This window comes from Paenibacillus sp. YSY-4.3 (assembly GCF_054767475.1).
This window is the reverse complement of sequence record NZ_BAABMC010000001.1, coordinates 1265715-1323385: the sequence shown is the minus strand read 5'-3', so window position 1 is coordinate 1323385 and position 57671 is coordinate 1265715. Positions and strand designations below refer to the sequence as shown.

General features: G+C 49.7%; 53 protein-coding genes and 1 riboswitch (2 of these 54 cut by a window edge). Of the genes, 20 read left to right on the top strand and 33 right to left on the bottom strand.

Going from position 1 to position 57671, the window contains the following annotated elements; genetic code table 11:
• From ACYUJT_RS06170 to ACYUJT_RS06150, 5 genes are all read right to left on the bottom strand, one after another.
• A protein-coding gene (locus ACYUJT_RS06170) for an N-acetylmannosamine-6-phosphate 2-epimerase (protein ID WP_460319540.1) crosses the window boundary here: on the bottom strand, positions 1–153 show its start. The gene continues 540 nt to the left of window position 1, outside the view; only the first 153 of its 693 coding nucleotides appear in the window; the start codon lies at positions 151–153; the stop codon falls past the left edge of the window.
• A gap of 31 nt (positions 154–184) precedes the next feature.
• Positions 185–1027, bottom strand: coding sequence for a carbohydrate ABC transporter permease (locus ACYUJT_RS06165; RefSeq protein ID WP_460319539.1), 843 nt, complete (start codon positions 1025–1027; stop codon positions 185–187).
• A gap of 14 nt (positions 1028–1041) precedes the next feature.
• Positions 1042–1920, bottom strand: a complete 879-nt coding sequence (locus ACYUJT_RS06160; protein WP_460319538.1) for a carbohydrate ABC transporter permease — start codon at positions 1918–1920, stop codon at positions 1042–1044.
• Positions 1921–2010: 90 nt separating this feature from the next.
• Positions 2011–3423, bottom strand: coding sequence for an ABC transporter substrate-binding protein (locus ACYUJT_RS06155; RefSeq protein ID WP_460319536.1), 1413 nt, complete (start codon positions 3421–3423; stop codon positions 2011–2013).
• Positions 3424–3482: 59 nt separating this feature from the next.
• A complete protein-coding gene (locus ACYUJT_RS06150) occupies positions 3483–4397 on the bottom strand; it encodes a dihydrodipicolinate synthase family protein (RefSeq protein ID WP_460319535.1) in 915 nt (304 codons plus the stop codon).
• Positions 4398–4799: 402 nt separating this feature from the next.
• On the opposite strand from ACYUJT_RS06150, the gene ACYUJT_RS06145 reads away from it, so the two are divergent.
• Positions 4800–5507 carry a DNA alkylation repair protein gene (locus ACYUJT_RS06145; RefSeq protein ID WP_460319534.1) on the top strand — a complete coding sequence of 236 codons (708 nt, stop codon included), beginning with the start codon at positions 4800–4802 and terminating at the stop codon, positions 5505–5507.
• A 22-nt stretch (positions 5508–5529) separates the two neighbouring features.
• On the opposite strand, the gene mgtE is transcribed toward ACYUJT_RS06145, so the two are convergent.
• Positions 5530–6864, bottom strand: a complete 1335-nt coding sequence (mgtE, locus tag ACYUJT_RS06140; RefSeq protein ID WP_460319532.1) for a magnesium transporter — start codon at positions 6862–6864, stop codon at positions 5530–5532.
• A gap of 265 nt (positions 6865–7129) precedes the next feature.
• Here mgtE and ACYUJT_RS06135 point away from each other — a divergent pair, with 265 nt between their 5' ends.
• From ACYUJT_RS06135 to ACYUJT_RS06110, 6 genes are all read left to right on the top strand, one after another.
• Positions 7130–8557, top strand: a complete 1428-nt coding sequence (locus ACYUJT_RS06135; RefSeq protein WP_460319531.1) for a PTS mannitol transporter subunit IICB — start codon at positions 7130–7132, stop codon at positions 8555–8557.
• 75 nt (positions 8558–8632) lie between these two features.
• Positions 8633–10705 carry a BglG family transcription antiterminator gene (locus tag ACYUJT_RS06130; RefSeq protein ID WP_460319530.1) on the top strand — a complete coding sequence of 691 codons (2073 nt, stop codon included), beginning with the start codon at positions 8633–8635 and terminating at the stop codon, positions 10703–10705.
• Positions 10706–10708: 3 nt separating this feature from the next.
• Positions 10709–11146, top strand: coding sequence for a PTS sugar transporter subunit IIA (locus tag ACYUJT_RS06125; RefSeq protein WP_460319529.1), 438 nt, complete (start codon positions 10709–10711; stop codon positions 11144–11146).
• A complete protein-coding gene (locus ACYUJT_RS06120; RefSeq protein WP_460319527.1) occupies positions 11143–12300 on the top strand; it encodes a mannitol-1-phosphate 5-dehydrogenase in 1158 nt (385 codons plus the stop codon). The genes ACYUJT_RS06125 and ACYUJT_RS06120 overlap by 4 nt, the downstream gene beginning before the upstream one ends.
• 192 nt (positions 12301–12492) lie before the next feature.
• Positions 12493–13968 (top strand): MDR family MFS transporter, encoded by a 1476-nt coding sequence (locus ACYUJT_RS06115; RefSeq protein WP_460319526.1) that lies wholly within the window; start codon positions 12493–12495, stop codon positions 13966–13968.
• A gap of 129 nt (positions 13969–14097) precedes the next feature.
• Positions 14098–14283, top strand: a complete 186-nt coding sequence (locus tag ACYUJT_RS06110; RefSeq protein ID WP_460319525.1) for a hypothetical protein — start codon at positions 14098–14100, stop codon at positions 14281–14283.
• A gap of 7 nt (positions 14284–14290) precedes the next feature.
• On the opposite strand, the gene ACYUJT_RS06105 is transcribed toward ACYUJT_RS06110, so the two are convergent.
• The 7 genes from ACYUJT_RS06105 to ACYUJT_RS06075 all read right to left on the bottom strand — a co-directional run bounded on the left by ACYUJT_RS06105 (position 14291) and on the right by ACYUJT_RS06075 (position 20593).
• Positions 14291–14752, bottom strand: a complete 462-nt coding sequence (locus ACYUJT_RS06105) for a PTS sugar transporter subunit IIA (protein WP_460319524.1) — start codon at positions 14750–14752, stop codon at positions 14291–14293.
• Positions 14753–14756: 4 nt separating this feature from the next.
• On the bottom strand, positions 14757–16133 hold the full coding sequence (locus tag ACYUJT_RS06100) for a fructose-specific PTS transporter subunit EIIC (protein WP_460319523.1): 1377 nt from the start codon (positions 16131–16133) through the stop codon (positions 14757–14759).
• A gap of 40 nt (positions 16134–16173) precedes the next feature.
• Positions 16174–17112 (bottom strand): 1-phosphofructokinase, encoded by a 939-nt coding sequence (gene pfkB / locus ACYUJT_RS06095; protein WP_460319522.1) that lies wholly within the window; start codon positions 17110–17112, stop codon positions 16174–16176.
• Entirely contained in the window at positions 17112–17894 is a 783-nt protein-coding gene (locus ACYUJT_RS06090) for a DeoR/GlpR family DNA-binding transcription regulator (RefSeq protein ID WP_460319521.1), read from the bottom strand. The genes pfkB and ACYUJT_RS06090 overlap by 1 nt, the downstream gene beginning before the upstream one ends.
• A gap of 326 nt (positions 17895–18220) precedes the next feature.
• Entirely contained in the window at positions 18221–19291 is a 1071-nt protein-coding gene (locus ACYUJT_RS06085; protein ID WP_460319519.1) for an LLM class flavin-dependent oxidoreductase, read from the bottom strand.
• 28 nt (positions 19292–19319) lie between these two features.
• Positions 19320–20171 (bottom strand): VOC family protein, encoded by an 852-nt coding sequence (locus ACYUJT_RS06080; protein ID WP_460319518.1) that lies wholly within the window; start codon positions 20169–20171, stop codon positions 19320–19322.
• 14 nt (positions 20172–20185) lie between these two features.
• Positions 20186–20593 (bottom strand): DoxX family protein, encoded by a 408-nt coding sequence (locus ACYUJT_RS06075; protein WP_460319517.1) that lies wholly within the window; start codon positions 20591–20593, stop codon positions 20186–20188.
• Between the two features lie 188 nt (positions 20594–20781).
• On the opposite strand from ACYUJT_RS06075, the gene ACYUJT_RS06070 reads away from it, so the two are divergent.
• Positions 20782–21090, top strand: a complete 309-nt coding sequence (locus ACYUJT_RS06070) for a winged helix-turn-helix transcriptional regulator (protein ID WP_460319516.1) — start codon at positions 20782–20784, stop codon at positions 21088–21090.
• Positions 21091–21159: 69 nt separating this feature from the next.
• On the opposite strand, the gene ACYUJT_RS06065 is transcribed toward ACYUJT_RS06070, so the two are convergent.
• Positions 21160–22020, bottom strand: coding sequence for a VOC family protein (locus ACYUJT_RS06065; RefSeq protein WP_460319515.1), 861 nt, complete (start codon positions 22018–22020; stop codon positions 21160–21162).
• A gap of 229 nt (positions 22021–22249) precedes the next feature.
• Between ACYUJT_RS06065 and ACYUJT_RS06060 the strand changes: the two genes are divergently transcribed.
• Complete coding sequence (locus tag ACYUJT_RS06060) at positions 22250–23428, top strand: copper amine oxidase N-terminal domain-containing protein (RefSeq protein ID WP_460319514.1); 1179 nt, start codon at positions 22250–22252, stop codon at positions 23426–23428.
• A gap of 76 nt (positions 23429–23504) precedes the next feature.
• On the opposite strand, the gene ACYUJT_RS06055 is transcribed toward ACYUJT_RS06060, so the two are convergent.
• A complete protein-coding gene (locus ACYUJT_RS06055; RefSeq protein WP_460319513.1) occupies positions 23505–25100 on the bottom strand; it encodes an Ig-like domain-containing protein in 1596 nt (531 codons plus the stop codon).
• Positions 25101–25279: 179 nt separating this feature from the next.
• Positions 25280–26587 (bottom strand): threonine synthase, encoded by a 1308-nt coding sequence (gene thrC, locus ACYUJT_RS06050; protein WP_460319512.1) that lies wholly within the window; start codon positions 26585–26587, stop codon positions 25280–25282.
• Positions 26588–26714: 127 nt separating this feature from the next.
• Between thrC and ACYUJT_RS06045 the strand changes: the two genes are divergently transcribed.
• Complete coding sequence (locus ACYUJT_RS06045) at positions 26715–27614, top strand: LysR family transcriptional regulator (protein WP_460319511.1); 900 nt, start codon at positions 26715–26717, stop codon at positions 27612–27614.
• Between the two features lie 34 nt (positions 27615–27648).
• Here ACYUJT_RS06045 and aroC read toward each other — a convergent pair whose 3' ends face one another.
• Entirely contained in the window at positions 27649–28704 is a 1056-nt protein-coding gene (gene aroC, locus ACYUJT_RS06040) for a chorismate synthase (protein ID WP_460319510.1), read from the bottom strand.
• 176 nt (positions 28705–28880) lie between these two features.
• Here aroC and ACYUJT_RS06035 point away from each other — a divergent pair, with 176 nt between their 5' ends.
• Together ACYUJT_RS06035 and ACYUJT_RS06030 are read left to right on the top strand one after the other, a co-directional pair.
• Positions 28881–29783, top strand: coding sequence for a LysR family transcriptional regulator (locus ACYUJT_RS06035; protein ID WP_460319509.1), 903 nt, complete (start codon positions 28881–28883; stop codon positions 29781–29783).
• 77 nt (positions 29784–29860) lie between these two features.
• The gene (locus tag ACYUJT_RS06030; protein ID WP_460319508.1) at positions 29861–30028 is read left to right on the top strand and encodes a hypothetical protein; all 168 of its coding nucleotides are present in this window, start codon (positions 29861–29863) and stop codon (positions 30026–30028) included.
• A gap of 109 nt (positions 30029–30137) precedes the next feature.
• Here ACYUJT_RS06030 and ACYUJT_RS06025 read toward each other — a convergent pair whose 3' ends face one another.
• The 7 genes from ACYUJT_RS06025 to ACYUJT_RS05995 form a co-directional block, all read right to left on the bottom strand.
• Positions 30138–31541, bottom strand: a complete 1404-nt coding sequence (locus ACYUJT_RS06025; protein ID WP_460319507.1) for an Ig-like domain-containing protein — start codon at positions 31539–31541, stop codon at positions 30138–30140.
• A gap of 42 nt (positions 31542–31583) precedes the next feature.
• Positions 31584–33167 (bottom strand): Ig-like domain-containing protein, encoded by a 1584-nt coding sequence (locus ACYUJT_RS06020; protein WP_460319505.1) that lies wholly within the window; start codon positions 33165–33167, stop codon positions 31584–31586.
• A gap of 78 nt (positions 33168–33245) precedes the next feature.
• Positions 33246–34310, bottom strand: a complete 1065-nt coding sequence (locus ACYUJT_RS06015; RefSeq protein ID WP_460319503.1) for a hypothetical protein — start codon at positions 34308–34310, stop codon at positions 33246–33248.
• 42 nt (positions 34311–34352) lie between these two features.
• Entirely contained in the window at positions 34353–35942 is a 1590-nt protein-coding gene (locus ACYUJT_RS06010) for an Ig-like domain-containing protein (protein ID WP_460319502.1), read from the bottom strand.
• A 312-nt stretch (positions 35943–36254) separates the two neighbouring features.
• Positions 36255–36731 (bottom strand): pyridoxamine 5'-phosphate oxidase family protein, encoded by a 477-nt coding sequence (locus ACYUJT_RS06005; RefSeq protein ID WP_460319500.1) that lies wholly within the window; start codon positions 36729–36731, stop codon positions 36255–36257.
• Positions 36732–36761: 30 nt separating this feature from the next.
• Complete coding sequence (locus ACYUJT_RS06000) at positions 36762–37328, bottom strand: TlpA disulfide reductase family protein (protein ID WP_460319499.1); 567 nt, start codon at positions 37326–37328, stop codon at positions 36762–36764.
• Between the two features lie 43 nt (positions 37329–37371).
• The gene (locus tag ACYUJT_RS05995) at positions 37372–38004 is read right to left on the bottom strand and encodes a hypothetical protein (RefSeq protein ID WP_460319498.1); all 633 of its coding nucleotides are present in this window, start codon (positions 38002–38004) and stop codon (positions 37372–37374) included.
• 260 nt (positions 38005–38264) lie between these two features.
• On the opposite strand from ACYUJT_RS05995, the gene ACYUJT_RS05990 reads away from it, so the two are divergent.
• Positions 38265–39392 (top strand): hypothetical protein, encoded by a 1128-nt coding sequence (locus ACYUJT_RS05990; protein ID WP_460319496.1) that lies wholly within the window; start codon positions 38265–38267, stop codon positions 39390–39392.
• A gap of 67 nt (positions 39393–39459) precedes the next feature.
• On the opposite strand, the gene ACYUJT_RS05985 is transcribed toward ACYUJT_RS05990, so the two are convergent.
• The 6 genes from ACYUJT_RS05985 to ACYUJT_RS05960 all read right to left on the bottom strand — a co-directional run bounded on the left by ACYUJT_RS05985 (position 39460) and on the right by ACYUJT_RS05960 (position 49388).
• On the bottom strand, positions 39460–39897 hold the full coding sequence (locus ACYUJT_RS05985; protein ID WP_460319495.1) for a PaaI family thioesterase: 438 nt from the start codon (positions 39895–39897) through the stop codon (positions 39460–39462).
• A gap of 28 nt (positions 39898–39925) precedes the next feature.
• Positions 39926–41605: a long-chain-fatty-acid--CoA ligase gene (locus ACYUJT_RS05980; RefSeq protein WP_460319494.1), complete on the bottom strand. Its 1680-nt coding sequence runs from the start codon at positions 41603–41605 to the stop codon at positions 39926–39928.
• A gap of 29 nt (positions 41606–41634) precedes the next feature.
• Positions 41635–43449, bottom strand: coding sequence for an acyl-CoA dehydrogenase family protein (locus ACYUJT_RS05975; protein ID WP_460319493.1), 1815 nt, complete (start codon positions 43447–43449; stop codon positions 41635–41637).
• A 62-nt stretch (positions 43450–43511) separates the two neighbouring features.
• On the bottom strand, positions 43512–44714 hold the full coding sequence (locus ACYUJT_RS05970) for an acetyl-CoA C-acyltransferase (RefSeq protein ID WP_460319491.1): 1203 nt from the start codon (positions 44712–44714) through the stop codon (positions 43512–43514).
• A gap of 19 nt (positions 44715–44733) precedes the next feature.
• Complete coding sequence (locus ACYUJT_RS05965) at positions 44734–47127, bottom strand: 3-hydroxyacyl-CoA dehydrogenase/enoyl-CoA hydratase family protein (protein WP_460319490.1); 2394 nt, start codon at positions 47125–47127, stop codon at positions 44734–44736.
• A 56-nt stretch (positions 47128–47183) separates the two neighbouring features.
• Positions 47184–49388: a (Fe-S)-binding protein gene (locus tag ACYUJT_RS05960; protein WP_460319488.1), complete on the bottom strand. Its 2205-nt coding sequence runs from the start codon at positions 49386–49388 to the stop codon at positions 47184–47186.
• 193 nt (positions 49389–49581) lie between these two features.
• Here ACYUJT_RS05960 and ACYUJT_RS05955 point away from each other — a divergent pair, with 193 nt between their 5' ends.
• The 4 genes from ACYUJT_RS05955 (at position 49582) to ACYUJT_RS05940 (ending at position 54222) form a co-directional block, all read left to right on the top strand.
• Positions 49582–50166 carry a TetR/AcrR family transcriptional regulator gene (locus ACYUJT_RS05955; protein WP_460319487.1) on the top strand — a complete coding sequence of 195 codons (585 nt, stop codon included), beginning with the start codon at positions 49582–49584 and terminating at the stop codon, positions 50164–50166.
• 84 nt (positions 50167–50250) lie between these two features.
• Positions 50251–51018 (top strand): electron transfer flavoprotein subunit beta/FixA family protein, encoded by a 768-nt coding sequence (locus ACYUJT_RS05950; RefSeq protein ID WP_460319486.1) that lies wholly within the window; start codon positions 50251–50253, stop codon positions 51016–51018.
• Between the two features lie 20 nt (positions 51019–51038).
• A complete protein-coding gene (locus ACYUJT_RS05945; protein ID WP_460319484.1) occupies positions 51039–52013 on the top strand; it encodes an electron transfer flavoprotein subunit alpha/FixB family protein in 975 nt (324 codons plus the stop codon).
• A gap of 388 nt (positions 52014–52401) precedes the next feature.
• Entirely contained in the window at positions 52402–54222 is a 1821-nt protein-coding gene (locus tag ACYUJT_RS05940; RefSeq protein ID WP_460319483.1) for an ABC transporter substrate-binding protein, read from the top strand.
• A 62-nt stretch (positions 54223–54284) separates the two neighbouring features.
• Here the strand turns inward: ACYUJT_RS05940 and ACYUJT_RS05935 are convergent, their stop codons facing one another.
• Complete coding sequence (locus ACYUJT_RS05935; protein ID WP_460319482.1) at positions 54285–54881, bottom strand: nitroreductase family protein; 597 nt, start codon at positions 54879–54881, stop codon at positions 54285–54287.
• Between the two features lie 209 nt (positions 54882–55090).
• Here ACYUJT_RS05935 and ACYUJT_RS05930 point away from each other — a divergent pair, with 209 nt between their 5' ends.
• Positions 55091–56245 (top strand): DUF4062 domain-containing protein, encoded by a 1155-nt coding sequence (locus tag ACYUJT_RS05930; protein ID WP_460319480.1) that lies wholly within the window; start codon positions 55091–55093, stop codon positions 56243–56245.
• Entirely contained in the window at positions 56242–56433 is a 192-nt protein-coding gene (locus tag ACYUJT_RS05925) for a hypothetical protein (protein WP_460319479.1), read from the top strand. The genes ACYUJT_RS05930 and ACYUJT_RS05925 overlap by 4 nt, the downstream gene beginning before the upstream one ends.
• A gap of 71 nt (positions 56434–56504) precedes the next feature.
• Here ACYUJT_RS05925 and ACYUJT_RS05920 read toward each other — a convergent pair whose 3' ends face one another.
• A complete protein-coding gene (locus tag ACYUJT_RS05920; protein WP_460319477.1) occupies positions 56505–56819 on the bottom strand; it encodes a DMT family transporter in 315 nt (104 codons plus the stop codon).
• A gap of 1 nt (position 56820) precedes the next feature.
• Positions 56821–57171 (bottom strand): DMT family transporter, encoded by a 351-nt coding sequence (locus tag ACYUJT_RS05915; RefSeq protein ID WP_460319476.1) that lies wholly within the window; start codon positions 57169–57171, stop codon positions 56821–56823.
• Between the two features lie 75 nt (positions 57172–57246).
• Positions 57247–57352, bottom strand: a riboswitch (guanidine-I (ykkC/yxkD leader).
• A 167-nt stretch (positions 57353–57519) separates the two neighbouring features.
• Here ACYUJT_RS05915 and namA point away from each other — a divergent pair.
• Positions 57520–57671 carry the 5' portion of an NADPH dehydrogenase NamA gene (gene namA, locus ACYUJT_RS05910; RefSeq protein WP_460319474.1) on the top strand. The gene runs 862 nt beyond the window's last position, so 152 of the gene's 1014 nt are visible here — the first part of the coding sequence; it begins with the start codon at positions 57520–57522; its stop codon lies beyond the right edge, outside the window.

The window sequence follows — 57671 nt, the reverse complement described above, 5'->3', positions numbered from 1 at the left end:
GTTCGCACGAATGCCGGCTGCTCCGCCCAAATAGGCGGCATATGCCATTCTCCCCATAATGTAAGGACTATGGAGAGGCTCCTCAGGCAGCGCTTGGCAGGATACAACTAATTTATGATGGATCTCTTTTAGGACTTTATGTTCTGTATTCATTTGTAAACCACTCCACGTTTTTTTAAGTTGATTACTCTTTCACTGCTCCAGCTGTAATGCCTGATGTAAAATAACGTTGGAACAATACGAAGATGACCAGCATCGGAATCGCCGCTACGGTAGCACCGGCCATTTTGTAAGCAAAGTTAGGGTTGAGATCCTGCATCAGAGTTGCGGTACCGACCATCAACGTTTTCATCAATTTCTCTTGGCCGACGACCAATTGCCACAAATAGTCGTTCCAGACCTGGACGAAGTTGAGGATGAACAAGGCTCCGATACCCGGTTTAACGATCGGCAGCATAATTCTTGTAAATGTTCGCCACTCACTGGCTCCGTCGATTCTTGCCGCTTCCCTGAGGGCATTTGGCGTCGTATCGAAGAACCCTTTCAATAGAAATACCCCGAATGCCCCAGCTACGTTCGGCCAGATCATTCCGCCATAGGCATTTACCATGTGGAAATTCTGGACGATGCGGAAAAGCGGTACAATCATGATTTCCTTAGGAATCATCAAGCTCGATACGAAAATAATATAAATAACATTACTGAACTTGAAATTAATTTTCGAGAAAGCATATGCTGCCATCGAGCCGATGATGATGACCAGAATGGTCGTAACGCCCGACACATATATACTGTTGAACGTCCAGCGCAATGCGGGCTGGTTTTGAAATATATCCACATAATTGGAGAACGTAATCGTCTTAGGCCACCAGTCTGGAGGCATCTTGACGACATCCGAACTGTTTTTCAAAGAGCTTGTAAACAACCAATATAGAGGAAACAGGTTTAAAACAGCGAAGAGGGTAATGATCGCGTTTGAAACGAAATCAAATTTCTCCATTTTTTTCTTGTTCTTGATTTGTGACATTTAGCTTATCCCCCTCACTTCTCCTGAAGCATGCTTTTCAATTGAGGTACTGACAGCAGCAGCGTGATGATGAACATGATCACCCCGACTGCAGAAGCAACTCCGAGTTGATTATATTTAAACGCATTGTTATATAGGTAATACATCAGTGTCACGGAGGCATTGTTGGGGCCGCCACCGGTCAACAACTGAATGACAACAAATATTTTCAGAACAGCAATGATATTAATGATCGTGATGTACACGGTCGTCGGTTTGACGGAAGGAATCAATATTTTAAGGATGACCTGCCATCTGCTGGCTCCATCCACTTCTGCCGCTTCAAATAGATCTTTAGGTACGCCGATCATCGCTGCAATATACAGAATGATTGCTTGACCGACGTTGGTCGCAAAGGTGACGAAAATAATGACGGGCATGACTGTCTTAGGATTACCGAGAAGATTCACTGTGCCTAGCCCCATATCGCGGGCAAAAAATGAAATCAATCCATTTGCGGGATTGAGCAAAAAGCTCCAAACCATACTCATAACAACCATAGAGACCATAACAGGGATATAATAGCTTCCTCTTATAAAAGAGACGTATCTGGCGTTCTTATCAAAGATCGCGGAAGCTACGAATAACGCAAAACCAACCGTTAGGATGACGATAAATACAACAAATATGACGGTGTTAAATAAAGCTTTGAAGAAGACCGGATCATTAAACAGGGTCAAGTAATTATCGAAGCCGACAAACGTCTCGCTCTGATAATTGATCCGATACATGCTCAGCCTCATGCCTTCAATGATCGGATATACAAGAAAGAGCAAGAAAACCAGCATCTGAGGTAAAATAAACAAATAACCGGTAATATTCTCTTTGGCATAAATATTTCTTCGTAGTTTCATATCCATTTTACCTTTCTAATTAGCAGCCTTGAGCCTAGCAGTTCCAGAAGCTCAAGGCTGTTAATCGTGTAATGTTGACCAGCCGGCAGACTATTTATTGTAGATGACGGAGCCTGCTTTATTTTGCTCAATCACCTTGTTGCCGCTCGTTTGATAATCCTTCACCATTTGCTCAGGCGTTTTTTGTCCTAGGTAAAGCGCTTGAAGCTCAGGATACAGCACTTCTCTCAACTGGCTGTAGCCAGGAACGTTGCCCGTAAAGTTGAACAGGTATTTGGAGTTGGCATCATATGCCGCGAAGAGCGGATTCTCGCCTTTCAGTTCCTCTGCAACCGAGCTTCTTACAGGAATTCCGTTCTTCGAGGATTTCACCAATTCGGGATCCGTAGAGAAGAATTTAACGAAATCCTTGGCTACTTCTAATTTCTTCGCATTGCCGGATTGGAACACACTAGCGCCAACAACGTACGTAAAGGACAGTGGATCTCCACTTTCAGAAGGTATATTGGCCAGACGTACGTCGAATTTAGGCGAAGTACCGTTCTCCATATTCGTCTTCATGTTGCTGAAGAGAATCGGGTTGGTAAAGCTAATGCCCAACTGCTGATTTTGGAACATAGCATTGGCATCGTTGGACGATACGGATTCAGCCCCAGGATTAGTGTAACCGCCGTCATACAGCTTTTTGAGCCAAGCCGCAGCCTTAGCGCCGTTCGCATCATCCAATACGATGTTGCCTTCGTCGTTGAAGAACTTGTTGCCGAACATTCTCAGGTAAGCCAGATTCCAAGTATCACCTTGGTTATTCACGGCATATAGTGCCATTGGATAAGCATTCGCATATTTGTCTTTAGGCAGGTTATTTTTCAGTCCGTCCAGGATTTGTTGGTACTCGTCCATGGTCCAGGTTTTGATTTCATTCTCATCGCCAACGAATTTCTCCAAGCCGGCTGCTCTGAACATATCGGCATTGTAGACAAGCGTGCCGGGATTATGCTGGAATGGATAGAAATATACATCTTTTCCGAAAGTAACTGCATCCCAGAAGCTCTGATCGATGTCCTTTTTAGCCTCATCGTCAACGATGTCTGTTAACGGAACAAGCGCGCCGCGGTGAACATAGTCGCCCATTGGGAAGACGCTTTCAAAAAATACATCCGGAGGTGTGTTGCTGCTTAGGTTAACGTTGAGAAGCTGGTCGCGCTGATCTCCCGCAATCACTTCCACTTTAACGCTGGCGTCGTATTTATCGTATTGCGCTGCGAATTTCTTAGCGGCATATTTCAAGAAGCTGTCATAGTCCGCGCCTTGCTCCGATGCATCTAGGACGCCCTTCCATTGCGGCGTCAGCCATGCCGTAATTTCGACTTTTTCTTTGCCGCCCTTGCCTGCGTTGGATGATGCCGCACCATTGCCGGCTTTATTGTTTCCAGAGCATCCCGCAATCATCGAAACAATCACCATAAGTGCCACTGTTGTCATTAACAGACGCTTTTTAAACATGTGTAAGCCTCCTTAAAATGTAAGTGAGTAATATATGCTGAATCCTAAGGATCGTAAGATTACTTGCAATGACGCTCGATGGCTGTATCGATCATTTGAATGATGCTATCGATTCGGCCGCCATCTTCCTGGCTAATGTTCTCCATCGGAGCTCTTACTCCGCCAATGTTTACGCCTCTTCTTATCAGCACTTCCTTGATGACGGCATACATGGAACCATCCTGAGAGCATAGGGCGATAATAATGTCGTTAATGTCGCTCTGAATTGCTGTCGCTTCAGCAAATTTACCGGACTTCACAAATTCATTGGCCTGCAGGAACAGCTCTGGCATCGACGCGTACGTTCCGCCGATTCCGGCGTCTGCTCCCATGATTCTTCCGGACACGAATTGCTCATCCGGGCCATTGAACACGATGACATCAGCACCGCCGACTCTTTTGAATCTCTCGATGTCCATGGTCGGCATCGAGGAATTTTTAACGCCGATCACTTTTTTATTCTCGAGCATTTTGGCAAACAATGCCGGACTAAGAGTATATCCAGTCGTTTGCGGAATGTTATAAATAATGAAGGGAAGAGAAGTTGCTTCGATAATATCGCTCCAATATTTATAAACCGCGCGGTCCGGGAGCTTGAAGTAAATCGGCGGAATAGCGGACAGTGCATCATAACCCAGTTCTGCCGAATGCTTCGCCAATTCAATGCTGTCTCTCGTCGACGGAGCGCCCACATGGGCAATCAAGGTCATTTTTCCTTTCAAATGTTCGGCAACATACGTCAGCACGGCTTTGCGTTCATCGAGATTATGATAGATGCACTCTCCAGAGCTTCCGCCAACGTAAACGCCTTGCACCCCTTTGCCTAACAAGTAGTCGCACAGATCCTTCGTCCGTGCTTCCGAAATGTTGCCTTCTTCGTCATAGCAGGCATAGAAGGCCGGTAAGATTCCATGAAACTTTTCTAATGAAGCCATTTTATTTCCTCCTTGTTGTCTGCATTTCTGTTGTCTTCGAATAGTCATGAACTTATGTTTGTAAAATATTTTCCCTTTTATATAATTTAAGAAAAATATTTTCTTCATAAATCATGACAAAGCGTTTGTGTTTGAACCGCTGACTTCCCCCTGTTCGATGAAACTAATGCGACATAAATCTGGAAGCCCTTACACAACATTTGGTTGTTAGTATTTAATTTTGGCTCCTTCTATATTCAACTTAACACGAATTTTTGATTTTGTAAATTATTTTCTACAAAATTATGATTGTTGAAAATTTCTTCCGAAAGTGAAAATATTGAATTTAACTTCCTGCCTTCATCCCCTTCAATGGGATATTGTGTTACCATATGATCAATCAATTCTAAGGAGAATAAGCCTATGACATTAGCGGAAGTGATGACAAAGCTCGAGGAACTGGGCACGGAGCAAACGAAAAAGACCTTTATTCGCCATGGAGCACAGGAGCCCCTTTTCGGTGTCAAGGTCGGGGATTTGAAAAAGCTGGTGAAACAGGTGTCCAAGAATCAGAAGTTGGCCCTGGCCCTCTATGACACGGGCAATTCAGATGCCATGTATTTGGCCGGACTGTCCATCAACCCGCAAATGATAACAAAGCCTCAGCTGGAGCACTGGGTCAAACAGGCTAACTGGTACATGCTGGCTGAATATACGGTCGCAGGCGCGGCTGCAGAGAGCCCTTACGCGCTGGAGCTTGCTCGGGAGTGGATGCGCTCCGGTGAAGAAATGGTCGCCACCTGTGGCTGGAGCACATATGCCAATTACGTATCTATTACTCCCGATGAGCAGCTTGACCTGGAGGAACTCCGCGCTTTGCTGCGGCAGATCGAATCCACGATCCACGAGGAACAGAATCGGGTCCGGTATACGATGAATACTTTTGTCATCATTGCAGGCAGTTATGTGACTGCTCTTTATGATGAGGCCATTGGAGTCGCGGAAAATATCGGCAAGGTTCACGTCGATGTCGGTCAAACCGCTTGCAAGGTTCCGTTAGCTGCCGATTACATCCGCAAGGTAGAGCAGCGCGGCAAGCTTGGCATCAAGAAAAAAACTTGCATCTGTTAAGGCCAGCCCCATCCTATTAGGTCTAAAGATTGAGCAAAATTCTGGCCACGGTGAAGTATATGATCAATCCTGTGCCGTCTACTAGCGTCGTAATAAATGGCCCTGAGATCACAGCCGGGTCCGCCTTCAGCTTATGCAGAACAAGCGGCAGGATAGCCGCTACAAAGGAAGCCCACAGCACGATCACCATCGCCGTAATGCCGACGACAAAGCCTACGTTCATCTCCACGCCAAGCATCCAGGCACGAAGAAATGCGATGACAAAAATCGTTGAGCCGGTCATGATTCCAGTGACCAGTTCCTTCCTAATTACTCGAAACAGGTCTTTAAAATGAACTTCACCGACGGCAAGCGCCCGGACAAGCGTTGACACGGTTTGTGTTCCGGTATTGCCGCCGGTGCCAATAAGGAGCGGAATAAAGAAAGCTAGCGATATGACCTCGGTCAACGTATCCTCATAATGCCTTAACACCGTCCCGGTATACGCCTCGGCTACAAACAGAATCAGAAGCCAGATAATTCTTTTTCGATAAAGATGAAATACAGAGCTCTTGAAATAAGTATCCTGAAGCGGCTGGCTTCCGCCGAGCATTTGAATATCCTCCGTCGCCTCCTCCTGCATGACATCGATTAAGTCATCGACGGTAACGACGCCGATCAGGCGCTGCTGACCGTCCACCACTGGCAGGGCAACCCAATCGTAGCGGGATAGCAGCTCAGCCGTCTCCTCCTGGCCCATCGTAGCCGGCACGGTGATAGGTTCATCCGCGATTTCCCGCAGCAGAGTAGCAGGATCGGCCAAAATGATTTTTTTTAGGGAAACGACGCCTAACAGCTCCCCTTTTAATCCGGTCACATAAATATAGGCCGTAATTTCCGCATCATGTCCGACCTTACGTATGTGCTCCAGCGTTGTATCCATAGTCCATTGACCTGGTGCGGCGATATAATCAATCGTTGCCAGGCTCCCCGCCGTTTCCTCCGGAAACGTCATCAAGGTCTGTATGCGTTCGCGATAATCGTCAGGCAGCAAATCCAGCAGCTTGTCCGCCTGATACCGATGAATCGCTAGCATCATGTCCGCTACGACGTCACTGGGCAGCTCATTAAGAATTTGCGAAGTAAGTTCCACATCCAGATGGTGCAAAATCTTATATTGCACAAGCGGCTCCAAGAACTCCAAAATTTCCGCGGCCACGGCTGGGGGTAGAAGCTCCATCAGTCTAAGCTGCTCCTCCGCCTTTAATTTCTCCAAACTTTCTGCCAAATCAATCGGTCTGAACGCCTCCGCAAATGTAAGCATATGGTCCTGATCCGCTGTCAAGATTTTCTGCCGCATTTGATTAAGATCGATCATTTTAACGTACTCCTTCGATATTGTTGTACAATGCCTAATATTCCATTATACCACGGTTTAAGGCAGGCAAGCATTTATATAGGTACAAATAAGGTATAAGGCGCATGCTTTCTTCAGACAATAAAATCATGTCAACAGCCATCATGAAGCAACCTGCTTTTGATTTCATTGCTACTGAAACCGCTAACAGCTACGATAGGTATAGGATATATGAACTACACATCAACTTCAGATTTAACAATTTATTTCGTGGAGGTCAAAAAATATGGATACTGCACAATCATCCGGCTTCAAAGTTCTAGTGCAGCGCTTCGGCCGTTTCTTAAGCGGAATGGTTATGCCGAACATCGGTGCATTCATTGCCTGGGGTCTGATTACGGCCCTGTTCATCCCGACGGGCTGGATCCCGAATGAAGGTCTGGCTTCACTTGTCGGACCAATGATCACTTACCTGCTCCCGCTGCTTATCGGTTATACGGGCGGACACATGATTCACGGCGTGCGCGGTGGCGTTATTGGTGCCGTCGTAACAATGGGGGTTGTTGTCGGGGCGGATATCCCAATGTTCCTCGGAGCCATGATCATGGGTCCACTTGGAGCTTGGGTCTTGAAGATGTTCGACAAGTCCGTTGAAGGCAAAATCCCTGCCGGCTTCGAAATGCTGGTCAATAACTTTTCCTCAGGCATCATCGGTGGTGCCCTTGCGCTAGGAGCTTTCAAAGGCGTTGGCCCAGTCGTTCAAGCGTTCAGCAACGTTCTTGCTGCGGGCGTTGAGTTCCTGATTAATACAGGCCTGCTTCCGCTGGCTAACCTGCTGATCGAGCCTGCAAAAGTATTGTTCCTGAACAATGCCATCAACCATGGTATTCTTGGCCCGCTGGCATTGGAACAAGTGTCCAAAGCTGGACAATCCATTATCTTCATGCTGGAGTCTAACCCAGGTCCTGGTCTTGGTATTCTGCTAGCTTACTGGGTATTCGGCCGAGGAATGGTCAAGAATTCTGCCCCTGGTGCGATTATCATTCATTTCTTGGGCGGTATTCATGAAATCTACTTCCCGTACATCCTGATGAACCCGCGCTTGATCCTTGCGGTTATCGGTGGCGGTATGGCTGGTACGTTCACCTTCTCGATTCTGGGTGCCGGACTAGTAGCCGCTCCTTCACCAGGAAGTATTATTGCCTACATGGCTATGACGCCAAAAGGCGGATATCTAGCAATGTTCGCAGGTGTTCTGGTCGCTACCGTCGTATCGTTCCTGATCGCTTCCCTGCTGCTGAAGACTACGAAAGACAGCGGTGAAGAAGGCGTTGACCTGGAAGAAGCACAAGCTAAGATGAAACAAATGAAAGCTGATGCTAAAGGAACGGGCACGACTAACGCTTCTGAAGCCAACAATGCGGTTAAATCCAATGAAGAAGTGAAAAAAATCGTCTTCTCCTGTGATGCCGGTATGGGATCCAGTGCCATGGGCGCGTCTATCCTGCGGAAGAAAGTTAACGCCGCCGGTCTACCGATTACGGTCACCAATACGGCGATCAACGACATTCCGGCTGATGCGGATATTATCTTTACTCATAAGACGCTGACAGATCGGGCACGTCTGAAAAATCCTAATGCTGAACATATATCCATCGAAAACTTCTTAAAGAGTCCTGAATATGACACGCTCGTCGAAAGACTGAGCAAGTAATCCCAAGCTTGGCGCTGACAGATTTTCTGTCGGCGTTAAGCTCATTTCTTTCGTGAAGGATGATGCCATATCATAATGTCAACTAGACAACGCCGGATCGTAGAGCTGCTGTTCAATCAACAGAATGAAATTACAGCCGCAGATATCGCTGCTGAGATTGGAACCAGTACGCGAACCATTCACAGGGAGCTAATTGATATTGAGCCTGCCCTTGCGGCTCATGGCATTAAACTTCACAAGAAGTCGGGAATCGGCATCAAAATCGAGGCGGACAGCGAGCAGATCGAACTGTTCAAACAGGAGCTTAATCTATCCGTGCCTGCGGAATATTCCCCCGAGGAACGGAAAATCCTGATCCTGTGCAAGCTCCTGCAGTATGATGAGCCGATGAAGCTGTTCACCCTCGCCCATGAACTGAACGTGACAATGCCCACGATCAGCAGCGATTTGGACCAGTTAGAAGATCAGATCAACGAACAACAGCTTACACTCGTCCGCAAACGCGGTTACGGGGTTGAATTAACGGGCAAGGAACAAGCGAAGCGGCAAATGATCAGCTTGCTTGCCATCAAGTACTTAGATGATTCCGATTTATTTGGACACCATGATGAACATAGCGATCAAGCCGTCGTACATCCACTGACCACCCAGCTTCTGAGAATGGTCGGAAAAGAGCAGTTTTTCAAGCTTGAGCGAGCGCTCTGGCAAATCAACAAGCAATGGCCAATCCGTTTGCCTGAAGCGGCTTACACCCGCTTACTGATTCGATTATCCGTGGCTCTGACCAGGATTGAGCATAGTTGTCTCATTCGCCAGGATCAGGAGCAGGCCGTTCAACCGGGTACTTCATCCGCCAAGGACAATGGCCAACTTGCCCGGCTCCTCCAACTGCTCGAATTGGAGCTCCCTCAGGCCGAAGAGGTGTATCTAGGCAGCTTGCTCAGAGGCGAAGCACAGCATGAGCTAGGACTGCTCGTCAACCATAATGACATGTCGCTCATCGAAACGGTAACCGAGCTGATTCGCTATATCGAGATCAAGACGCAGATTTCATTCATGAATGACCGCTCGCTGGTCGAGGGTTTGATCCAGCATATGCACCCTGCGTTTCAAAGGATTGCCAGCGGCATTGCCATTCGCAACCCGATCCTGACGCAGATCAAAAAAGATTATGACGAATTGTTCAGTATCGTTAGACAAGGCGTTGATAAATTCGTGCAAACTCTGCACGTCCCCGACGAGGAAGTCGGTTATATCGTGATGCATTTCGGTGCCGCCATTGAGCGTTCCAAGCAATTTCCGTGGAAGGTACGGGCCGTGCTCGTCTGCACAAGCGGTATCGGCTCGTCAAAGCTGCTTGCGGTTCGTATCTCCAAGGAGCTGCCGCAGATCGAGCTGATCGGCCATCTTTCTTGGTATGAGGCTGTACGGCTGCCTGCGGACAATTATGATTTAATCATCTCTACCGTCAATTTACCGCTGGCCTCCGACAGGTATATCAAAATCAGCCCGCTGCTCACGGAGGACGAGGCCGTAAGGCTAAGAGCTTTCATTCATGACATTACTTTGAAAAACAAAGAGCCCTCCCCCGCAGCCACTACCGATCCAGATCAAGGCCCGCTCGATCGGCTGAGACAGCTGCACATCTACGCTGACATTGTGCTGCAGCTGCTGGAGAACTTCAAAGTTCACAGAATGGACCGAAGTTCCGGAGGGCCGAATCTGCATAGCCAACTGCTGCATATGATCTCCACGATCGAACAGCACAGCGTATTGTTGAACAAAGAGAAAATCGTGGAGCAGCTGCTGCTCCGGGAGGAACAAGGCAGCCTGGTCATGCCCGACACAGAAATCGCCTTAATCCACACGCGAAGCGAATGGGTACAGCGGCCGCTCATCTCATTGTTTCGCTATGATTTGCCGATTGAGCTCAATCATGAAGCCGGTGATGTTAAGCAGGTCCTGCTGATGCTTGGTCCCATGAAGCTGGATAAGGCCAGCCTCGAAGTGCTGAGCGAAATCAGCGGAATGCTGCTCCTTACCGACATGGTCATGCTGCTAGAGGAAGGAAGCAAGGATGAGATCAAGGGTTTCATCTCCGGGCAACTGGAGAAATATATAATAAGAAAATTGGATTGGAGAGATTAAACCATGGCTATTCTATCTACAGACAAAGTGAGACTAAATGTAAAGGTACAAGACAAATATGAAGCTATCCGCATGGTGGGACAAATGCTGGTGGACGCTGGTCACGCCCCGCAGGAATATATCGAGAAAATGATCGAACGCGAGGATTCCCTTTCCACTTACCTCGGCGGCGGACTCGCAATGCCGCACGGCACGAACGAAGCTAAGTCCATGATCAAATCCACGGGAATGGCTATTCTCACCGCTCCGGACGGCATCGACTTCGGTGGCGACGAGCCTGCACGGTTAGTTATCGGCCTTGCTGCCATTCGCGATGATCATATGGGAATTCTAACGAATGTAGCGGTCCTCGTCTCGGATGATGATGAAATGGAACGAATCGTAAATGCGACTTCGGAGGAACAGCTGATTTCGATTTTCGAAGAGGGGATGAGCGAATGAAGGCCGTACATTTTGGCGCAGGCAACATCGGTCGGGGCTTTATCGGCTTGTTGCTCTCGAAATCGGGATATGAGGTTACTTTTGTCGATGTAAACGATACGCTGGTCAATCTGTTGCAGAGCAAACGTCAATATCCAGTCACCTTGGCCAATGAGCAAGCCGATACGATCGTCGTCGAAAACGTGACCGCGATTGACGGCAAAGATCAAGCTCTTGTCGCCGAAGCTGTTGCAGAGGCCGACATTGTAACGACTGCCGTAGGCGTCTCCGTGTTGAAACATATTGCTGCAGCAATTGCCAAAGGGATTGAACTGAGATTGTCGCGCAGCGCCCGCCCTCTTCATGTCATTGCTTGCGAAAATGCCATCGGGGGCAGTACACAGCTTAAAAACCATGTGTACGACCATCTGTCCGAAACCGCAAAGGGGCAAGCCGATCAATCGATCGACTTCCCTAATGCCGCTGTGGACAGGATCGTACCGCTGCAGCAGCATGAAGACCCGCTGCTTGTCACAGTCGAGCCCTTCTACGAATGGACCGTGGACCGTTCGGCCATGCGAGGAGAATTTAAAGAAATCGCCGGCGTCCATTATGTAGACCAATTGCTGCCTTATATCGAACGCAAGCTCTTCACCGTGAATACCGGGCATTGCATAGCTGCCTATCATGGCTATCTGAAAGGCTACGAGACGATCCAGGAAGCGATGAAAGATCCTGCAGTCGTCAGCGAAGTTAGAGGGGCCTTGGAGGAATCGGGTGCGATGCTTGTAAAGACGTATTCGTTCGATGCAGACTCCCATAAGCAGTATATCGAGCAAATTCTCGAGCGTTTCATCAACCCTTATTTGACTGATGAGATCGCACGGGTAGGCCGTTCCCCAATTCGGAAAATTTCTCCGAACGACCGGCTTGTAAGACCAGCACGGCTTGCTAATGAGCTGGGCATCCCTGTGCCCCATCTGACAAAGGCGGTTGCCGCGGCTCTGCTATTCGATGAGAGCAGTGATCCAGAATCTGTCGAGCTCCAGTCTTATGTGCGTGAGCAAGGAGTTCATGCGGCGATCGAGAAATACACGGAGCTGCCGCAAGAGCACCCGCTGCATGCCCAAATTGCCGATGAATACGCGAAGCTTAAAGAACAACGGCCGCAATAATAGAATGAATTCCATGACGGACAAGAAGCCGCGGGATTGCAGCAAATGAGAAGCTGCAGCCCAGCGGCTTCTTTCTTATGTAAATCTAATATTATTAAAAAAATAAATTTAAATAGAAATAATTTTACGTTTATCTGTTACAATAGCAAATATAAAAAATCTTAAAAATAAAAATAAGGATAGGGATGAAAATTGAACTCTACTGCTACTACTCAGCAACAAGATCTTTACAACATTAAGAAGCTGCCCATATTGATATCGCTCATTATCGGCGCATTCTTCTCCATTCTGAACGAAACACTGCTTAACATTGCGTTGCCGAAACTGGAAGTAGCGTTGGACGTATCCGCTTCTACCCTGCAATGGCTGGCTACCGGCTACATGCTTGTCGTCGGCGTGCTGATTCCTGTATCGGCGCTGCTAGTGCAGTGGTTTACGACGAGGCAAATGTTCCTGGGCGCTATGGTGCTGTTTACGGTGGGGACGCTTCTTTGCGGAATTGCCCCGAATTTTGAAATATTGCTGATCGGCCGTTTGCTTCAAGCGAGCGGAGCAGGCCTGATGCTGCCCGTCATGATGAACACGATTCTTGTGCTTTATCCGCCGGAGACGCGCGGAGCGGCCATGGGTACGATCGGACTCGTCATTATGTTCGCCCCGGCGATCGGCCCTACCCTTTCGGGCTTGATTCTGCAGGTTGCCGAATGGCGCTGGCTGTTTTTCCTGGTGCTGCCTTTTGCAATCATCTCGATTGTGGTCTCGTTCATTTTCTTGAAAAATGTCACGACCGTCACCAAACCTAAAGTCGACGTGCTGTCGATCCTGCTGTCTACGCTTGGATTCGGCGGCATCGTATTCGGCTTCAGCGGTGCGGGGAAAGCTGATACAACCTGGGCCAGCACAGAAGTATTTGTCCCATTAATCGTGGGCGGCGTGTCATTGCTCCTATTCGTCATCCGGCAGCTGAAGTCGGAAGAGCCTATGCTCGATTTGCGCGTCTTTAAATTCCCGATGTTTACGCTCACGACGATCATGCTCATCATCGCGATGATGACGATGTTCTCAACGATGCTGCTGCTTCCCTTTCTCATGCAAGGGGTGTTCCTGATGACGACCTTCGCAGCCGGACTTGTCCTGCTTCCCGGAGGTTTGCTCAATGGACTTATTTCACCGGTTACCGGCAAGCTGTTCGATAAATTCGGCCCGCGTGCCCTCGTTATTCCGGGCAGCACGCTTCTCGTCATCATCATGTGGCTGTTTACGCGAATCGATTTGCAGACCACTACGGCGATTCTGGTCCTGCTGCATATCCTGCTGATGGTTTCCATTGCGATGATTATGATGCCGATGCAAACGAATGGATTAAACCAGCTGCCACAGCGGCTGTATCCGCACGGAACAGCGGTATTAAACACATTGCAGCAAATTGCTGGGGCCATCGGTGTGGCGTTGTTCATTAGCATTATGACATCCGGACAGCAGTCCTATTTCATGTCGCTGACGGCGGAACCGACCCCTGCGCAAATCGCGGAAGGATTGCTGTCTGGCATTCATAGAGCTTTTGTGGTCGGCTTGGTATTCGGGATTATCGCGCTAGCGCTATCGCTATTCACGAAGCGAACGAAAGCTCCTGAGGAGCAGTTCTCAGCTAGTAACAGCCCGTCTTAAATAAAGACAATTTATGAAAAAAGGACGATACCCTCTGCTTTAAGCGGGGATCGTCCTTTTTGGTTGGCTCTTTTCTGAATACCAAATACCCTACATTAGAATTTTTAATTTTGAGAGGAGTGATGTGGTATGAAGACCATGTTGCATCTTTTTAAGGAAGGCTACGAAATAATCGTAGAGGTTAAATTCCTCTGCGAAGTAAATCAATTAACAAATTACATTGACTGTCGGCTTACATTGGATGCCGTATATTTCACAATTCAAAACGGCCGCTTACCGTATACCGGTTCAAGCGGCCGGCCGTTCAAGAAATGATTGATCCTTAAATCGTATCTAAAAGCTTGAGCAGCTGCCCACGGTCGGAAACGGACAAAAGCTGGTTTCTGAAATCATCGTCCATCAGTTTCCGGGACAAAGCAACAAGAATTTGCATATGCTCGTTCCCTTTCGCTTCCTCCGGTACGGCTATCATAAAAACGATCGATACGGGCTGCCCATCAATCGAGTCCCAATCCAGCGGATTCGTCAATTGGGCGAAAGCTAAAGCCGGTTCTTTTACGCCGGACGATTTGCCATGGGGAATGGCTACCTTGAAGCCGATTCCCGTAGAGCTCATTTTCTCACGGTTCATCACCGCTTCTAAATAAGCGGATTTATCGGCAACCGCTCCTGATCGTTCGAGCGCGCCGATCATAGCGTGTATGCATTCCTCTCTGCTTGCCGCATTCAATGGCATCAAAATAGCTTCTTCGTTCATGAGTTCAATAATTTTCAAGATGTTCACCCACCTAGTTGTTAATTACAGATTTCTTCAAAACAGATAGCATTAAGGCCGTTATGACAGTTCCTATCGCAATCGCCAGCGCATACAGGCCGACTTGCGTTACGGCATTAGGAATCGCCAATACGAAGATTCCGCCATGTGGCGCTTGCAGCGTAGCCCCAAACAGCATAGACAAGGCCCCGGTTACCGCCGAGCCCACCATAATGGAAGGTATAACTCGGAATGGGTCTCCAGCCGCAAACGGAATCGCTCCCTCGGTAATGAATGAAATACCCAAGACGGCGGCTGACTTGCCCGCATTTCTCTCGTCAAGCGTAAATTTCTTCGGCGCGATCAGGGTAGCCAGCCACAATCCAAGCGGCGGCGTCATTCCTGCGGCCATCACGGCTGCCATCGGACCGTAGACGCTGCTGGCCAAAAGGCCGACCGCAAAAGTATAAGCCGCTTTATTGACCGGCCCACCCATATCGAACGCCATCATGGCACCCAGCAGTAATCCGAGCAGCACCGCATTGGTAGAGCCTATCGTATTTAGCCAGTTCGTCAAGCTGTCCATCGTGAACTTGACCGGCTCTCCGATGACGTAGATCATAAGTAATCCGGTAATGCCTGTTGCGAGAAGCGGAATTATCAGAATCGGTTTGAGACCCTCCAAATTATGCGGCATCTTGATCCAGTCTTTAAGCCACTTCGCCAGATATCCTGCCAAGAAGCCGGCGGCTATCCCGCCGATGAATCCCGCGCCGATTTGCGAGGCTATCATCCCTCCGACGAGGCCTGGGGCCAGACCCGGCTTCTCGGCGATCGAGAAGGCGATAAATCCGGCTAGGATCGGCACCATTAAGGCGAATGCTGCTCCACCGCCAATGTCCATAAGCGCTGCCGCGAGCGTACCCTTCTCGTTAAAAGCCTCAATTCCGAAGATAAATGAAATCGCTATCAATAATCCGCCGGCAACGACGAGCGGAAGCATGGCCGATACTCCTGTCATCAGGTGTTTATATGGCCCTTTGCGCGAGGCACCCCGCTCTGATTTTGCTTGATTGATTTGCTTCAAATAATCATCGCCAGATGCGGCCTTCATCGCCAGTGCCTGATCGAGTAATCCGTCAGGATCTTTCAATGCTTGGGCTACGCCTACCTTAACCACCGGCTTGCCCGCAAACCGGGATTCAAGGACATCGGTATCCGCAGCCAAAATCACCGCATGTGCCTCAGCAATATCCTGCTCCGTCAGTTCGTTCTCGACTCCAATCGCCCCGCGCGTTTCTACCTTGAGCTCGATGTTCTTCGCTTTCGCCGACTTGATGAGCGACTCTGCGGCCATATACGTATGAGCTACTCCCGTTGGACATGCCGTAACAGCTATGATTTTACTCATTGTTCATTCTCCTCCTCATCATGATGTGCTTCCCGCCCGATTACATCATCGGTTCGATCTCGATTCGGTGAAGCGATTCCTCCACTTGATCCATCGTACAGACATCGGTTCCTGATTTTGATGCGGTGACCGTACCCGCCGCTGAAGTCCATCGTGCCATCTCCTCGGTTGTCTTATGGTGAAGCAGACAATATGCCATCGCAGCCACCATCGAATCCCCAGCCCCTACCGTGCTTAGCGGTGTAATTGGGAACGGCCTTGCACGAAAAGCATCCTCCTTAGTAACCAGAATCGAACCCTCACCTCCCATGGATACCAAGACATAAGAGATGCCTTTGCTAACCAATCCTTTTGCTGCTGACACGATTTGTTCCTCGCTCCCGAGCTTCGTTCCATACAGTGTCTCTAACTCATGAATGTTGGGCTTCAGGGCGAAGGGCACGGCTTCGAGCCCGCAGGTCAAAGCCTCTCCGTCAGCATCCAAAATCGTTCGCACCCCCTTGCGATTTGCAATTTCGATCAGACGACGATAGTAATCTGCCGGCGTTCCTGGAGGCAAGCTTCCTCCCAGAACGACGATAGCCGCTTCGTCCAGGCCGGCTTCATAACGGGCAAGGAACTGTTCCAAAAGCTCGTGGCTAGGTGTGCAGCCTGCTTCGTTAAGTTCGGTCGTTTGCTTCGTATGTTCATCGACGACCTTCAGATTCGTACGGGTCTCTCCTTCAGCCTCAATGAACCGAGACGGGATTCCCTGTTTCCCCAGCTTATCTAAGATGATTTTTCCTTGATGCCCTCCCTGGATTCCCCATGCGATGACGGGAACCGAGAAGCTATGTAAAACTTTAGCGACATTGATGCCCTTGCCCCCGGCATCCGTACGCATCGTCTTGATCCGATTCAATTCGCCCAGCGCGAAATGTTCCACTGTTACAGTCTTGTCTACTGCCGGATTTAAGGTTACTGTATGAACTGTCTTCATCATGATGTTCTCCCCGCTATCGTGACTTTGATCCCTTCCGCTTCCATCTCGCCGACCACTTGCTCTGATACCATTTCATCGACGATGCAGTGGTGAATTTCCGATAAATCTGCGACCTTGGCAAATGAAATTTGCCCGAATTTACTATGATCAGCCACTAAAATAATTTGCTTGGCCGCCTGGATCATACAGCGCTTCGTTTCCGCTTCGGTCAAATTTGGCGTGGTCAGGCCAACGTCCATATCTACACCATTGATCGCCAGAAACAACTTATTCACGCGGATGGCTCCAATGGAACGATTCGCTAGCGGACCGACCATCGCTTGAGTTTCATGACGCAGCGTACCTCCGGTAAGCAGGATCTGAATATGCTTCGCCTGCTTTAGCACTTCTGCGACCATATTGGAGTTCGTGACCACGGTAAGCTCCTGGAAGTCTTTCAAATGCTGCGCCAAATAATACGTCGTCGTACCCGAATCAAGAAAGATCGTATCCCCTTCCTCGATGAAGGCTAATGCGCTGCGGGCAATTTCTTCCTTTTGCGAACGGTAGCGGTCTTCTTTCTCGTTGAAGGTCGGTTCAACGCTATCCTGCTCAATGGCGACGGCACCTCCATGCGTTCTACGCAGCTGCTTCGCTTCTTCCAGATCTCTTAAATCCCGGCGTACGGTCGATTCGGATACATTGAATTGCTCAGCAAGTTCCGGAACTAATGCCCGGCCGTGGCTTTGCACATATTGCGCAATTTCTCGTTTGCGTTCTTCTTCAAAAAGAGTTGTCATTGTTTAAACCTCATTTCTAGTACGGTTTCTATCTTTATAGTATATATCATAAATATAAGAGATTGCGCTCATATGTGATTGTTTGTCGTTGTTTATGATTATATGTGATCATATTGATATTGTAAAGCGGTTACAACTAAATTGTTCACTTGAATATGACTACATGTGATCATATGTGGTCAAATATAAGCGTGAATCTTTTCGAAATACCTTGTTACACAAAAAAAGCCCCTTGTCAGCCAATATAGAGGCTAACAAGGAGGCAGAGCCGAATTGCATAATTTCCGATCTTATTATTATTCCTTCGGAGACTACCCGTAAACCGCTTATTTACTCGTTGCTTTCCGGACAACTGGAATTATCTCTGTAGCCATGAGCTCAATGCCTGAAGCAACTTTATGAAACGGTAAGCCGCCGATGTCAATCTGGGCAATGAAACGTTTATGTCCAAAAAGCTCGTACTGACGAAGGATTTTCTCTGCAATCTGCTGTGGACTGCCCACAAACAAGGCCGTATTCGGATCTGTCATCTGTTCATAATCAGCCCGCGTCATTTTGAACGCCATTCCTCGCTGGCGGTTCACATACGACCAATAATTCGAGTAATAAGGATAAAATTCATCCTTGGCTTGCTGAGTAGTCTTCGAGATGTACCCATGTCCCGTCACGCCTAACTTAAGAGCTTCAAAGTTATGCCCGGCCTCTATACCCGCGTTACGGTATGCTGCGACCAGAGGCATAAATCGTTCCGGATCACCGCCAAGCATCGCTATAGCCATTGGAACGCCTAACCGGCCTGCGCGAGCTGCGCTTTCCAGCGTTCCCCCAACACCAACCCAGATGGGTAGCTGTTTTTGTACAGGCCGAGGGGAAATTTCAGCATTCCTTAGAGGGGGGCGAAATTGACCGCTCCAAGTTATATTTTCATTCTTGTTAAGTTTTAAAAATAAATCCAGATGTTCTGAAAACAATTCATCATAATCGCTTGTGTCATAACCGAATAGAGGGAATGATTCCACAAATGCCCCTCGACCAGCAATAACCTCTGCCCGGCCGCCCGAAACTAGATCCAACGTGGCAAAATCCTCAAACAGACGCACGGGATCTACCGTGCTAAGCACTGTGGTTGCGCTAGTCAGCTTGATTCGTGTAGTGACTTGAGCAATGGCGGCCAAAATAACCGGGGGAGCGGACACAGCATAGTCCAGCCGATGATGTTCACCAACTCCAAAAATATCAAATCCAGCCTCATCCGCAAGTTTTGCCGCTGCAATGATATCCTTAATCCTTTGCTGTGCACTAACCCTTGTTCCGGCAAGAGGATCAGGACCTATATCTGCAAGCGTATAAAGTCCAATTTCGATACCTGAGTTTAAAGATCGTTCTTCCTCTTTCATGATACGCCTCCAGTAAGCCCTTCTTGAATTAGACCAGCAAAAGAATACGGTTCCCCGATGGATCGGCTGTAGCGAATGCGCCATTTTCCTCTGTAACGGAGGCACCTATATTTCTTAGATTCGCGATGACATGCTCTCGCGCTGCAGCATTGGGATACATTAATGTAAATGATTTGAGACCAGCACTGTTCTCAGCTGGACGGGGTGCACCCACACCATTCCATGTATTTAATCCAATATGGTGATGGTATTTACCCGTAGAAATGAACAGCGCCTGCGCCCCATATCGGTTTACGATCTCGAATCCAAGTCCTTTAACATAAAATTCTTCCGTCCGATGCAATTCAGATACATGCAAATGGATATGCCCCATCACCGTATCCGCCGGCAAACCTTCCCATGCTATATTCTGATCGATTCCCGAAAGGAGGTCGTTAAAATTCAAAGGATCCACGGCCATTTCCACTTCACCGTTATTCCATGCCCATTCCAAAGGATCACGGTCTCTGTAAATTTCAATCCCATTTCCATCCGGATCCGATAGGTAAAGGGCTTCACTGACAAGATGATCGGATGAACCGATTCTTAGCCCTAGATGAGCGAAATGCTGAACGATGCGCGTCAAATCTGAGCGGCTAGGCAAGAGCAATGCAAAATGGTACAGGCCTGTGGTCTTTCCGTGCATCTGCACGACGTTATCAGGTTGTTCAATGGACAGCAAAACCGTCTTTCCATCTGCGGTCAAGTTCGCCGTTTTTTCTGTCTGATCCAGCACCTTAAAGCCGATGACTTCCTTATAAAATTTCAGCGCACGTTCTAAATTTTGAACTTTAAGATTTACTTGCCCGACATAAACATTGGGTTCGCGGTGAAAACTCATCATACATCCCCCTTTTAATCTTTTTTCGTCCGGAAAAGAATATTGTCTAATGCCAAGAAGGATTTACTTTTCAAAGCGAGATAAACGGAAATTACAAGTAAAATCAAATCTAGCTCATATCCAGCCATTTGCCCATTGCCAAGGAATCCTGCGGCAAGTTTTACTTTAAAGATTGCACCCGCCATGATGATCGCGAATAAACCAGCGACAACCTTTGTTCCAAGTCCTAATACCATTGCAATGCCACCTAACAATTCAATTAGCGCTACAACATAAGCAGCAAAACCGGGCAACCCCAAGCTTTCGAAAAAGGCCGCAGTATTGGCAATTCCACCTTGGAATTTGTCAAACCCATGTATCAAGAATGTGATACCTAAACTCAACCTCAACAATATCAAACCCAACTCTTCTTTTCTTACCATTGACTAAACACTCCTTCATCATGATGCCAACCGAATAAACCGGAAAACAAAGCCTCCATTTATCAGTCAGTTACTTTATGTAAGTAATTATATTTATATAACCAGCATACGTCAAGTGTGTAATTATGTAAAAGTAATGATTGAACTTGTGGAAAGTGATATACTAAGGATATAAGGAGGAGATTCGATTGGATAAATCAATTTGTCCGGGATTTGAACAAGCGATGGGTTTATTAAGCCAAAGATGGACTGGATTGATTATTTATCAGTTATTATCTGGCCCACAGCGCTTTTGTAATATTGAAACAGCAATCGGGATAAGCGGCAAAGTGCTTTCAGATAGATTGAAGGATTTAGAGAACGAGGGAATAGTCAAAAGAGAAATTTATCCGGAAACTCCTGTGCGGATTGAATATTCATTAACAGATAAAGGTTTAGCATTTGAACCCATTTTTAGTGAAATAGAAAAATTTTCTCAACATTGGCTAAAAGCATAATTAATAACTAAAACACCGAAGCTCAGGAACGAACAGCTTCCTGGTCCTCAGTGTTTTTTCGTTAGTGAATTAGTATCCTTTTACAATTAATTGTGTTTGGATACCGAAAGGATCATTTACTGCAATGGCATTTTCTACGCGTTCGAACACTATCCCTGCTTCTTTAATCCGTGCTTCCACCTCGGCCAGCGCCTGCTGGTCAGGAAAAGTTACGGTGTAATACGCCAAGCCGGTAGCATCGGCAGCCGCTGGCGGGGCTCCCGCGCCTGCCCAGGTGTTAAGCCCAATATGGTGATGGTAGCCGCCTGCGGAAATGAACAAAGCAGCCGTGCCGTAATGGGCGGTAATTTCGAAGCCTAGCACATCGCAGTAAAACCGCTTCGCCTGCTGCAAATCACCTACATGGAAATGGACATGCCCGATCACCGTATTAGCGGGAAGCCCCTGCCACTGTGCCTGTTCGGAAATATGCAGCAGCCCCTCGATATCTACGGGATCTGTCGTCATCACATACTCCCCGTTAGCACTGCGCTGCCAGGTTTCCCGCGGACGATCCGCATATATTTCTATTCCGTTATTGTCCGGATCATTCAGATATAAAGCTTCACTTACAAGGTGATCGCCCTGCCCGACTGCAATATTGTGCTTGGCCAAATTACGCAGCGCCAAGCCAAGCGACACTCTGTCCGGTAATAAAAGGGCAAAATGGTAAAGGCCGGAGGAGCGGCTTGCCGATATGCGGTACTCGGCATTTGCTTCCAGGATAACCAGCGCATGGCGGCCATCGGCAGTAAGCTCGGCTACATTGCCCTCTTGCTTCAATAGTTTCAGCCCAATCACCTCTTCATAGAAAACGATTGAGCGCTCTAAATTTTGTACCTTCAAACGTACCAGGCCAATTTCAGCCTGCGGGTGAATAATTTGTGCCATGTGTAGGCCCCCTTCCAGTCTAAGTATATACTCAATAAACTTGTAATCATATCAGTTACAATTGTTGTAATCAGTATAGTTACACTTAAACTAATTGTCAACAACCACCTTTCAACGTATTACAGCAAGGTCGAGTAACGTGGTTTAGCATGCATGCCGCAACTTTTTTCCAGCCCATTCGTCCAAATGTATGATGCTATATTAACCAATCGATGGAAGGAAGAACCCCATGAACATCACAAAACGAGCTTCAGCTAAAATCGTAATGCTCGGACTGGCGGCCATGTTGTCCATCACCCCGATCGCCTTTTCGTCGGCTTCAGCTACAACGGCAGCGGCAAGCAGCACCAATTCGAAATCGAGTATCAAACTGGTGTTCAACGGCCAGGAATATTCGCCTTCGTCCGCGCCACTCTTTTACAAAGACTCGGTCTATTTGCCGCTCAGGGATATCGGCGAACTACTGGGCAGCGTCGTATTCTGGAACGCAAAGGAGCACAGCGTGACGATGACGTATCCAGATCGCAAAGTGACTATGAAACTAAATGCTTCAAGCGCTATCGTCAACGAAACAACGGTGAAGCTTAATTCTCCAGTCATCGTGCGCGACGGACGTACATTCGTGCCGATCCGTTTTTTCTCAGAAGCCATAGGAGTTGGAGTAGAATGGAATGCTGCCAAGAGAACGGTAAGCTTATCCCAGCAATCGCCCTATATCCAGGGAATTGCCGTGAACACAAGCATATGGCTGAATCGAAACACAGGCGACTTGTATTTTGCTTATCCGTTTGAGGCAGTGCCGGAACACGTCGGCCAATTGAATGCCGACATTAAAGAATTCGCGACAATCAACGCCTATAGCATGTACAGCAGTAAGCATAACTATATCATTACAGTGGAAGACAATTATGGCGAACCTCACGTCCATACAGATGTGTACACGGCTTTCATTAAAGACAAGCAGATCATCAGACAAAGCAAAGCTTATTACTTCCTGCGTTATGAGAAAAATGCCTTAATGGATCAAGAAGGAAATGCCATTCTTAACGATGGCAAACTACTATCCATCCTTAGCCCAGACGGCCAGGTCATTCGAGAATACGATTTGACTCGGCTTACCGGTAAAGACGAGAACCACTCCGTTTTAGCTGTAAGCTCATCCTATTTGCTAATCCGCCCGAATCTAAGCGGACATCTGACCTTGATCAACTTGAAGGATAACTCAGCAACCCTCCTGTATCAGCAATTTCTGAGCGGTCAAGAACGTGAGTATGCGGAAATGAACGATGTTCCGTATCATGGTGATAATCTTGTCTTCTTGGGTGAGAACAGGGATGGCAATCTGCAATTCGAGAATCGCAGTCCATATCATAACCATAGTACAAAATTCGTATACAACCTGAATTAAACGTAAAAGAACCGGGTTTCCCCGGTTCTTCCTCATTGGCATTATGGATAGCTAGGCGGTATAACATTAGCGACTATCAATATACATCAACAATTGCCGCTGACTCTATGCCGTTATAAGTCACCTTCAATGCTGTTCGACCTACCTTCAACCCAATGATGTGGCCATCCTCTATCCGAGCGACGGAGGGATCGCTAACCTCAAAATTGCTTTCAGCTGTAACATTTTCGAGCTTGTTGCCTTCCTGATAGTATACAATTAAATCCAAGGGTTCGCCGATGTTAACACTGTATTCTGCAGAGTCCAATAGAACAGCCGTGTATGTCCGTACAACGAAGACAGTTGCTTCTGCCGAAATGTTGTTAAATACCGCTCGAACTTTCGTTTGGCCAAGACGATGGCTCGTCAGATTACCATCCTCATCAATAGTGACGATAGACTCATCATCAGAAGTATAAACAGCTTGCCCGGAGACATTGCTCTTTACACCCCCATATACGGCAGTGACTACCGTATCCAGCGTTTGCCCTGCAACTAGCGAGTAAGCGTTAGAGTCAAAGCTCAGGCCATCTTCCAAAGGAGCTTCCCCATTCGCCCCTTTGAACTTCAACAGCTTTTGACCCGCAATTACAGCGGCTCCTCCGTCGGTTGTAGGAGCCAACTTGATTAATCCGCTCAACGTTCGCTGCCACTGAATATTCCCATTTTCCTCCACCTTATAAATACCTTCTGTCGTACCTACCAGATAGCCGCCATCCGCTGCTTCCTCAAGGGATTTCACTTCTCCTTTAAAAGAAAGCGAGAGATATAGCTCCGTCTCGTCTGAGGCTGTATTTTTAATGAGTACAACTTCATTCGTTTCGGCATCCGTGGCAAAGATGACGTATCCTCCATCATCCGTTGCAAGCGCCGCTCCGCTAAGAAGCCCTTGATATTCCTGCGATCCCAGGATCTGACCCTCTGCATCGAGCCGCCATACGTATTGATTTCTTTCGTAACCGTAATGTCCATCCACCAGGTAGCTTCCATCCATCAATTCAATCAGTCTGTCGGAATAATATCCGAAACTCACAAATGTATCGGCGAGCTTGGTTGACCATATCGTTTCTCCTTGAACCGTAACTTTGCCGGCGAAGGCTCTGTCATGAGGAGTAAACCAGCCCCCCAAATTATTGGCATATAGGATCCCTCCATCCTTCGCGAGCCGAATATCTGGAAAACTCGGAGAGGTACCGCCAGTGTACTGGCTATACTCCACACTGTTACCTTCGGCATCAAATTTTTCGATATAAAACGGGCTGTTCCGTTCCCTCCCCAATCCAACTGAGCCGCCAATGAAGTATTCACCGTCCGGTGTAGTGGTGCCAGCTCCTGGATTATATGATCGGCCGGGAACAGAGTTTGCCTCATGAAATTTCTCCCAGTATAAATAACCTTCTGCGTCGGTCTTAGCTAAATACAAGTCAAAGCTTTGATTATGAACACCAATCAGGGAATATCCGTCCTCCGTTTGCTTCACATCGATGAATCGAATGTCCTTACTTAAAGTCCGTTCCCACTCCAATACAAATTCGTTGCTTGCAGCGGCAGCCCCCCCTGCAGGAAGAACAACGGCGAGGAGCATAATAGTTAGCAGCCAAGCAATCCATTTGCGATTAAGGCGTTTATTCATATATCATTCCTCCAGTAGAATAGAATATTTGAATTAAGTAGAACGCCTGCTGTCTATTAAAAATATTGATGCTCAGTACAAATGAATCTCCGTATTGGCTCGTATTTTACCACCTCCAGGTTCAACTTATATAATTAGACTACGAATCACACTGGAAGTTTCACCATAATTTCCCATATTTATATAAGTTTTGAGTACTCTCTTACCGATTTAAATGTTAGCGCGTTTCTGATGACTTCTGGTGATAAAAGCTCTCCTCCGGGCATATGCGCGATTGCCCCGCTATAGAGCTCTTCCAGCGCATCGGCGTCTTTGAGCATATGCCCGGTTAATATCGCCGCAGCTGTCTCGTCTTTATCGATTGTTCCGTCTGCCTTAAGCTTCTTCAATCCGGCAAGCGTGGCCGCAGAGGCCGGCTCACAGCCGATTCCGCTGCGGTCAATGACCCGCTTGGCCAGCATAATTTCTTCATCGCTGACCGCTGCCGTCACCCCTCCCGTCAGTTCCAGTGCAGCCAGAGCCTTCCGCCAGCTTGGCGGATTGCCGATGTTCATGGCACTGGCTCTGGTGTGCGGATAAGGCTCAGGTACAAGCATATTCCCTTTTTGCTCTACCATCCGATGAAAGGGGCTGGCGCCTTCAGCCTGTACAAGCAATATGCGCGGCAGCTTATCGATCATGCCGAGGCGCCATAAATCGGCCAATCCTTTGCCAAGCGCGGACACATTGCTGAGAGCCCCCCCGGGAATCGCAATCCAGTCCGGCATTTTCCATTGCAGTTGCTGTGCCAGCTCATAGACGATGCTCTTCTGTCCTTCGATCCGGTAGGGATTCAGGGAATTGCAAACATACAGTCCAAGCGCGTCGCCCCATTTTTCCAAGAAGACAATGCCGTCGTCGTACGTGCCGTCAAACCGAATCACCTGTGCGCCGTAGGCAGTGGTCTGATTAATTTTTGCCGGAGAGATATTGCTGGAAGGCGCGATGACAAGAGATGTACTCCCGCTCCAAGCTGCGTACATCGCCAGCGATGCCGAGGTATTTCCAGTGGATGAGCAGGCAAATACGTTTTTTCCTAAAGATAACCCATGCGATACGGCCGCGACCATGCCATTGTCCTTGAAGGAACCGCTCGGATTCTCGCTCTGCGCCTTCAGCCTCAACTCTCTAATTCCTGCATACGCTGCACAGGCCTGTGAAAGATATAGTCCCGTGTTGCCCTCCCCTCTTGTCGTTAATGCTGTCTCAGGCAACTCTGGAGCAATCAGCTCTTTATATCTCCACACCCCGCTGGCATATACGGTTCCGCGCTCCTGAAAAAGCCTTTGTTCAAAAAGCCGCTGTAACCGCTCGCCGTCCAAGCCGCTTAAGTCGCGCCACAGCTCGAGAATTCCGCCGCAATCGCAGCGAATGCGCCACTGCCCATTGATTTCAGCTCCACATTCGAGGCAGCGCAGCACGTAATCCTGATTGATTCCGTTCCCCATTTAAACCTCTCCTTACTTCCCATTGTTTTGTGTAGATAAGACTACAATAACGGATAGCACGAAATAAAAATAATATATATAATTTAAGAATAGATAAATAATGTTTATACAAGAAAGGACAAGTTCCATGAATATCCATGCTCTGCGCATTTTTCATGAAATTTCTCGGGCTGGAGGAGTGAGCAAGGCAGCGGAGAAGCTCAATATCAGCCAACCGGCAGTGACGATGCAGCTTCGCAAGCTAGAGAAGGAATTACATATGCGCTTAACGCGCTTGGAAGGTAGAAATGTGGTGTTGACCGATGCGGGGAAATGGCTGGCAGCACAAGCTGACAGGCTATTTGCTCTCGAGGCCGAAATCGACAAACAGTGTGTCGCCTACAAGCGGGGGATTATCGGCAGTTTGAAAATTTCAGCCACCTATTTGCCAGCGAACTATTTGCTCCCTGACTGGCTTGCGCAATACCAGCGGACACACGCCGCAGTGGAAATCAGCATGGTATCGGGAAATGTGCAGTTTGCAGTAGACAAGCTGCTTCGTTACGAAACCGATATGGCCTGGATCGGCGGCTCGCATCAGCAGCTTCCGGCGAACATCGACTTCATCCCGGTCCATGAAGACGAATTATGGTTCGTAGCACAGCATGATCATCCCCTTGCCGGACGAAGTGTTTCTCCCGTCGAGCTGTTCGCCTCCCCTTTTATATTAAGGGAACCCGGGAGCTATACGCTCCAGGCGCTGATGTCGCTCTGCCAGGCAGCAGAAATACCCGAACCGCTGCCCGCGGTTCGGGTAAATGGGCCCCAAGAGGCTCTGCGCGCTGCGCTCGCCGGTCTTGGAATTACGTTCATATCGGCCATGGAGGCCCGCTCGTACGTAAATAGCGGTGTTCTAGTGCGCATCGAGGCAGGCGGTCTCAAGGCCAGCAACGTTATCTCTTGCTGCGTGCGCTCAGGCGACCCTCTGCCTCCGCAAGCCCAAGCTTTCCTGGAGCTGGCTTTGCACGCCTCCCCAACGAAAGCTTAGTAACTATGCTCACAAGAGGTTAAGCCATTTCTGCTTATCCAAGCATCGCGGCTTGCCGTTTGTAATGATCCTCAAGCACGAGGCAAGCCATCGCTTCGACCACCGGAATAATTCGCGGGCAAATGCTCGGGTCATGTCTGCCCTCCGTAATGATTTGCTGCTCTTCGCCCCGGATATTCATCGTTTGCTGCGGGACAGAAATCGACGAGGTCGGCTTAACGACGATACGGAACACGATTTCGTTGCCATTACTGATTCCGCCGAGAATACCGCCAGCATTATTGGTCAAAAATCCGGAGGCATTCATCTCATCGTTATGCTCGCTGCCCAGCATGTCCGCTGCGGCAAAGCCCGCACCGAACTCAATGCCTTTAACGGCACCGATGGAGAGCATTGCCTTGGCCAATTCGGCATCCAGCTTGTCGAAGACAGGCTCGCCCAGCCCGGCCTTCACGCCGCGAATCCGGCATTCGACGATGCCGCCGCAGCTGTCCCCCACGGCTGCAAGCTGTTCCACCCGCTCAATCATCCGCACCGCAGCATCGGGATCGCAGGCCCGCACCGCATTTTGCTCAATGATCTCCTCATTATAGGTCTCACAGCGGATTCCGCCGAGCTCTTTCGTATAAGCTACCACTTGTACGCCGCGATGCTCCAGCAGCTTGCGCGCTACCGCCCCGGCGGCTACTCGGCCCGCCGTCTCCCTCCCGGAAGCCCGTCCACTGCCGCGGTGATCGCGAATCCCGTATTTTTGCAAATACGTGAAATCGGCATGTCCGGGACGAAATGCATTTTGAATATCGCTGTATGCCTCCGGCCTCATATCTTTATTTTCGAGCATGATGAAGAGCGGCGTACCCGTCGTCTTTCCTTCAAACATACCGGATTTAATGCTAATGATGTCATACTCTTTGCGCGGCGTAGTCACCGAGGATTGACCCGGTTTGCGGCGGTCCATCTGCGCTTGAATGTAAGCTTCGGTCAGCTCCACGCCGGGCGTGACCCCATCCACGATGACACCGACGGCCGCCCCATGCGATTCGCCGAACGTCGTGATTTTGAACACTTCTCCAAATGTATTGCCTGCCATATCGATCTCTCCCTCATTCGCTCTATGTTGACAGCTTCTTATACCTCTAATTATAATTTGTTCATTGATATAAATGAAATTCAAAATTTATTCATTTGATATAGATATAATTTATATCATGAATTCGAACTAAATCATAGATAGAAGGTGAAGCGCAAATGGATCCAATGCCTGCAATGAATCAAGTCAACATCGAGCTGTATCGCATTTTCCTGCATACCGCGCGCCTCGGCAACTTGACCAAAGCCGCCCAGCAGCTGCATATCACGCAGCCTTCGGTCAGCTACGCCATCAAACAGCTGGAATCGCGCCTCGACGTTAAATTGTTCGACCGTCTCTCCAAAGGTGTAAAGTTAACACCAGAGGGCAGCGCCTTACTCGAATATGTGGAGCAATCCTTCGCTTTGCTCAAAGCAGGAGAGGATAAAATCGCGAACCTTAAGAAATTATCAAGCGGCGAGCTGCGCGTCGGTGCCAGCGGCCCAATGATCAAGCATCTTCTGCTGCCGGCATTGGATGAGTATCATGGCAGCTATCCCGATGTCAGAATTCGCTTATCCCAAGGAAAGAGCAGCGACATTCACAGCCAGCTTCTTGACGGTCAAATCGATATTGGACTGGTCCATTTGCCGCTCGGCGACGAGAGATTAGTCTCCAATCATCTTATCTCGCAGCAGCATGTTTTCGTCGTCGGTTCTTCCTACCGCCATTTCGCCAGTCAGAAGATTACCGCCAGCGAGTTAAACGATATTCCCCTGCTCTTATTCTCCAAAGACAGCAGCACGCGGCATTTCGTGGAGAAATGGCTGCATGATCTCGGAATCGAAGCCCAGGTCGACATCGAGCTCGGCAGCCTGGATATGCTGATCGAGTTCGCCAAACGCGGATATGGGGCCGCCTTTGTCGCCCGTTCCTTTGCAGCTGAGGAGCTGCGCGATGAAACGCTGTTCGAGCTGCAAATCGCCGAGCCGATCCCCTTGCGCTCCATTTCTGTGGCGACACGCCGGGACGTGTCGTTATCCATCAGTGCAAAGCAGTTTATGGAAGTCCTTATTCATTCGTTGCAATCTTCAGTCTAATCATGTTTGTAATGCCCGGTTAAGGGTAACTATAAATAGGGACAGAATCAATTATGCTGAAAGAAGGAGGCTACCAAATGGATCACCAATCGGAAGATCAAATCCGCAACAAGCTTGACGAGAAAGGCGATTCCTTGGCCGAGAAGAAAAAGATCGAAAGCGGCGTAGATATTGAGCCGCAAGCCGATGAATGGGTAGGCAAGCCTGTGGCGTTTGTCGACGACGACAAATCCGGCGGTAAATAGTCCGCACTCCGACCTCCCCCCTGCATTCAGCAACGTAAAATGCACCCAATGAAGCAGCAACGGAACATCTTGTGATGGTCCATATGCTGCCCCTGGGTGCATTATTTAATTAACGCCCGTCGCTGGAATCCGGCTGCAGCCTGGCTTTAGGAGCGGGCCCATAAACATATACAACTGCGCTTGCCTTCACTCCAGAAGATTCGGCGGTTATCGTCGTCACACCATGACGAAGCCCCGTAATGTTTCCAGCATCATCGATGGAGACAATGTCAGGATCGGCCGAAGCATAGTTTACTAATCCGCTGACATTGCGTACCTCTCCATGACTGTATACAGCGGTTACCACCGTATCGAGCGTTTGACCAATGCTCAGGCTGTAGCTGTCAGAATCATAAGTTAAGGAGTTTATTTTTTCGGATCGCAATGGAGCAGACAACTTGATCATGTTGCCGTATTCTGTGAGCACTATCGTGGCGCCTTCACGAGTAGCCACAACCCGGGTTACCCGCTCAACATCCGTTTTTGCCCACTCCAACATGCCGTCCTCATCCGTCTTTACCGCTCCTTTTACCGTTCCGATCAGATATCCCCCATCATCCAGCTGCTGCACAGAGAGAACCTTGCCCTTCACCCCATAGTTTTGGCTCCATATCGTCTCACCCTGCGCATCCGTAAGCGTTAATGTCGTATCCGTAAAATAATCGGAGGAGGCGATGGCGTAACCGCCATTCTCAAGAGGAATACCTACTGAAGGCTTAACGCTGTTATAACTCTTATTCCAAACCACATCCCCCGTCCCGCTTAAATTCCAAATGTCCAGCTTCCCGCGGTTGCAGCCAATCACGGAATAATAACCATACGGCGACTGCTCAATCGATAACGTATTCATATTCCATAGCTCAATAAAGCTGCCAGTCTTCAGTATCGTTTCCCAAACGGACTGGCCATGCTCATTCAATTTCCCCGTGACGAGGGTCATCGGTTCTCCTGAAATTACTGCAGCGTAAATATAATTCCCGGCGTCATCCTCCCTTATATCGTATAACTCGGCATATCCTACATCCCTGACAAAATCCTTGCTCCATTCCACATCCCCATATACATTGATCTTTGCTACATAAGGAATCCAGTCGAAATAGTAGAATTCCGGATAAGTTCCGCTCAAAATAAACCCGCCATCCCGGGTAGGAACCGCCGATGTGATCGTGACGCGTTTGCCGTTATCCGCGGTTAAGTAAAATGTACGGTTACCCTCAACCAGACCCGCTTCATCCACCTGTGATAGATTCACCGCATCCCTGGATGTAACCCCCGCTAAATCATAACCTCGCTCCGTTTCATTCAAATGAAAGATCTTGGAATAATCGCTGTACTTATAGCTCCACTCCACGCTCGGCTGTTCATTAGACGTAGTCATAGCTTGTAAACCAGTCGGCCACAGGGAAATCATCGCAGCAACAAGGATGCATAGGAACGTTCTTCTGCTGCCCACAGCCATCGCACTGTATTTCATAGCCTCGCCTCCAAATCTAATTACTTCATGGATTCAGCTGCATTAATATACATCAACAATGGCTGTCGTTTCGAGACCGTTATAGCTCGCCGTCAAAGTGATTTTCCCTCGCTTCAAGCCAACAATGTTGCCTTCCTCGTTCACAAATGCAATAGAAGGATCGCTCGTGCTGAATATGCTGTCCCTGGTTACATTTTTCCGGCTGGCTCCTTCCAAATAAGTAACGGCCACATCTATCGGTTCCCCGATATTAACGCTGTATTCGCTGGAATCCAGCTGCAGAGCTTTATATAATTTAAAGACATGCACCTTTGCCTCTGCCACTAAGCCGTCCATAACAGCCCTCACATAAGTTAAGCCCAATTTATGGCCAGTAATGTTTCCGGCGGAATCCACTGAAGCAATCGATTCATCATCTGATGAAAACACGACCTGATCCAAATTCGTGACGACTTTTCTCTCACTGCCATAGACAGCCGTAAGCACTGTGTCCAGCGTCTGCCCTTCAAGAACGCCGTACCCATTTGAATCGAATTCCAGCCTAACTATACTGCCGCCAAGCTTCAATACTTTACTTCCAGCGATAACTGCAGCGCCTCCGTCTGAAGTTGGAATTGCCTCTCGCAATCCGCTAATTCCATAAGACCACTGTACGTCTCCTTGTAAATCCGTCTTATAAACACCTTGCGACGTACCATACAGGAATCCATCACCTTCTGTGGCATACAGAGACAATACCTTTTCATTGGAAGGCATTAAACGAATATAAGCAAATTGGTCATTTGCATTATATTTAAACAGTGAAATGGAATTTTCCCACTGAACCGCAAAAGCATAACCGCCGTCTGCCGTTGCTGCTGCTTTTCCCTCTGGATAGGGGGTTAAATCTATTGTGCTTATGAGCTTACCAGCAGCATCTATTCTCCACAGATAATACTTCCCATCCCGGTTTCCAGATACAACATAACCACCGTGCGCTAATTCTACAATCTGGCTGGCGTGCAGCAGCGGATTTCTTGCCCCGCCGCTGCCAAGACCGCTTCCCCAAATCCGGCCTCCATCAGCATCGAGCTTACCGGCACTGACCTGGAAGAAACCCGAAAGCCAGCCTTCTGTATTATTAGCATACAAATATCCCCCGTCCTTCGACTGATGAATATCATCGAAAGAGGCATGGGCTCCTGATGAGTATTCGATCTTCCATTCTATCGAACCGTCAGGAGTGATCTTTGCGGCATAATAATCGCTGTACCGAGGATGCTCCCCTTGAACTGTAGCACCAAGTATAAATCCGCCGTCCTGCGTAGAACCTGCGGACTCCAGCACGGCGCGCTTGCCGTTTGCGGCAATAAGCTCCAGCTCTTTTTCCCAATAAGGAGTACCGTCTTCATGAAGCTTTGCTAAATATACAAATTTATTATTCTTATTAATGCCGACCACCGAATAGCCTTGCCCGGAATCATACACATCAACCAGTTGTAGGCCGCTCCCCAGATCCCGTTCCCATTCCAGCCTCCCTTGCACTTCGGATGCTGCGGCCTGCCCCGTCGGCAGAGCCCACGCTAGCGTCATGGCTAACAGCATAATGAATATCCTTTGACTCCATAGCACATAAGTAATGTTCATAATTTTCTCCTCCCGAATTTAAGAATATATGACTGTACTCGCAGCTAGGCATCATGTTAAATGTTGATAGATATTCTGTTAGAAAACGGCTCTGTTTTGAAGCTTAATCACCTTCTCGTACGAAGTGATATATATGGCTCCGCCGTCTTGCGTTGGCAGCGCTTTTGTCAATTGGCTTACTGGTGTGCTCCAAGTCACGTTCCCCTGAGCATCGCAAGCAATAACCGCGTTGGAGAGACCGATCAGATAGCCGCCGGTCAGCGATGCTTCAATCGATCGTGCCGTGCCGTTAATGCCGAGTTCCGTGGTCAATTGCTGCCCATTAGGATAGGTCAGAATTAATACGGATTGATTAAGCCAGCGGTCATAATTGACAATTGCAAAGCCGTTATTTGGCGCAGGTATGGCCCATCCGATCCCATCGCCATAATAGTTGATCGATTCGGATTGACCAGAAGCATTCAGCTTCCATAGCATATAAGTGCCGCTGCGGAAGGCCCCGGCGATATAGCCGCCATCTGCCATCGGGCGAACGGATTCTATGGACACGTGAGGGTCGTATTTCGTCATGGAAAGCTCATTTTGCCACTGGTACTCCCCTATGGCGCCAAGCTTCACGATGTAAGCGGTGGACTGGCCCGAATTATAGGAGTAAATAACGCCTCCGTCATACGTTGCCCGAAGATCGTTAAATTCCACATAATCACGGCTGAACTCTTCCTTCTCCCAAAGGATGATCCCGTCCCCATTCGTTCTGGCAATATAGTAATAAGAATCATAACCAGGGACCGTGCCGCCAAGAAGATATCCCCCGTCACCCGTATAATGCGCGGCTGTAATAATGACTTGATTGCCGTCGCTGGTTTGGAGATCCAGTGTCTTCTCCCAGACTACGCCGCCGTCCGCACCCAGCCTTGCCAAATAGGCTTGCTTCTTGTTCTTCGTTCCAATCAACGCATAACCTTGATCTGTCTCATAGATATCGAAGATTTTAATGCCGGTCCTGCTAAAATCGAGCTCCCATTCCTTGTCATGACCTTGTCCGCTTGCAGCCATGGCTGTTCCAGCCGCGAAGCTTACCACAAGAACCGCTGTCAACACGAGTACGTACCACGCTTTTCTCAACCGGAGTTCGAATGTCATCGTATTCCTCCATTCTTAAGACATCATGGGAATCAAGCTCTTTTAATACACATCAACAGTAGCTGTGGCTTCGAGTCCATTGTAGGTCACCGTCAAAAGCGTTTGTCCCCGCTTCAAGCCAATCATGTTGCCCTCATCGTCCACGAATGCAATCGATGGATCGCTAGTGTGGAACGTGCTCTCCCTAGTCACACGAAGCTGCGTGGCTCCTTCAAAATAAATCGCGACCACATCGATTGGTTCTCCGATATTGACGCTGTATTCCTTGGAATCCAACTGCAGAGCTGTATACACTTTAAAAACATACACCTTTGCAACTGCCTCTACGCCATCCAGCGCAGCCCTCACATAAGTTGAGCCCAATTTATGACCTGTGATGTTTCCAGCGGGATCTACCGTAGCGATCGACGCATCATCCGATGAGAATACAACCTGATCAAGCTTAGTAACCACGTTACTCTCGCTGCCATAGACAGCTGTTAATACTGTGTCCAGCGTCTGCCCTTCAATCAGGCTGTAGGAGGACGAATCAAATTCCAAGCGTCTTACCATGCTCCCGCCAACGTTTAGCTTCAAAATTTTATCTCCTATAAAAGCTGCAGCGCCACCGTCGGAAGTTGGGACTACCCGCTGCAGGCCGCTAATCTCATAGGACCACCGTATGTTTCCTTGTGAATCTGTCTCATAAACCCCTTGATTCGTATGAAACAAGAAGCCGCCACCTGGCGTTGTATTCAGAGCGATCGCCGCTCCCTTAATGGACGTGACATGACGAGAAACCAATTGGTCCTGCGCATTATACCTGTTTAATGAAGTAGAACCATCCTCCATGCGCGCCAAGACGTACCCGCCGCCTGCTATGGCAGCTGCTTTGCCCACCGGAAGTAATCCGCCGTCCGGCGAACTTATTAAGTTACCGTCAGCATCCAATTTCCAAGCGTAGAGCTCTCCATCTTTGCTTCCTTGAACCCAGGAGCTGCCGTCTTCTAATTCGATAATCCGATCCGCGTACTGGGACGAATACCTCCCGCCGCTGGCGAGGGTGGTTCTCCACATCTCTTTCCCATCGGCATCCAGCTTGCCAGCAACGACCCTAGAAGAGCCCGAGTTCAAACTTTCAGCATTAACCAAGTACAAGAACCCGCCATCTTTAACCTGATGAATACCTTCCAAGTAGATATGCGAGCCCACTGAGTGATCGCTTTCCCATTCAAACATACCGTCCGAGTTCACTTTTGCTGTATAGAAATCACTATACCGAAAGTGAAAACCAGGTACTTCCGCGCCTAAAATATAACCGCCGTCAGAGGTTATGCTTGTAGTTTGAAGCGTGGCACGCTTGCCGTTTCCGGCTATTAGCGGCAACTCCTCTTCCCAATAAACCGTCCCGTCGGCATGGAGCTTCGCCAAATATACAAGATTACTAACCTCGTTAAGACCGACCACAGAATACCCATTCCCGGTTTCAGACAAATTAAGGAGCTTCAGGTTTGTTCCCAAAGCCCGCTCCCATTCCAGAGTCCCAGTCGCTTCAGAAGCCGCGGCCTGTGCCGCCGGCAAAGTCCATATGATCGTCATAGTTAAGAGCAAGGTGAATATCCATTGGTTCCACAGTACACTCGCTTTTTTCATAAATTCTCTCCTTCAGGTATAAGAATGTATGACTGTACTTGATGAACAAGACATTCGAGAAATTCATGATGACCGATATTCGCTTTGCGACCTAAAAGAGGATTACGATCTCATTGTTATCCACGATCACCTCCGGGAAACCAAAGTATGGGCTTACAAAAGATTAGGCGAGAAAGCGCATTGGAAGTTTAAATATATTCTACCAATTTTTAATAGATTTTTAGAATGAATCGAAGTACTCAGAAAACGAAAAAACCACTTCCTGCGGAAGTGGCCCATTAGCCCTGGCAAACAATTATAAACGAACCATTTTCAAGCTTTCAGCTCCTCCAGCGTCTCTTCCCACCGTGTCATCACTGCCTGCGGTTCCTTCAGCTGGATTTGCACGCCGGAAATAATGTCGGCATATTTCGCTTTGTCCTCCCGGCAATCCGCCACTTTAGCTTCAAAACGCGTTCGTGGATGCTTGGCATCGGCAAGATCGGGAAGTCGTGTCAGCGATAGCCGGATATAACATGCAGCCTGATCCGAGATAACGACCAGCAGCGCTTGTCCGTTGCGGATAATATTGCGCGTCGTGACTGTATTTTCCCATAAACCGAGCCTGAGCGTGGACGGGTTTACGGCGACGATTTCGCCTGCGCTGATCATCGCCGTATGCGGCCAATTCTGTTCCGTAACGGTGAGCAGCATAAAGGCTTCGTGCTGCTTGTCCGATAAATTCTTCCCGCTTAGCAGCGAATATAGATGAGGAGACAGAACAGCCGAGTCATTATCGTCTTTACGCATCATTTCCCTCCTAAACATTCAACCTTGCAGTTACTTCGCCGCCTTCGAATACGCTTCCTTCATCATATTATAATCAATCGCTCCCTGAAATCTCTGCGTAATTACGCCTTTGGAATCAAGCACATAGGTCGTCGGATAAGCAATAACCTGATACTGGTCGGTGACGTGGCCCGTCTCATCGAGCGCATGCGGAAAAGTCAAACCGAAATCCTCAAAGAAGGACTTCACATTTTCCTTGCCTTCCTCCAGATGAGTCATGTTTACAGCCAGCACAACCGCATCCTTGTCGGCATACTTCGCATAGAACTTCTCCATATGCGGCATTTCAAGCCGGCATGGCGGACACCAGCTGGCCCAAAAATTAAGCAGTACCGTCTTGCCGCGGTAATCGCTCAGCTTCACTTCGTATCCATCCAAATTATGCAAAGTGAAATTCGGCGCACGGTAGCCGATCTTCAAGCCGATTGGAACGAATTCATCCTCCATAGCCAACTCTTCAGCTGTTGGCTGGTTGGCGTCTGCTTTGTCCATGTAATCATACAGCCCCCAACCGATTAAGCCCAGAAGTACGATGATTGCGATCCAGTTTTTTCTCATTTGTGTTCTCTACCCCCTTTAATGTCGTTCAGAAGAGCTTGGCTCATGTTTGGCGCTCCCTTAAATAATCTAAGAAGATCAGGAAAACCGCCAAGAGAACGAACAGCAGCTGTTCCAGCGAGAAGCCGAGCCATACGACATAGCGATTCTCCTCCAAAAAGGGAATTACGGCAGAACCAATGCTGTACCACAAGGCAATCGGCATGAACGATCTGAGCGGGGATTCGAATTTCAACCAGGCTGCAATCCATAGGACTAGGGACAAAAGCGCACAAAGCGGGAGCTCCCACCCCAGCGTACCTTCCCACAGAAATAGCATCGTGAACCTGACAGTCTGCACAGCAGCATATGCCAAAACTAACGATCTAATAAGAAGTTGGACAAACGGCCGATTTCTATACGCCTTGTAAACAAGATAGGCCATCCCTCCGAGCGCTCCGAGCCATAGGCCCCTCTGCCCTCCCGAGAAGTACAGCAGCGACAAGGGATTTGAGAGCGCTTCTAGCGGGTCAAAGATCAGCATGCTGAATTTCCATAAGAAAAATCCAATTCCTAGAGCAGTGACGTAAGCATCCTTGATCCAGCCACCCTCTTCCCGATGACGCAGCCGGATGTTAAGAACGATGTATCCGATGATGGCCGACAATAAAAAAATGAGCAAATCCCCTCTTAACACTAGCGGTCCAAGCGTTAATGTTCCGATCGTAATTCCCTCCGCTCTACTAAATGAACCTCCCCTATATACCCCGTGGGGTATATGAAAAGAATAGGTCTTTTGCTGTTTCGTGTCAAGTCATGCCGCAATGCCTGCTTCGAAAGTTTCATATAGGTTTAAAATACTATAGTCCTATCTTTAGGCATTTCCCGAAACTACTCTAGTACATACTCGTATAACATCATTTATAACATATATCACATTGCCAGAGGTGCATCGATTTGATTGAAATGCGCAATAAGGAAAATTTGAAATACTCCAACGAAATTCCGAAATGGGCTAAATTTGCCCATATCATCATTATTTCTGTTATCGCACTGATCGGAGCGGGAGCGTTTGTCCTCGGGGGCTATTTTATATTTGAAAAAGATGGGCTTGGGGCGGCGCTTTGCCTCATCGTAGGAGTCGTCATTGTATGGGTGACGCGCATGATGATCCTGGGGAGCAAGCTGCATACCGATTTCACAATTGTCAGCGAGCTGCGAGACGATGGCTATTATACATATTTCAAAAATATAAAAAACGGCCACGAACACGAGCATTTGATCTCTTTCCAGCGCATGCAGGAGGTTCTCATCGCACGAAAGACGCAGTATGTCTCTTCAGGAACGTCCAATTCAAATGGCTATTATGTTGTCTGTTCACAAATTATTATGAAATGGCAGGACGAGCACGGAAATATCGATTACACATTGTTTGGCCTGAGTAGCCGCAGCGATTTGGCCAAGTGGCTGCATAAATTTTGGGAGCATCACGTCCCCGTATTCCATACGACTCAAAATGTCAGCGAAGCTTCGGCGGCGGACTATGCTGCGGGGTATAATGAGCTCGATAAATTACCGCTAAGCTCTATGGATGCCTTATCCGACATCGAAACAAGACGACGCAAAAATATTCCGATTTGGCAAAGTACGGAAATGAAGCACCGCAAGGCGCAGCGGCATACTGCAAATGACCGGCGGATATTCCGGCCGATGTTCGCGGGAGTTCTGCTATCCCTATTTCTCATTGCCATGCTATGGGTTCCCTATTGGCCGATCGAGGAAGAAATGTTTCCTGACAACTCGCCTTCGCCAGTGGTTTGCATTTTAACCGTTTTAAGCATCGTCGTTTCGAGGACTTATTGGAGACGGGAGAAGAGATGGTATCTTCCCCTTGTCGATACACTAGCCATTTTAACGGCCTATTTTGCCGGCTTGCTAACTGCCAGACTGTGGTTGTCTATTCCTTCAATTTATTTTGAAGCGGCTTTGATTGACGTGCTGACGGCAGGGTTTTTCCTTCTTCTCATATTCCTAAGCTTCAAGCTCATCTATTTCCGGGATCGGCTGGAGAAGCGAAGCAAATAACAATAAACCGACCTTGAATCCAAAGGTCGGTTTATTTATAGCTGCATATGGAATCGGATCGCGGCCTCTACCCCGTTCCGTTAATGACGCGAAACGTTCCAGTGCCAAATGCGCATAGCTCCCCACTCTCCAGCCGGACATAAGCCTGCGTCGAAATGGATTTACGGGAGCTGTGTACGATTTCGGCTGTAACGACGATGCGTCCGCCTTCGGACTTCGCAACATAGTTCATGCTGAGATTGGTTGTCACGACGCTGTCATCCGGGCGAGCAATCATGGCGGTAAGTCCCATGGCTGAATCGACAAGCGTCGCATACACCCCGCCATGAACGATGCCGATGAGGTTAAGATGATGCGGCTGAATGTCCAGCGTCACGATGACTTTTCCCTCGTGAATCTCTGCAATTTTGCAGCCCAAGTAATCCCAAAAGGTATTCTTGGCCATGGCGTTCCATTTCTCAATATTGCGCTGCAAAGCGCCTTTGTCTTCCGTTTCTGCATTCATAACATGCTTCTCCCTTCCTCCGGGATCATTAATGCGGCTTTTCGCTCTCTTCCTCGACCAGTTTGCGCCGCAGCACTTTTCCGGCAAGTGTTTTCGGCAGACTGTCGCGGAACTCGTAAATTTTGGGCACTTTATAGGCGGCGAGTTTCTCTTTGCACCACTGCTTTAGCGACGCTTCGTCAGGCACCGCTCCGCTGCGTAGAACCACGTAAGCCTTCACCGTCTCACCGCGATAAGGATCGAACACGCCGGCAACGATGGCCTCGGCAATATCGGGATGCTCAAACAGCACCTCCTCGACCTCCCGGGGATAAATATTGTATCCGCCCGCGATAATCAAATCCTTGCGCCGATCGAGAATATAGAAATATCCCTCCTCGTCCATGCGCCCCAAATCCCCGGTCAGCAGCCACCCTTCTTTCAAGGTCTTATACGTATCCTCCGGCCGATTCCAGTAGCCTTTCATGACCTGGGGGCCGCGTACGGCCAATTCGCCGATTTCACCGGGCTTCACATCCTCCATCGTATCCGGGATTACGATGCGGGCTTCCGTATTGGGAAAGGGGATGCCTATCGAGCCGCTCTTCCGCTTCTCCCAAATGTTGTTAGCATGCGTGACAGGAGACGCCTCCGTCAAGCCATACCCTTCGATCAGTTTGCCCCCCGTCAATGCCTCAAATCTGGTCTGGACTTCAAGCGGCAGCGGCGCGGCGCCACTGATGCATACATTGATCGAGGATAAATCGTATTTCCGGACATCCGGATGGTTGATGATGGCCACATACATTGTCGGCGCCCCGGGGAATACGGTCGGCCTCTGCCGGTCAATGGCCTTCAAAATTTGATCCACCTCGAACCTCGGCATCAAGATCAGCGTGCCGGCCATATACACCGCTTTATTCAGCAGCACAGTCATTCCGAATACGTGAAAGAACGGTAACGCCGCCAAGTATTTCTCTTCAGCCACTCGACCGCGGTAGAACCATAGGTGCGTTTGCAGCGTATTCGCCACTAAATTGGCGTGCGTCAGCATCACGCCTTTCGCGAAGCCTGTCGTCCCCCCCGTATACTGAATGAGCGCCAAATCCCGCTCTACATCCACGGCAACCTCGCAAGGCTCTGGCGAAGCTCCCTTCAACAGTTCTTTTAATGAAAGCACCCGGCGGTCATAGTCTATCTTCACGTACATGCCATCCTTCTTAGCCTTAATGGGATACAGCACGTTTTTTGGAAAAGGAAGATAATCCTTCACCGAGGTAACAAGGATATAGTCCAGGCCATCCCCGCCAACTCCCATTGCGTTCTTAACGCGAGCAACAAGCGCATCCAATGTGACGATTATGCGCACGTCCGCATCCTTGAGCTGATGCTCCAGTTCCCGGGGCATATAGAGCGGGTTCGTCATTACGACGATCCCGCCCATTAGCAGCGTCCCATAATAAGCGATTACGGACTGCGGGCAATTGGGCAGCATGACAGCTACCCTCTCCCCCTTCCCAATGCCCAGCTTCAGAAGTGCATTGGCAAAGCGGTAACTGTGATCCAGCAGCGTTTGGTAGCTTATTTTGGCGCCCAAAAATTCAAGAGCAATATTCTCCGGATAACTTGCAGCGGAATCTACCAGAAATTTAGCCAGATTATGTGCAGGATATTCAAAGGTCGGTGGTACTTCAGCGGGATAATGTCTCAACCAGGGTTTGTTTGACATTGCCGTCCACCCCTATCTTCGGATGTTCGTTACACAACGTACTTCTCGGCAGCGATGACTTTCCCGGCAATTCGCCGTTTTAAGCCAATATTGTCGGCCAGCGTTCTGCGCGTCAGCTTCTTGAGCACGGACAGTTGGGTCCGCAGCGTATCCCCCGATTCCATGGCAGCCAGCAGCTCCTTCGCCCATCCTTCCAATTGCCCGAACTGTTCGTGGATGAACACTGTCGTCATAGCGATCGGAAGCTCGGCCTTCGCCTCATCTGACGTTTCTATGATTTTACGGGTTCTAAGCAGAGCACTTTCCATGGCGTAAATCGAAATCATCATGTCGGCAAGCAAGCCCAGAATTTCCTGTTCCTGCTCCAGCTTCGTTTGGTATTTCTGCACCGCTCCCGCACCAGTCATCAAAAATATCTTCTTGGCCATGGCCAGCATATGGGCTTCCTGCTCCAATGTCTCTTCGAAGGATGAAGACGGCATCATGCCAAGCAGTTCGGACTGCAGCGCCATCGCCTTCTGCATTAAAGGGAGCTCTCCCTTCAACGCCCGCTTGACGAGCGTCCCCGGAATAAGCAGGCGATTGATTTCGTTCGTTCCTTCAAATATGCGGTTAATCCGGGAGTCGCGGTATATCCGCTCGATCGGATACTCCTGGATGTAACCATAGCCGCCATGGATTTGCACGCCCTCGTCGGCGACGAAATCCAGCACCTCGGAGCCGAACACCTTGTTGATCGAGCACTCCAGCTGATATTCGGCGATCGCTTTGGCCGACTGGTAACCGACATCCGCGCTTTGATAATCTACCTCGGATAGACCGGCGTCGAACAGGCCTGCCGTTCGGTACACCATGCTTTCCAACACGAAAGTACGGATATTCATCTCCGCCAGCTTCTGGCCAATAAGCGGAAAAGAGCTGATCGGACGGCCGAACTGCGATCGTTCGTTGGCATATTTGGCGGAATACTGAATCGCGTCCTTGGATGCTCCGACGCAGCCGGCAGCCAATTTGAACCGGCCGATGTTCAGAATGTTGAAGGCGATTAAATGGCCTTTGCCGACCTCCCAGAGCAGATTATCGGCCGGCACTTTCACATCCTCCAGAATGAGCGGGCAGGTCGAGGAGCCTTTGATGCCCATCTTCTTCTCCTCGGGCCCGATGCTGACGCCCTCCATTTCACGTTCAACAATAAATGTGCTGAAATCTTTGCCGTCCACTTTGGCATAAACGATAAAGACATCGGCAAATCCCGCATTTGTTATAAATTGCTTCGCCCCGTTCAATACATAATGCGAACCGTCCTCGGACAGCACGGCTGTCGTCTTCGCGCCAAGCGCATCCGATCCCGAGGACGGTTCCGTCAGGCAGTAGGCAGCGATTTTTTCCCCGCTCGCGAGCAGCGGCAAATATTTCTGCTTCTGCGCTTCCGTACCGAAATACACGATGGGAAGGGTGCCGATGCCGACATGCGCACCGACGGAGAGGGCGAAGGAAGAGGCCTTCGTTAACCGTTCATTGATCAGCGTTGCGCTCACTTTATCCAGTCCCATCCCGCCGTAGCTCTCCGGTACCTCAGCGCCCAGCAGCCCGATCTCGCCCGCTTTTCTAAGCAGCTTCACCGTGAGCTCGTAGTCCAGCTTCTCGATCTCTTCGTCCCGCGGCAAAATTTCCGCTGCCACGAAATCCTCCGTCGTTTCGGCGATCATGCGGTGCTCCTCCGTAAAATCCTCCGGTGTTGTTACTCTGCGGCAGTCCAGATCCTCGATCACGAAAGCCCCGCCTAAAATTTTGCGTACGGATTCCGTCGTCGCATCCGCCGATTTGACCGTTTCCTTATTCATCCTTGATCAGCTCCTTTTCCTTTCCGATTTCTCCTTTACGGCATATGAAAAGCCCCGAACGCTCACTCAGATACCGCCTGCTGCCCGGCATGCACTTCGAACACGCCAGCCGCGCCCATGCCGCCCCCGATGCACATCGACACAACACCGTACCCGCCTCCCCGTCGCCGCAGCTCGGAAATCAGGCTGATAGACAGCTTCGTTCCCGTGCAGCCGAGCGGATGGCCAAGGGCGATCGCTCCCCCGTTCACGTTGACCTTCTCTTCATCGATCCCTAGCTCGCGAATAATGTGCAGACATTGCGAGGCGAATGCCTCATTGATTTCATAAATCGATATATCCTCTGGCGAAATGCCCGCCTGTGCAAGCGCCTTCGGAATGGCTTTGATTGGCCCGACGCCCATAATCTCCGGCTCCACGCCGCTCAATGCGAAGGAGCGGAAGGTCGCCAGCGGCGTCAGACCCTCCGCCGCAGCGCGCTCCTTGCTCATGACGACGACCGCCGCCGCTCCATCGCTCATTTGCGACGTGTTGCCAGCCGTCACCGTCCCTCCGAGCTTGAAGCCCGGCTTCAACCTGGACAGTGCCTCAAGCGTCGTATCCTGCCGCACCCCTTCATCTTCGTCGAAGACGAATGGCCGGCTGCGGATTTGGCCGCTCTCATCCATTATCTTTTCTTCCACCTGCACCGGAACAATCTCACCTCGAAATTTCCCGGCTGCGATTGCCTTCGCTGCTTTGTGGTGCGAGTTCAGGGCAAAACGGTCCTGATCCTCTCTCGTAACGCCGAACCGCTCTGCAACCCGCTCAGCCGTATGCCCCATCGCCATATAAATTTCCGGCTGTTTCTCCACGATCTGCGGATTCGGGGACACCTTGAAGCCGGTCATCGGTACATGGCTCATACTCTCTACGCCGCCAGCGATAATGACGTCGGCATGGCCCAACATGATGCGTTCCGCCGCCAGGGCGATCGTCTGCAGTCCCGAGGAGCAGAAACGATTGACGGTCATGGCCGGCACGGTTACGGGAAATCCGGCATACAGCGCCATGATGCGGGCGAAGTTAAGCCCCTGCTCCCCCTCCGGCATGGCACAGCCGATGATAATATCCTCGATCTCCTCTTTACCCAGTCCAGGGGCCCGCTCCATGACCGCTTCCAGTACGGTGCGGCCGAGATCGTCCGCCCGGACGTTGGCCAAGCTGCCCTTCTTCGCTTTGCCGACGGCGGTTCTCGCCATCGCTACAATTACCGCTTCCCTCATCCTTGCTCCCCCCTGTTCATTAATTGCGCAGCGGCTTGCCTGTGGCCAGCATATGCTGCATCCGCTGCCGAGTCTTCGGTTCGCCGCAGAGGCTTAAGAATGCCTCGCGCTCCAAGTCGAGCATATATTGCTCGCTTACATAGCTGCCCGGGGCAACGTCCCCTCCGGCCAGCACATGGGCGAGCTTCTTCGCGATGAGCAGATCGTGGTCACTTATATAGCGGCCTTCCCTCATACCGATCGCACCCAATTGCAGCACCGCCTTGCCTTCCGAGCCGGCGACGCGGATCTTTTCCTCGTGCGGGGGTTCATACCCGGCGGCTGACATGCGCAGCACCGCCTGCTTCGCCTCATGAATCAAGTAATCCGGATTGACGACGACGCGATCATTATCCCTGAAGTACCCAAGCGCTTTGGCATCATGACCGCTGCTCGATACCTTCGCCATCCCGATCGTTTCGAAGACCCGGTTGATCAGAGGCTGTAAATCTCCGTCCGTTCCCGCATGCCTGCTGGCCCGCAGCGCAAGCTCCTTACACCCGCCGCCTGCGGGAATCAGTCCGACTCCGGCCTCCACCAGCCCATAGTACGTCTCCGCCGCGGCAATGACCTGATCCGCAGGCATGCACGCTTCCACACCGCCGCCGAGCGTCATTCGGTGCGGGGCTGCCACGACCGGCTTCTCGAACCGTTTCAAATTGTACATCGTACTCTGAAACAGGCGGATGATATCGTCGATCTCATCCCACTCTTCATCCTGTGCTTCCATCAGCAGGAGCATCAGGTTAGCTCCAACACAGAAATTGCGTCCCTGATTGGCAATGACCAGGCCCGCAAAATTGCGCCGCACCTCCTCCACACTCTGCGAGATCATCGCCAGGATGTCGCTGCCGATCGCATTGTTCGGCGAATGGAACTCCAGGCAGGCTACGCCGTCTCCCAGGTCGATCAGGCTCGCTCCACTGTTCGCTTTAACTATCTTGTTCTGCGCTTTAAGCTCGCGCAGGGAAATTTTCTCCGGTTGAATGTCTACCTGTTTATACTTCAGACCGGAAGCCTGAAATAAGACGCCGTTCTCCTTTTTGTAAAATGTCTCGTTTCCTTCTGCGAGCCATGTTTTCACCCATGAAGGAACCGTCAAGCCTTCGGCTTCCATCCGTGCGACAGAGCGGGGCAAGCCGATGGCATCCCAGGTCTCGAAGGGTCCGAGCTCCCAATTGAAGCCCCACTTCATCGCTTCATCGATCTCGCGGATACTGTCCGCGATCTCGCCGACCTTCTCTGCCGAGTATAGGAGCACATGCTTCAGTACACCCCAGGCAAAATCGCCATAGCGGTCTCCGCCGCCCAGCAGCGCCTTCGTCTTGGCCTTGGCGCTTTTAGCGAGCTTCGCTGCTTCTAGCGACCCGGAAGCCGGCTTCTTCAGCGGCTTATATTCCATCGAGCCTAAATCCAATGCAAGGATTTGGCTGCCCTCGGGGCTCTTCACCTTTTTATAGAAGCCTTGCCCCGATTTCTCCCCCAGCCAGCTTTGGCTAACCAATTTATTCAGCACGTCAGGGATCGCAAATACCGTGCGCTCCTGCTCATCCGCCACATGCTCGAACACATTGTTCGCCACATGCACAAACGTATCCAGACCGACCAAATCGAGCGTACGAAACGTCGCGCTCTTCGGCCGACCCATCGCCGGACCGGTCACGGCGTCGACCTCTTCAACTGACAGCCCTTTCGCAATCATTTCCCGCAGCGTAACGAGCAGCCCGTACGTTCCGATCCGGTTGGCGATGAAATTCGGCGTATCCTTGGCCTGAACGACCGTTTTGCCGAGCTTTCTCTCCGCAAACTCGGTCATCCGGGCTACTATGCCGGGATCGGTATTGTTTCCGGGGATGATCTCCAGCAGCTTCATATACCTCGGCGGATTAAAAAAATGCGTACCCAGGAAATGACTGCGAAAATCCTTCGAACGCCCCTCGACCATCTCATTGATCGAGATTCCAGATGTGTTGGAGCTTATAACGGTGCCCGGCTGCCAATGCCGCTCGATGTCGCTTAGCAGCTTTCGCTTTACCTCCAGATTCTCGACGACGACCTCGATCACCCAATCCACATCGGAAATGCGGTGGAGATCATCCTCCAAATTTCCGGGGGTGATCCGCGCAGCGAAACGTTCGTCATAGAGCGGTGCCGGCTTGGTCTTCGCCAGCTGCTTGACGGCAGACGCGGCAAGCCGGCTGCGCACTGCCGGATGCTCTAGCGTCAGCCCCTTAGCGGCTTCGGACTCGGTGAGCTGCGTCGGAACGATATCCAGCAGAAGGCAGGATATTCCCACATTCGCCAGTTGAGCCGCAATTCCCGAACCCATAATGCCGGAGCCGATGACGGCCGCGGTTGTGATCGATTTAAACATACTCCTTCCCCTCCCATGCACATTTACTGTTTTAGGTGCTTTTGCTCGAATGGCAGCTACACGCTTTCTTCCGGCAAAATCAAAATCTTCGGCTGCACAGTGACCCCAGCATCACTGCCAAATACAGACAACGCCAAAATTTCCGCCACGTCCTTTGCTTTGACCGTCTCATCAACCTCCTTCAGCTTCGTTCCATCCTCGAGCATCGTAAGGCAGTAAGGGCAAGCGCTGCTGATCAGGCTCGGATTTACCTCCAGCGCCTGCTCGGTTCTGGCTACGTTAACCCGTTTGCCGCTGTTCTCCTCCATCCACATCAGCCCGCCCCCGGCTCCACAGCACATGCCATTCTCCCGATTACGTTCCATTTCGACGAGCTGCACGCCAGGGATGGCGCGGAGCACAGCCCTAGGCTCCTCGTATACGTTGTTGTATCGGCCGAGATAGCAAGAGTCGTGGTATGTGATCCGTTCGTTCACTTCATGCCTCGGGATCAGCCTCCCCTCCATCACCAGTTGGCTCAGCAGCTGGGTATGATGCAGCACATCCACCTCTTCCAGCCCGAAATCAGGATATTCGTTCTTCAATGTATTGAACGTATGCGGACAGGCCGTCACGATTTTGCGAACGCCGTAATTGCGGAAAGATTCAATATTCTCCTGACAAAGCTGTTGAAACAAAAGCTCGTTACCGAGCCGCCGCGGCGTATCGCCGGAATTTCTCTCCTCATTGCCAAGAATCGCAAAGCTGACACCGGCTTCTTGCATCAGGCGGACAAAGGCTTTGGATATTTTGCGGCTGCGCTGATCATAAGAGCCCATCGACCCGACGAAAAATAAATATTCAAACTCCGGGTTCTCCCGTACCGTTGGAACCGGGATGCCCTCAACATCCCCCGTCCAGGCCGCCCGGTCGCTGCGGCTAAGCCCCCACGGATTGCCCTGACGTTCGATGTTCGTCATAGCGCGCTGTCCTTCGTGAGGCAAGCTTCCCTCCATAAGAACGAGATGGCGGCGCAAATCGATAATTTTATCGACATGCTCATTCCCGACAGGACATTGATCCTCGCAGTTTCGGCAGGTTGTGCAGGACCAAATCTCCTCTTCCGTCATCACCCCGCCGATCAGGGCGACATCCCCGGGAGATGATTCATTCTGAACAGTCCAGGATGCTTTATGCCAATCCATAGTAGGAGCGATATCGGTAATACCGGCTGCCGCGTTCCAAGCGGGCTGAACAGAATCGGCCTCGGACGCGATCTCAAGGGAGTGAGCTCCCGGCATGGAGAAAGCGAATGCTGGCGCATACGGCGATTTCCCGGTAACCGCAGCCCCTTTCTCCTGCAAATGATCGCGCAGCTTCGTGATCAGATGCATCGGCGACAATGGTTTACCGGTGTTGGATGCTGGGCAGACGTTCGTGCAGCGGCCGCATTCCACGCAGGCGTAGAAGTCGAGCATCTGCTTATGGGTGAAATCCTCGATCCTTCCGGCGCCGAAGCTCTCGGCCTCTTCATCTTCGAGATCCAGCTTCTTCAGACGTCCGACTGGCTCGCTGCGGCGCAGCCACAGGTTAATCGGTGCAGTAATGATATGAAAATGCTTCGATTGGGGTACGTAGACTAAGAAGGATAGTAGTGTGAGTAAATGCAGCCACCAAAACAGATAGAAAATGAAAGCTGCGGAAGATTGCGGCATTCCGGTAAATGCTGCTGCGATCAGTGAGGAGACAGGTGCGAGGCCGGAAGAATCCAGCCCAAGCCACAGCCGCTCGAAGGCGAGCGACAAGAGTACGCTCAGCATGAGCGTGTAGATGAAAATGACGACGATACTTGGCTTCCAGCCTCTTTTCAAACGGGGCAACTTCTCGCCGTACCGCCGATATGCGGCATAACCCATGCCCAGCAAAATCAGCAGGACCGTAATCTCCTGCAGCAAGCCGAAGTACTCGTAAGCAGGTAACGGCAAATGCTTGCCTTTCGCCAGGCCTTTGACAATCAAGTCCAGAGCGCCGAACTGCAAAATAATGAATCCGTAAAAAATGATGATGTGCATTAGGCCGCTGCGCGGATCCTTCAGCAGCCTCTTCTGGCCGAACACTTCGGACAAATATTCAGCCGCCCTGCCCTTGCCGCGTTTTCGCGGCTCCGCCGGTTTTCCGAGCCGCAGGTAACTGTAACGGCGATGGACAGCGACCGCAAAGAAATAAATGCCCAATCCGGTTGCGGCCAGAAACAAAACCAAGTTAATGAGCTGCCACGTCATGTGCTTTCCGTCCTTTCTTCCGTAATGATCGAGCCAAAGACGACAAGCCTTAGATAGCGTTTACATACAGCTGTACTTCCTAGACAGTTGAGCAAACAAACATTGACTTTTCCCAGCATTTCTCATAAGATAATATCGAAAAATGAATGAGCATTCATTCAGTTGGTTTAAATATTAGCATTGAGGTGACCTGATGACAAGTAGAAAACAGGAAAAATTTGAAATGATTTTGGATGCAGCGCAAAAAGTCATTGCCGAGAACGGGTTTCACGGCTCACAGGTGTCCAAAATCGCAAAGGAGGCCGGAGTAGCGGACGGTACGATTTATTTATATTTCAAGAAGAAGGAAGATATCCTTATCTCTTTGTTCGAAGATCGCCTGGGCAAGCTGGTCGAGAGATTCAACAGCAGCATTAAGAACACCGATACAGCGGAACAGGCGCTGCGCAAAGTATGCGAGATCCACTTCACCGAGCTGGAGAACAACGTCGATCTAGCCTACGTTACCCAAATCGAGCTCCGGCAGAGCTCGATTGAACTGCGCAAAGCGATCGGCTTATCCGTGAAGCCCTATATTCAGTTGATCGAGCATATTGTACAGAAGGGGATTAATGAGAAATCATTCCGTCCCGAGCTTGATCCTAAGCTTACGCGCCATCTGATCTTCGGCGCAATGGATGAGGTCGTGACCTCATGGCTCATTTCAGGGAGAAAATATTCCCTCTCCGCCCAGGTCGACAAGACGGTCGAGTTCTTCCTCAAGGCCTTGAGTTCCTAACTTAAGCAGGCATTGGTTTGGGCATACCCGGCCAATGATGTGTGGTCAATCACGCGGTCACTAATGTTAAGGAGGAGAATTGGCATGGACATTTTCGCAATTTTGAAGCAAACCTTCGATACCGAGGAGAAAATCGTGATTCAAGGCGGGGAAATCTCCGAGGAGGGCGTAAAGTTCATCATTAACCCTTATGACGAGTATGCGGTAGAAGAAGCGCTCCGCTTGAAGGAGCAGCATGGCGGCCAGGTTACGGTAGTTTCCGTTGGCCCGCCAAGGGCTGCCGAAGCGCTGCGAACCGCTCTGGCGATGGGTGCGGATGAGGCGGTTCTTATTTCAGATGAGCGGATTTCGGCGGACGAATACAGCCTATCGGTCGTGCTTGCAGCGTATTTGTACAAAGTATCCGCCGATGTTGTGCTGGGCGGTAATTTTTCCGTGGACCAGGGGTCGGGGCAGGTCGCCGTTCGCTTGGCCCGACTGCTCGATCTTCCCCATGTCTCCTCGATCACGAAGCTGGATATCGCTGGCGGCAAGGCGCAGGTGCTTCGGGATGCGGAGGGCGATGCCGAGACGATCGAGGTCGCCCTTCCCGCCCTGTTTACGGCACAGCAAGGGCTGAACGAGCCGCGCTATCCCTCTCTGCCCGGCATTATGAAGGCGAAGAAAAAGCCATTTCACCAGCTTGGACTGGGTGAGCTAGGCCTATCGGAAGCGGATATCGTCCCCCGCACTGAACGAAGCTCACTATCTTTGCCTCCGCAAAGAAATGCTGGGCAAGTTCTGCAGGGCGATCTGAAAGAGCAGGCCGCGAAGCTCGTGTCCCTGCTCCGTACCGAAGCCAAGGTGATTTAAAACCCAAGGGAGGAATATCGATGAGCAAACATTACGTGGTCATCGCGGAAGTACGCGGCGGGCAGCTCCGTCAAGTCAGCCTGGAAGCCATTGCAGCCGCGCAGCTCGCCGCCAATGAAGGCGATACGATCTCTGCCCTGCTCCTCGGACATAACTTGTCCGAGCAGGCCAGCCAGCTGTCCCGTTACGTTCACGGACAAGTGCATGTCTTGGATCATCCCGATCTGGAGCATTATTTAGCCGAAAGGTATAACTCCGCGATCATTCCCGTCCTGGATTCCTTAGAGCCCTACACCATTGTCCTTGGCCATACTGCTATGGGACGCGACCTCGCCCCTATGCTGGCCGCCCATTTTCGGGCTGGCCAAATTTCCGATGTGACGGCCATTCAAAAAAACGGCTCAAATGTTCTCTTTACGCGGCCTATCTATGCAGGCAAAGCATTCGAACAGAAGCGGTTCATCGAGGGCCTGCAAATCATTACCGTACGGCCCAACAACATCGCTCCCGCCGCCGAAGCCGGCTCCTCCGGTGACATTGTGCAGCATGCTTACTCAGCTCAAGCTGATCTTAGAACCATCATCCAAGACGTCATCACCAAGACGTCGGGGCGGATCGATTTGACCGAAGCGCAAATCGTCGTCTCCGGTGGCCGCGGCGTGAAGAGCGCAGAAGGCTTTAAGCCGCTCGAGCAGCTCGCCGAGGTGCTGGGCGGAGCCGTAGGCGCTTCCCGCGGGGCATGCGATGCCGGATACTGTGATTACGCGCTGCAAATCGGCCAAACCGGCAAAGTCGTCACGCCGCAAATTTACATCGCGTGCGGAATTAGCGGTGCAATCCAGCATTTGGCCGGCATGAGCCAATCCCGTATCATTATCGCCATCAATAAAGACCCGGAAGCCCCGATTTTTAAAATAGCGGATTATGGTATCGTGGGGGATTTATTCGAGGTAGTTCCCCTTTTAACAGAAGAATTCCGCAAGGCGCTCGCTTGAGGCTATTATCTTCACCTTTTCTATCATGCAAACGACAAAGGCGACGACGGGATTGCCCGTCGTCGCCTTAGAATTTCACCAGGCTGGCGAGAGAACGCAACAAGGAAAGCGCTGCTTTACTCTTTATTGGCCGCCTTTTCATTCCAACGATTCTACCTTCCTCATTCACCCGGTAATGCTGCGGATGATGATGAAACAACTTCAGATCTCTCTCTAAGCGATATAACTCCTCTGTGAACATTCTCTCCCACCCCTTATTTTGTGAACCCTTAATAATATATTTCCATTATCTGCTTTAAAATCAGGAAGAAAAAGAGTACACTATTGAACAAGTAATTCCCCTTTTAGAGGAGATAGCGAATTTATGCCGCGATGAGGTGGTAATCATATGCTTACAGAAGAACGTTATTTGACGTTGCTGAATGAATATATCGCAAGGGACATCCCGATCGGTTCAGTTATGGCGAAGGAAGTCAGTTTGAGTGAATTGACCAAGCTGTTCCATTGCACGGAGAGAAATGTCAAGCTGATCGTTCGTAAGCTCGAAGAGGAAGAACTCATTACATGGCACCCCGGACGAGGGCGCGGCAATCGCTCGCGGATCGAGTTCCGCTTGCCGCGAAACGAGTTCCTTCTGCAACACGCGAAGCGTCTTGCCGACAAAGGCGAATACCGGACTGCGTTCGAGGTGTTGAATCAGTATGAAGAGGATCAGGGGATTCTCGACCAGTTCATGAAGTGGCTCAACGGCCAGTTCGGATATAGCGAAGAGGAAAATTCCAATTCGGGCTGCAGCGATTTGTTCCGATTGCCGGTATACCGGCCGCCGTTAACGTTGGATCCCGCCAATTTGTTCTATGGCTTCGACGCTCATTTGACCCGGCAAATCTTCGATCGACTCGTCCAATATGATTCGGATCAGAATTCCAAGGTTGTATCGATGATCGCCCACCACTGGGAAAGTAATAAAGACGGAACCGAGTGGATATTCCATCTCCGTAAGGGAGTTCGCTTCCATCATAAACGCGAGCTGACGGCAAATGATGTCGTATTTACGTTTAACAGGCTGCGAGACCGCTCTGCAAATGACTGGCTGCTTATGACCATGGATCGAATCGAGGCAGTAAGCCCCATCACTGTAAAAATGGTTTTAAAGCAGCCCAACTGGCTGCTCCCGCGGATGCTTTGTTCGGCGAGCACGGCTATATTGCCTGCCGATTTACTCGGCGACAACGAAGAAAACTTTTGGAAATCGCCAATCGGAACGGGAGCTTTTCGGCTTACGCATTGGAGCGCGAATCAAATCAACCTTTCGGTAAATACAGAATATTTCCTAGGCAGAGCATATTTGGATGCGGTTGAGATCGTGATTTTACCCGAAAATATTCCCGGTTCTTCGAGGCTAAAATGGGAAAAACTCATCGACAACGAAGCACGGCTTCCAACCAAACCTGAGAGTGACTGGAAGCGAGTCGAAGGCTTGTGGAAGAACTGCAGCCTGATCACGTGGAATCGCAGAAAAAACGGACCCCAGCAATCCTTGTCCTTCCGTCAGGCTGTCAATCTCATCATCGATCGGACGCAATTGATTCATGATGAACAACAAGGAATTCCAGCGCGCAGCTTCCTCCCCCGCGATCCAAGCCTCGCAAGCGGTGCATTTCGCTATGACCGGGACGCCGCCCTTCAACTGCTCCATGAATCCGACTATGATGGGACACCGCTAGTTTTAGTTACGCCTGTACATCAGTATGAGGATGCTGAATGGTTCGCTGAACAATGCGCGTCGATAGGGATTAACATAAAAATCAACTATGTAACGAGCAGCGTGTGTACAAGTGAGGAATACAGTTCTGAAGCCGACTGCTTCTTTACATGCCTTTCCTTTGCGGATGACGAGGTATGCCTATTAGAAACTTATCTTCAAAGGCAGAGTCATGTATATCAGCATATGGAGCACAATTTGCGGAAATGGATTTATAAAATCATTAACGATATTTTGGCAACGCCGTCTATGGAGGAACGTAGCGCACTTTTCCAACAAATCGAATTCCGGCTGCAGGATGAAGCCCAACTCCTATTTCTCGTTCATCGCAAAGTCAACAGCTACGTGCACCCTTCGATCCGCGGACTCGGCATTAACCGGTTAGGGTGGATGGATTTCAAAGACATCTGGTTGACCTCGCCTATATGTAGCTGTGACGAATAACCGCAAGCAAAAAAGGGAAAGCATCTTCAAGATGCCTTCCCTTTTTATGTTCGCAGCCGCGATTATTTAAATACTTTCAGACGACTTTCGATCGGATTGAATTGCTTCTCTCCCGGCTCGGCTACCGGCTTGCCGAACGGCATTTGCCCGATCAGCTTCCAGGAAGCCGGAATATTCCACTCTTGCTGAACTTTCTCGTCGATCAGCGGATTGTAGTGCTGCAGCGAAGCGCCAACTCCTTCGTTAGCTAGTGCAGTCCATACTACGAATTGCAGCATGCCCGAGGATTGCTCGGACCATACAGGGAAATTGTCTTTGTACAGCGCGAATTGCTCTTGAAGCCCTTGAATGACTTCTTGATCCTCAAAGAACAGTACCGTGCCACGGCCGCTGCGGAATGCAGCCATCTTCTCTTCGGTCGGTCCGAAGCTATCTGCCGGTACGATCGCTCTCAACGTTTCTTTCGTAATATCCCACAGCTTGTCGTGCTGTTCATTGAATAGAACAACTACGCGCGCGCTTTGCGAGTTGAAGGATGACGGCGTGTGGAGTACAGCATCGGCTACGATTTCCTCTACGCGTTGATCAGAAATAACCTCTTCCTTGCTAATAGCGTACACACTGCGTCTTACTTGGATTGCGTCCAGAAATTGACTCATGTTATAATGCTCCTTATCTTTTGAATATTAACTTACTTTTAACTAGTAACTCTGTTTTACATATTACATGATGAAAATAATAAATGCAATAGGAACAAATACTTAACCAATTTCTCCTAATTCGACGCTATTCATTCCTGTTCATCTCGTTTATAATGGGAATAAAACCCAAACAATACCCAAACAATACAAAGGGGGTGATCCCTGGCGTGGCGAGAACTAAAGTGTTCATCAGCTCTGTAAACGAAGACGGCCTGAAACCGCTTCGCCGAGCTGCTTTCCGCGAGCTGTCTTCCCTCGGGCACGATCCCCAGATGTGGGAGGAAAATTTGGGGCCATGGCCAGCCCATATCGATCCGATCAAGAAATGTCTTGATGCAGTTGAGGCGAGCGATATTTATTTGCTGTTCCTAGGGAGCAAATCAGGAACTTACAATGCTCCTTCCGGAATTACGGTGACGCATATGGAATTTATCAAGGCACATGAGCTGGGCAAGCTTATTCTCGTATTTGCGGATATGGAGATCAAATCCGTTTTTTTCACCGTGATCAAACCGCTGATCGATCAGTTCATCGATCAATATATCAAAGACAAAGAACAGTTCCCTTCCCCTTTACATATTATGGATTCCCTGAAGGCTAATCATACTATTCCTCCAAACGTTGATCCCTATGTATGGTATTTCCTGTACGACATGACTCTCCGCAAAATATACATCGACGATTTGTCGCTAGGCGTACCGATCGACTGGAAGGCTTATTTTAGCGATCTACTCCGCCGCGGCTCGCTGCTCCTCCCTCTCGAACAATCCATTGAGCAGACTAGCTCCAGGCTCGAGCAGTTTGATGAAGCGGTTGATTTGCTGTACCAACTCATCCCGCAGCTGGAAATCACGGGCTTGCAGCAGGCCGAGGAGTTTCTGGAAATCATCAAGTCGCGGATAAGCGGCGGCCGGATCGAGCACAGCTACGGCTCCTATGTCGCAGAGACTGTTGGTTTCTATGGCGAGTGCTGTGCGGCAACCTTATACCGGCAAGTAAATGATCGTCTCCAATTAGCAGCCAAAGTAGGCAGCGCGGCTGGAGCAGCTTTTTACAGTCTCAATGATAATAGTTCATATAATGTGCTTACATATCATATGGGTGATCACGAGGAGCAGGTATTCTTTAAAGCGTCGAAAAACATGTTTTACTATTGCATGCGAACGGGTAATTTAGTATTGACCCTCCATTTTCCGGCCGATCCGGATTGGGATTATAAGAAATTCATCCACTACAAAGAAGCCGCAAACGATGCTATAATTAGTAAAAATCCTTTGATGATCGAGTTTGTCAAGCTGATTCTAGGAGGGATGCAGTCATGAGCACCGGAGTATTCGTCTCGAAGAACGGGAAAGTTACCGAAGCCGTAGGCACACAGCCCAAGGAAGCGCTGCTGTTCGCTCCTTTCAAGAAAAGCTCCTCGCAAATATTACGCGAGCAGCGTACCGCGATGAAACGCAACAACAAACGGATCAAAGACCGGTTCAGTGAAGCAACCAAACGGGTCTGACCCGCTTAAGATACAAATAAAGCGACCGAACTCTCCTTCAATGGAGATTCCGGCCGCTTTTTTTAAAAATTTTAAGATATCAGCTTAAGTCCCACCGCTGCGCTCAGCACCATCGCAATAAAGAGAATTCGCCGCCATTCCTTGGACTCCCCGTACAACAGCATCCCCACAAGCGCGCTGCCGACGGTGCCAATTCCCGTCCATACAGCATAGGCCGTGCCCATGGCCAATGATCTCATCGCTATAGACAAGAGCAGAAAACTGGCAATGAATCCGCCGAACAAAAGCGCATAGGCTTGCCAATCCCGGTGCTTATTAATCCGGCTGATTCCCGCTACCCCGATAACTTCGCCTATTCCTGCCAAAATGAGTACCAACCAAGCCATTTTACTGCACCTCCTCTTCATCCTGCTCTTTAGTAACAAGCTTGAGACCCGCCACGCCGCATATTAATAAAACGATCAGCAGCAGCTTGGCCAATCTGAACGGTTCGCCAAAAACAAGCATTTCAAACAGTACCGTTCCCGAAGTCCCGATCCCCGTAAAAACGGCGTATGCCGTTCCCGTAGGAAGCTTCCGCGTAGACAACACCAGCAAATACATACTGGCAAAAATCGCGACAACCGTTGCGCTCCACGTCATGATGTCATGGGAATGCTTCAGCCCAATCACCCAGCCAATTTCGAAAAGCCCGGCTACAAGTACGATCAGCCAGTATTGATTCATCTTTCGATCCATGGAATTCACCCTCTCCTTTGCTCCTCATCTACCTCTCAGGCAGACAAAAGCCCGGAAAGATATCGGCGATTGATATCCTCCCGGGCTTTTGTCCCTCCGTGTCCGCAGGATATTTCCTGCGCGTCCTCTCTTGGACCAGGCCGACTGCCGGAGCTGCCGCGGAACCCTAGAGAACATTTGTGACACTTATATTACAAGATAACGCGTACATGGTCAACTGGAATGTCGTTCCCCGGCGCTTATTTCGGCAAACTTGTCATCGCATCCCGTATAGTCTAACATAGTTTTCAGAAGGAAATTTATACCGTCATCCCTGAAAATAACCCCTAAAGAAAAAGGAGAGTAACCATGACCCGAACTAAATTATTCTCGCCTTACACCATTAAAAATGTTACTTTAAAAAATCGGATCGTCATGTCGCCGATGTGCATGTATTCTTCTTATAACCGCGATGGCAAAGTCACCGATTGGCATCGGGTGCATTATCCGAGCCGGGCTGC

Coding starts and splice junctions, on each gene's coding strand:
- ACYUJT_RS06165 (WP_460319539.1), bottom strand. CDS start 1,027: ATGTCACAAATCAAGAACAAGAAAAAAATGGAGAAATTTGATTTCGTT.
- ACYUJT_RS06160 (WP_460319538.1), bottom strand. CDS start 1,920: ATGAAACTACGAAGAAATATTTATGCCAAAGAGAATATTACCGGTTAT.
- ACYUJT_RS06155 (WP_460319536.1), bottom strand. CDS start 3,423: ATGTTTAAAAAGCGTCTGTTAATGACAACAGTGGCACTTATGGTGATT.
- ACYUJT_RS06150 (WP_460319535.1), bottom strand. CDS start 4,397: ATGGCTTCATTAGAAAAGTTTCATGGAATCTTACCGGCCTTCTATGCC.
- ACYUJT_RS06145 (WP_460319534.1), top strand. CDS start 4,800: ATGACATTAGCGGAAGTGATGACAAAGCTCGAGGAACTGGGCACGGAG.
- mgtE (WP_460319532.1), bottom strand. CDS start 6,864: ATGATCGATCTTAATCAAATGCGGCAGAAAATCTTGACAGCGGATCAG.
- ACYUJT_RS06135 (WP_460319531.1), top strand. CDS start 7,130: ATGGATACTGCACAATCATCCGGCTTCAAAGTTCTAGTGCAGCGCTTC.
- ACYUJT_RS06130 (WP_460319530.1), top strand. CDS start 8,633: ATGTCAACTAGACAACGCCGGATCGTAGAGCTGCTGTTCAATCAACAG.
- ACYUJT_RS06125 (WP_460319529.1), top strand. CDS start 10,709: ATGGCTATTCTATCTACAGACAAAGTGAGACTAAATGTAAAGGTACAA.
- ACYUJT_RS06120 (WP_460319527.1), top strand. CDS start 11,143: ATGAAGGCCGTACATTTTGGCGCAGGCAACATCGGTCGGGGCTTTATC.
- ACYUJT_RS06110 (WP_460319525.1), top strand. CDS start 14,098: ATGAAGACCATGTTGCATCTTTTTAAGGAAGGCTACGAAATAATCGTA.
- ACYUJT_RS06100 (WP_460319523.1), bottom strand. CDS start 16,133: ATGAGTAAAATCATAGCTGTTACGGCATGTCCAACGGGAGTAGCTCAT.
- pfkB (WP_460319522.1), bottom strand. CDS start 17,112: ATGAAGACAGTTCATACAGTAACCTTAAATCCGGCAGTAGACAAGACT.
- ACYUJT_RS06090 (WP_460319521.1), bottom strand. CDS start 17,894: ATGACAACTCTTTTTGAAGAAGAACGCAAACGAGAAATTGCGCAATAT.
- ACYUJT_RS06085 (WP_460319519.1), bottom strand. CDS start 19,291: ATGAAAGAGGAAGAACGATCTTTAAACTCAGGTATCGAAATTGGACTT.
- ACYUJT_RS06080 (WP_460319518.1), bottom strand. CDS start 20,171: ATGAGTTTTCACCGCGAACCCAATGTTTATGTCGGGCAAGTAAATCTT.
- ACYUJT_RS06075 (WP_460319517.1), bottom strand. CDS start 20,593: ATGGTAAGAAAAGAAGAGTTGGGTTTGATATTGTTGAGGTTGAGTTTA.
- ACYUJT_RS06065 (WP_460319515.1), bottom strand. CDS start 22,020: ATGGCACAAATTATTCACCCGCAGGCTGAAATTGGCCTGGTACGTTTG.
- ACYUJT_RS06060 (WP_460319514.1), top strand. CDS start 22,250: ATGAACATCACAAAACGAGCTTCAGCTAAAATCGTAATGCTCGGACTG.
- ACYUJT_RS06055 (WP_460319513.1), bottom strand. CDS start 25,100: ATGAATAAACGCCTTAATCGCAAATGGATTGCTTGGCTGCTAACTATT.
- thrC (WP_460319512.1), bottom strand. CDS start 26,587: ATGGGGAACGGAATCAATCAGGATTACGTGCTGCGCTGCCTCGAATGT.
- ACYUJT_RS06045 (WP_460319511.1), top strand. CDS start 26,715: ATGAATATCCATGCTCTGCGCATTTTTCATGAAATTTCTCGGGCTGGA.
- aroC (WP_460319510.1), bottom strand. CDS start 28,704: ATGGCAGGCAATACATTTGGAGAAGTGTTCAAAATCACGACGTTCGGC.
- ACYUJT_RS06035 (WP_460319509.1), top strand. CDS start 28,881: ATGAATCAAGTCAACATCGAGCTGTATCGCATTTTCCTGCATACCGCG.
- ACYUJT_RS06030 (WP_460319508.1), top strand. CDS start 29,861: ATGGATCACCAATCGGAAGATCAAATCCGCAACAAGCTTGACGAGAAA.
- ACYUJT_RS06025 (WP_460319507.1), bottom strand. CDS start 31,541: ATGAAATACAGTGCGATGGCTGTGGGCAGCAGAAGAACGTTCCTATGC.
- ACYUJT_RS06020 (WP_460319505.1), bottom strand. CDS start 33,167: ATGAACATTACTTATGTGCTATGGAGTCAAAGGATATTCATTATGCTG.
- ACYUJT_RS06015 (WP_460319503.1), bottom strand. CDS start 34,310: ATGACATTCGAACTCCGGTTGAGAAAAGCGTGGTACGTACTCGTGTTG.
- ACYUJT_RS06010 (WP_460319502.1), bottom strand. CDS start 35,942: ATGAAAAAAGCGAGTGTACTGTGGAACCAATGGATATTCACCTTGCTC.
- ACYUJT_RS06005 (WP_460319500.1), bottom strand. CDS start 36,731: ATGCGTAAAGACGATAATGACTCGGCTGTTCTGTCTCCTCATCTATAT.
- ACYUJT_RS06000 (WP_460319499.1), bottom strand. CDS start 37,328: ATGAGAAAAAACTGGATCGCAATCATCGTACTTCTGGGCTTAATCGGT.
- ACYUJT_RS05985 (WP_460319495.1), bottom strand. CDS start 39,897: ATGAATGCAGAAACGGAAGACAAAGGCGCTTTGCAGCGCAATATTGAG.
- ACYUJT_RS05980 (WP_460319494.1), bottom strand. CDS start 41,605: ATGTCAAACAAACCCTGGTTGAGACATTATCCCGCTGAAGTACCACCG.
- ACYUJT_RS05975 (WP_460319493.1), bottom strand. CDS start 43,449: ATGAATAAGGAAACGGTCAAATCGGCGGATGCGACGACGGAATCCGTA.
- ACYUJT_RS05970 (WP_460319491.1), bottom strand. CDS start 44,714: ATGAGGGAAGCGGTAATTGTAGCGATGGCGAGAACCGCCGTCGGCAAA.
- ACYUJT_RS05965 (WP_460319490.1), bottom strand. CDS start 47,127: ATGTTTAAATCGATCACAACCGCGGCCGTCATCGGCTCCGGCATTATG.
- ACYUJT_RS05960 (WP_460319488.1), bottom strand. CDS start 49,388: ATGACGTGGCAGCTCATTAACTTGGTTTTGTTTCTGGCCGCAACCGGA.
- ACYUJT_RS05955 (WP_460319487.1), top strand. CDS start 49,582: ATGACAAGTAGAAAACAGGAAAAATTTGAAATGATTTTGGATGCAGCG.
- ACYUJT_RS05950 (WP_460319486.1), top strand. CDS start 50,251: ATGGACATTTTCGCAATTTTGAAGCAAACCTTCGATACCGAGGAGAAA.
- ACYUJT_RS05945 (WP_460319484.1), top strand. CDS start 51,039: ATGAGCAAACATTACGTGGTCATCGCGGAAGTACGCGGCGGGCAGCTC.
- ACYUJT_RS05940 (WP_460319483.1), top strand. CDS start 52,402: ATGCTTACAGAAGAACGTTATTTGACGTTGCTGAATGAATATATCGCA.
- ACYUJT_RS05935 (WP_460319482.1), bottom strand. CDS start 54,881: ATGAGTCAATTTCTGGACGCAATCCAAGTAAGACGCAGTGTGTACGCT.
- ACYUJT_RS05925 (WP_460319479.1), top strand. CDS start 56,242: ATGAGCACCGGAGTATTCGTCTCGAAGAACGGGAAAGTTACCGAAGCC.
- ACYUJT_RS05920 (WP_460319477.1), bottom strand. CDS start 56,819: ATGGCTTGGTTGGTACTCATTTTGGCAGGAATAGGCGAAGTTATCGGG.
- ACYUJT_RS05915 (WP_460319476.1), bottom strand. CDS start 57,171: ATGGATCGAAAGATGAATCAATACTGGCTGATCGTACTTGTAGCCGGG.